This is a genomic window from Rhizobium azibense, assembly GCF_004342325.1.
Taxonomy (GTDB): Bacteria; Pseudomonadota; Alphaproteobacteria; order Rhizobiales; family Rhizobiaceae; genus Rhizobium; species Rhizobium etli_B.
In genome coordinates this window covers 115344-170794 of the sequence record NZ_SMBJ01000002.1, presented here as the reverse complement: position 1 = coordinate 170794, position 55451 = coordinate 115344, and the positions used below count along the sequence as shown (strand labels likewise).

Genomic DNA, 55451 nt, shown 5'->3' with positions numbered 1-55451 from the left:
GGTTGAGAGAAAGCTGCTCGGCAAGAACCTAGGCAGCAATTCGGATCAGGATTGTTTTCTTCGGCGCTGCATTCCGAAAACTGGCCGAAGTTTCGTGAGCTCGCCTTCCGAATACTTCCCACTCAAAAACCTATCTTATCGAGTGAGTGATCGATGCGGGCGAGGCGGACTTACCTTCAGACGGTGATTTCGGACCCGTCTGGGCTCGCTTTAATGGAATACTCGCCGCCATCTCTGAAACTGCGGACGGTTGCAAAAGTATCTTCCATAAACTGCACGTAGGACAACTTGCCGTTCTCGCCGCGCGCCAGAACCGAGAAGGGCGACGTCACCGTTTTACCCAAAACGTTTGATGTGTAGGTGAATGTGCCGAAGATCGCCGCGCCGTTCTTATTTTCGAAACTGTCCTGGATTTCGAAGTTGTCTGTCGTCCAGTAACGGCCGACATCGATGAAAGTCTGAACCAGCCCTTCGGTACCTTCGTTGGTACCTGCCCAAGGCATGATCCGTTTCAGCTCCGGGTGCTCATAGTTCAGCGAAACATAAATGAAATCGTCCGTCGTGAATTGTTTGACGAACTCCAGGTCGGTCGGGTTCGACAAGATCGACTGCAACACCCCCAAAGGCGATGTCGGCGACGCTGGTTCTGCTTTCGATAACTTCTTCTCGGCGTTCGTATCGGTAGACATGGTTATTCCTCCTTTTGAGTGACTTTGGGTGTCAGCGATGCGTCAAGCCCGGCTTGAGCGCGATATGCTTGTGTTCAATGAAATCGTCGAGCGCAGCCAGACCGTTCAGGCGGCCAAGGCCAGACTGCTTGAACCCGCCCTCTTCGGTACCGTCGTAAACTTTCGCCCAGTCATTGATCCACACTGAGCCCGCCTCGAGCGCCTGCGCAACGCGCAAGGATCGATCGACATCGCGTGTCCAAATGCTGGCCGACAGTCCGTACTCATTGTCGTTGGCAAGCCGGATCGCTTCCGCCTCGTCAGCGAACCTCTGAATCGTCAGCACCGGACCAAAAGTCTCCTCTTGGACGATAGCGAGACTGTTGTCGGAAACTTCCAGAAGCGCCGGACGGAAGAAGGCGCCGTCCGCAAGCGGACCAACATTGATGGGACCGCCACGCTCGACGACCTTCGCCCCGGCTGCGATAGCGGCCTCGACAACACCATCGACCCGCTCGACGTTGGCGCGGTCGATCAAAGGCCCCATGTCGCTGGAGAGGTCGGCGGCGGGGCCGACCTTGACGTTGCGCAACCTCTCCGCCAAGCCGTCGCGAACGGCCTCGTATTTGCCATTCTGCACGAGCATGCGGGAGCCCGTCATACAAAACTGGCCGCTGAAGACTGTTAGTGCCTTTTCCAGGACCGGCAAAGCGGCATCGAGGTCTGCATCGTCAAAGACGATCATCGGCGTCTTGCCGCCGAGTTCCATGCCGAAACGCTTGAGATACCTTGCGCCAGTGCTGCTGATGGCTCGGCCGGTACGGGTGGATCCTGTGAAACTGACGACCGGAACCTCCGGCGAGTCCACGAGATAGGCAGAGCCTTCAGGCCCGCTCTCGAAGAACAGATTGATCACGCCGTTCGGAAGATCTTCTGCTTCAGCCATTATCTCCGCCATAACGCTTGCAGTCTGTGCGACTTGCGCCGGAAGCTTGATGACCGTGGTGCAACCAGCAGCAAGCGCTGGAGCCAGCGAGCGGATAGTCAGAATAACCGGAGAGTTCCAAGGGGCGATAACTGCGGCGACCCCCATCGGTTGCCGAAGGATCAGGGAAATGCTCCCCGGCTTGGGTGTCATCGCCCGTCCGCCTTCGACCAGAGCAGTTGCGGCCGAATAGCGAAGCTTACTCGCAACCATGTCCAACTCGAACGCGGCTTCTGCCTTCACCTTGCCGTTCTCCAACGACAGAATCTCGAGCAGTCTGTCGCGATTGCGCTCAAAAGCGCACGCTAGTTGGTCGAGCACACGCGCCCGTAGTTCGTGATCGTGCGCCCACAAAGTCTCACGAAAGGCTTTTGAGGCTGCTGCCACGGCAAATTTCGCGGCCTCAAGGCCGTAGTCGGGATAGTGGCCGATTACGTTGTAAGTCGCCGGGTCGATGGATCGCTTCAACTCACCTTCTTGGCACTGGGATCCGTTGATCCAATTGAAGGCTTTCCGGCTCGTTGCGCTGTCGGGAGTCATCGTCATATCTCTGGATCCTTCGACTTTTGAGTGATCGTCCAAGACGGACGAGGTTAGAGCCGGCTTCTCGATTGCCACCGCACAATTTCCTTTTCGATTTTCCCGACAATCGTCCTCACTGCGGGCTGGCTAATGTTTGTAACAATCGGCACGATCAAGAGCGTTGCGCCCAAAACACGCAGTGGCGTTGGCCAGTTCTGCGTACGGTCGCCCACAAGCCAGATAACCAGAAGGACGCTCGGGTAGACGGCGAGCCAATCCATCACGGTCGTTTTCAAGCGTTCCAAGATCACCTGCCGCAACCGGGTCATTGCTTGCTTGATCCGTTATTCGGCGCGTGAGATGATCAACGATGGGGGAACGTGTGCGTGAGTGAAATACAAGATTACTTCCTCCCAAAGCTTAGCTCGGCACTCTGGAGGCGGTTGCCCCAGCGTTTGCTGTTCAGATATTGGAGGATCGCAGCAGTTGACGGAATAGGGGTACTCGTCGCATCATACCGGCCATAATGTCGTCAATCGTCTCCATAGAGTCCCTCAGCGGCCTTGTCGCATTTTCAGTCGCCGTCGAAACCGGAAGTTTTGCGGCTGCGGGAAGGAAGCTCGGCCTATCCGCATCGGCCGTGGGCAAAGCGGTAGAGCGCCTTGAAGCGCGTCTAGGTCTGCGGTTGTTAAACCGTACGACCAGGTCGCTGGCCGTGACCGGCGAAGGTGACATCCTGTACCGATACGTCACCCGTATCGTGAAAGAACTGCAAGATGCTGAGCAAGAGCTTCATCTGGTCCAGAAGGCGCCCCGAGGTCGCCTCAAGGTGAGCGTGCCCACAGTGTTAGGTCGCAAGATCGTCATGCCGGCGCTCCTTGATTTTCGAACCCGGTTTCCAGAGGTGACGACCGAAATCAGCCTCGATGACGTGAAGGTTGATATCATCGAGGGCGGATATGACGTGGTGCTGCGACTTGGAGAGCTGGACGACTCAACCTTACGCGCACGAAGGATCGGACCACATACATTCACAACATGCGCCTCACCTGGATATCTTGCCCACCGCGGCATTCCGCAAAGTCCAGCCGATCTCCATAGTCACTGCTGTATATACTATCGTTTTCCAACCACCGGCCGGCCAGAGGTTTGGGCGTTCAGGAATTCACCCCAAGCAACGCCAATCAAGCCGTCTACGATATTGAACGACGGCGAGGCACTTGCATCGGCCGCACTGGGTGGATTAGGAATCATTCAGGTGCCGAGCTATCTCGTGAGCGATGACATTGCGGCGGGGCGTCTCAAAGCCGTTCTCGCAGATTACACGGGCGAACGTGGCAGCGTTTCGCTCGTCTGGCCCCCTATGTCGGCAAGAGCGCCTAAAGTTCGCGCTTTCATTGATTTCATGGCCGAGCACATTTCTCAAAAACTTTATTAAGGAAACACTCAAGATCTGTCGTCCTTCCCAAAAGACAATTTGCGGTTTGGATGATGTTCGCAGAATCGGTCACGTGAGAAATGCGCTTCAATCAAATCGCTTAGCCGCTGAAGTGCACGGGCCGAAGGTTCGTATCTGGTTCGTATCTGTTCAAGGCGATTGAGGTCTGGCGAAGCGTACAGTCGCCGGCACCAGCCTGTAGGAGCGAACGCACCGCGACAAGTCCGCAAATCATGGCCCCTCAGTGAGAGGTGGCTCATCTGTAGCCGAGGTCCAGCGATTAGGCCCGCCCGCCAAAACCCGCTTCTGAGACCGAGGTCTGCAGTTTCCGATGTCGCAGGGAATACCATGCAACGCCTGAAGTCTCTCGCCCCATTCGCACATGCTGACGAGCAATGGCTCCAATGATAGCCCGAGTTCCGTGAGTTCGTATTCTACCCTGGGCGGCACCTCCGGATAGATAGTCCGGCTAATAATGCCGTCGGCCTCCAACTCCCGCAATTGAAGCGTGATCATTCGTGGCGTCGCAGCAGGAGTGAGACGACAGATTGCGTTAAATCTCATTTTGCCATCGAGCAAATGAAACAAGATGACGGGCTTCCAGACGCCACCAACAACCGAGATCGTCGCCTCGACAGCGCATCCCGTTTTCGTTGCTGCGCGACGTGTCCGCTTTAGGGGGGCACTATCATTCATGATACTACATGCGCTCTTTGTACGTACTTATCGAGCAAGCAGCTTATCCTTATGTAGTTCGCATGGAAAGACGGATGCACCAAAGCCAGCGTGCCTGTTTCCAATGGCTGAACCTACACAAGGAACTGAGTTTTGATGCCTCAAAAACAAAAACCGCTTATTTCGGTTGTCGGCGCAACTAGCAAGCAGGGCCGCAGCGTTGCGGCGACGCTTCTTAAAAGCAATCAATATCGAGTCCGCGCACTGACCAGAACCCGCGATTCAGCAGGATCCCGCAGTCTGGCGGAACTAGGGGCAGAAATTGTGGTGGCGCCCCTCAGTCTCGGCCATGAGAAGGAACTCGTTGCGGCATTTCACGGTGCCGACGGTGCCTATCTGATGACCCCCCAGCTCGTACCGCAAGACAATGCCGAATTTGCGCTTGGCAAACAGATTGCCGATGCGGCAGTCGAGGCAGGCGTGAGCCACATCGTTTTTTCGACTTTGGACAATGTCGACAAAATTACCACGGGAACGAAATTCACGCCGCACTTCACTGACAAGGCACTGGTTGCTGACTACATTCGCACGTTGCCCGTTACGCATTCGTTCGTGTCGCTTGCGTTTTTCTACACGAACCTGCTCGAATATTACGTTCCCCAGATGCAAGGGGACACGCTCCTTATGCCAATCTACCTTCCGGAAGACTTTCGTGCACCGTTTGTCGATCCGACGACGGCGACGGGACCAGCTGTGCTCTCTGTATTGTCTGACCCGGACACGTTCAAGGGTAAGACACTTCCGATCGTGGGTGAAATCATTTCGCCTCGCGAGATGGTTGAAACCTTTCAGCGAGTAACGGGCATCAAGGCCGAATACCGCAGCGCCTTCAAGCGCGAGGACCTCCTGCATTTCTTTCCTGGCTTCGGCGCCAACGATCTCCTTGTGCAGGAGCTAATCGGAATGGTCGAATATGCCGTAGAATATGGTTACTTTGGCAAGGAACACGATCTGGAATGGAGCCGGCGCTTGGACCCGGAAACGCTCTCCTGGGAAAAGTTCATTCAAACCTCGGGCTGGCGCGGTGGTAAGCATCAGTTTGGCCCTTGACGAACCTTGATGCCCAACATGGGGGGATCTTATCCCGCCTAAATCAAAAAGTTCGGCCCTCCCGCAATTCCCTCCGGCGGCCGGCCTTTGCTTAAACTCAGAAATCAGCTCCAACCAATATTGGGAAACGAAATGAGCGTTGAAGACAACAAGCGCGTCGTGCGCGAGTTCTGCGACCACTTCAGGAAGTCCAATGCCGACGGTCTGATCGATGTGATGACAGACGATGCGACCTGGTGGGTCAACGGCAAGCCGCATCTCTTTCCGTCGTCGGGCACGAAAACTAAAGAGGAGGCCGCAAAGATGTTCCGTAACATGCTTTCAGCCTATACCGACGGCCTCGATATGCAGATCGTCAGCATCATCGGCGAAGGCGACATCGTGGCGGCCGAAACTCGTTCACACGCTACGACCAGAACCGGGAAAGTATACGAAAACGAGTACGCGCTCCTTTTCACCATCAGGGGCGGCAAGATCGCGAAGGTGCGCGAATACACCGACTTGCTTCACGTCCTGGAAGTGTTCGGGTGATCAAGCCTGTCGCCGGCTTCAACCGCAGTCTCGTGCGTGACCTTGGGCCTAAGGGGATCACCGTTAACACCGTCCATCCTGGTCCAACGGACACCGATATGAACCCCGATGGAGGTCCGGTCTCGAGGATCGTCGGTCCCGGCATGGCGATCGGCCGCTACGGCAAAGATTATGAGATCGCAAGCGTCGTCGCCTACCTCGCGAGCCCGGAAGCAGCCTTCGTGACAGGCGCCGACATCGTCGCCGATGGCGGCTTCACGGCGTGATCCGATCAGCCTCATCTTGATCTTAAGGAAGAAAAGATGTCCACCGGCGTCATCGGTGCCGGCAATATGGGTGCGGCCTTCGCCCGCGCGCTTGTGCGATCGAGCATCCATCGCCGGCAGGTTTGCACAGGTCCCGGGCAGCCGCTACCTGCGCCCAACCTGGTCGGGATTAACTGAGCAAATCATCACATCGCGAGCAAAAGCCTCGTTATTCTGTTGCTCTGTTGGCCTGGTGGGTCGTATAGTCGGTCAAACGACGTCCAGGTGAACCGGACGAACTATCAGGGAAGGAAACCGACTTATGGCCAAAGTCCGTGCGCTGGTACTGGAGCGTCAGCATGAGCTTGCCCTTCGCGAAATTGATCTACCGCTGCAAACCGGACCGGGACAGGTGAAGATCAAGATCCACACCGTCGGCGTGTGCGGTTCGGACGTGCATTATTACACCCACGGCAGGATTGGGCCATTTGTCGTCCGTGAGCCGATGGTGCTTGGGCACGAAGCGGCCGGTACAGTGGTCGAAGTCGGTGAAGGCGTGGCACATCTGAAGGCCGGCGACCGCGTCTGCATGGAACCCGGCATTCCCGATCCGAACTCCAAGGCAAGCCGGCTTGGCATGTACAATGTCGATCCTGCCGTCACCTTCTGGGCGACGCCCCCGGTTCACGGAGTCCTGACGCCAGAAGTGGTTCATCGCGCCAACTACACCTACAAGCTTCCGGACAATGTCAGCTTTGCCGAAGGCGCGATGGTCGAACCATTTGCGGTCGGCATGCAGGCCGCGGCCAAAGCAAAAATCGCACCCGGCGACACGGCCGTCGTTCTCGGCGCCGGCCCGATCGGTACGATGGTGGCGATTGCGGCGCTAGCCGGAGGCTGTGCCCGGGCGATTGTTGCCGATCTCGCCCAGCCGAAGCTCGACATCGCCGCGCAGTATCAGGGCGTCATTCCGGTCAACATCCGCGAGAAAAATCTCGTCGACGAAGTGAGCCGCCTGACCGCCGACTGGGGCGCAGACGTGATCTTCGAGTGCTCCGGGTCGCCAAAGGCTTGGGAAACGATCATGGATCTGGTGCGCCCGGGAGGGGTCATCGTTGCCGTCGGCCTGCCGGTGGATCCCGTCGGCTTCGACATTTCGACGGCTTCGACCAAGGAGGTTCGCATCGAAACGGTCTTCCGCTACGCGCACCAGTACGAGCGATCGATCGCGCTCCTCGGCTCCGGCCGCGTCGACCTCAAGCCGCTGATTTCGGGGGTCTTCCAGTTCGAGGATTCGATCAAGGCTTTCGATCGTGCCGTCGAAGCGCGGCCGACGGATGTCAAGCTGCAGATCGTGATGGAATAAGAGCCTCTCAACTTCTTTCCGGGGCAGAAGGAAATTTCTCAAACCGCCTTTAAATCTCCCAGCACCGTCGGAATCAGTTCCGAGACGGTCGGATGGATCGGCACCGACCATTGCAGGGCAGGGTAGGTCGTTCCGGCATTCATGGCATCGATGATGCCGTGGATTGCCTCGTCGCCTTCGATGCCAAGGATTGCGGCACCGAGAATTCGCTTGCTTTCGACCTCGGCGACGATCTTCATGAATCCCATGGTCTCGCCTCGTTCGCTGGCACGACCGACGCGGCTCATCGGGCGGGACGAGACCATGATGTTTTTGCCGGAAGCGCGCGCTTCCTTCTCCGTCATGCCGACGCGGCCGAGTGGCGGATCGATATAAAGTGCATAGGCGGGAATGCGGCTGCTCACCTTGCGATCGCCACCATCAATCAGGTTGGCTGCGGCGATCTCGAAATCATTATAGGACGTATGCGTAAAGGCTCCGCGGCCGTTGCAGTCGCCGAGCGCGAAGATGCCCTCGACATTGGTCATCAGCCTGTCGTCCACCGTAATGTAGCCGCGCTTGTCCGTCAAAACGCCGGCGGCATCGAGGCCGAGATCGTCGGTGTTCGGCCTGCGGCCGGTTGCAATCAGCACATGACTTGCCTCGATCACCGGCTTGCCGTCGCCGGTGCTGACGGCAACAACATCGCCATTCTTTGCGAATGCGATACGATCTGCCTGAGTGTGAACTGCAATACCTTCGGCGCCGAGTATCTGCGCGATTGCATCGGAGATATCCTCGTCTTCGCGGGAGGCAAGCTTCGGCCCGCGTTCGATGATTGTGACTTCGGCGCCGAAGCGACGGTACATCTGCGCGAATTCGAGACCGATATAGCTGCCGCCTATGACGGCCAGGTGGCGTGGCAGCGTGTCGAGGTGGATGATCGACGTGCTTGTGAGATAGTCGATGTCCTCGATACCGGGAAAATCCGGAATGACCGGGCGAGCACCGACATTCAGAAAGATTTGCGGCGCCGACAGCATCTCGCCGTTGACCATGACTGTCTTCGGACCGGCAAATCTGGCCTGGCCGTAGATCACGTCCATCGTATCCATGCTGCCAAGCCAGCTGATCAGGCCGTTGCGGGCGTTCATGGTAACGGTTTCGGCGCGCTGGCGCACGATCATCATGTCGATCTCGATCTTGCCAGCGATCTTCACGCCGTAATCGCCGCCGCGGCGCGCGACATGGGCGGCCCGGGCACTGGCGACCAGGGTCTTCGTCGGCATGCAGCCGGCATTGACGCAGGTACCGCCAAGAAATTTTCGCTCGATCAGCGCTACGTTCATGCCCTTTTCGGACATGCGGGCGGCGAGGAAGGGGCCGGACTGACCGGCTCCGATAAAGATCGCGTCGTAACTTTTCATGGCACGGCCACCAAGATCAACAGCGCGCCGCCGATGGCGACACCATCTTCGATAAGTGCCGCCGGCAAATCCTTGCCGAAACCCTTCGCAAGCTTGCCGCGGATAAAGGCACCGCCGAGCGTTCCGACAACGGCACCGACGATGCCCGCAATGAGCCCCGCTGTCAGGGAACCATCCGAAGCGCCGATCGTTGCGCCTGCCAATGCACCCATGATCAAACGGGCGCCGAACTGCATCGGCACCTTGCGGCTTGGCGTTGTCGGCAATTGGTCGGTGATCATTTCGACGGCGGCAAGCACCGTGAAAATCCACGGCGTCCACCGGTAGCCCATAAAGGCGAGAGATGTTTGAGAAACGTTGAACCCGCCAAGTGCGGCGCCCCAGGCAACGGCGGCGGGCGCAGTCATGGCCCTGAGGCCGGCAATAATTCCGATCGAAAATGCAAGGAATAGAAGCATATGAGAAACCCCTTCCCCTATTGGTGCTGTATCGGCGACGGCAGCGTTGCACAATCTCCATACGGTTGCAATTGACGCCCCGGCCCATTTTCGAATGCGGAGCTGAGCTTCGATTGGATAAGGATCTTGCATGTCCGATCACGATCGGCATTGCCTCAAGGGGCAGGCTCGGTGCCACTTAAGGGCAACGATGCGCTCGGGCATCGCGGGAAATCTTGTTGCTTCGGTTGCCTCTCGCCGCCGCCGGGCGGAACGCTAATTCGCGAAGGCCTGTATTCCCGTGATGGCGCGGCCGAGGATGAGGGCGTGGATGTCATGCGTACCCTCGTAGGTATTGACGACCTCGAGATTGACGAGGTGGCGGGCGACGCCGAACTCATCGGAGATGCCATTGCCGCCGAGCATGTCGCGGGCGGTGCGCGCAATGTCGAGTGCCTTGCCGCAGGAGTTGCGTTTGAGGATTGAGGTGAGTTCCACCGGCGGACGGCCCTCTTCCATCATGCGGCCGAGCCTCAGGCAGCCCTGCAGGCCGAGCGCGATCTCACTTACCATGTCTGCTAGCTTTTTCTGGATCAACTGATTGGCGGCAAGCGGCCGGTTGAACTGCCTGCGATCGAGGGTGTATTGCCGGGCCGTCGCATAACAGGCTTCGGCCGCACCGAGCGCTCCCCAGGCAATGCCGAAACGGGCGGAATTCAGGCAGGTAAACGGCCCCTTCAGACCGGTCACATCGGGCAGCAGGTTTTCCTCCGGCACGAAAACATTGTCGAGCACGATCTCGCCGGTGATCGAGGCGCGCAGACCCACTTTGCCGTGGATGGCCGGCGCCGTCAGGCCCTTCCAGCCCTTTTCCAGGACAAAACCGCGGATCACGCCGTCCTCAGTCTTGGCCCAGACAATGAAGACATCGGCGATCGGCGCATTGGTGATCCAGGTCTTGGACCCGGTTAGGCTATAGCCGCCATCGACCCTTTTGGCTCGCGTCGCCATCGATCCGGGATCGGAGCCGTGATCCGGTTCGGTGAGCCCAAAGCAGCCGATCCATTCGCCGGTTGCAAGCTTTGGCAGATATTTCTGTTTCTGCGCCTGCGAGCCGAACGCCTCGATCGGCACCATGACGAGGGACGACTGCACGCTCATCATCGAGCGGTAGCCGCTATCGACGCGCTCGACTTCGCGGGCAATCAGGCCGTAGGCCACATAACCCAAGCCTGCTCCGCCGTATTCCGATGCGATCGTCGCACCGAGCAGGCCAAGTTCGCCCATTTCGCGGAAGATCGCCGGATCTGTCCTTTCGCTGCGGAATGCATCGAGCACCCGGGGAGCGAGCTTTTCCTGCGCATAGGCGTTTGCCGTGTCCTGCACCATGCGCTCCTCGTCGCTCAGCTGTTCCACCAGCCGGAAGGGATCGGCCCAGTCGAAGGTTTCGCGGGTATGCTGCATGACGGCGTCTCCTCACCGGTCTTCAGGCAAGCCTGATCAAGCCCGCGATAAACCCGGGCAGCTTCAGCGTCAATTGGAAGGAATATACCGTTGCGCCCTTTTCAAACAGACCCCAATGCTCCAACTTGCCGCCCGATGGGAATCGAAGTGGGGAGTTGAACATGACATCGAGTGGTCTTTTCGTGCATGCCGAAGGCGCTGACTGGATCAGTCCGGAGCCGGGGGTTACCCGCCGGATCATGGTCTACCTGCCCGAGATGATGATGGTTGAAGTCGCCTTCGAAAAAGATGCAATCGGTGCTGCGCATTCGCACCCGCACATCCAGGCGAGCTATGTTGCCGAAGGCAGCTTTGCGGTCACCATCGACGGGAAGACGGAAGTGCTGAAAGAAGGCGGCAGCTTCATCGTGCCGCCCGACCTCGTTCACGGCGTCAAGGCATTGGAGAAGGGGCGGCTGATCGACACCTTCGCGCCGCACCGCGCCGAATTCCTGAAATAGTCATCCGGGCCTTCGCCCGGAATGGATTGCGGCCGCAAACGGCGGGATGAAACGTGCGTCTTCGCCTTTCACGGCCTCCCGCAGAAAGTCGATAACGGCTCGCACGCGCGGCGCTTGTCTCATATCCTGATGACAAGTGACCCAGTAGTTGCGGCAGAGATCCACTTCATCCGGCAGTACGCGCACGAGTTCAGGATAAAGGCTTGCGAAGAAGTAGGGAAGCACGCAAAGCCCCAGGCCGTTTCGCGTCGCCGTCAGCTGCGCAAAGATACTGGAGCTTTGGAACTGCGGCTTGATGCGCGGATGCACGTCGCCAAGATAGTCAAGCCCCGGCGCGAAGATCATCTCCTCGATATAGCTGATGAAGGGATGGTTCAGCAGATCGTCGCGGCAGGTGACCGGCGGGCTCTTGGCAAGATAATCCCGCGAGCCGTAAACCTGCAGATGGTAGTCCGTCAGCTTTTCGGAAAAATACGGGCCGCCCTTCGGCTCGTCCAAGACGACGGTAATGTCCGCTTCCTTGCGCGACAGGGACATGATCTGCTGGATCGTCACAAGCTCAAGCGACAGATGCGGATGGAGAGCTGCAAATTTCGGCAGCACGCTCGCAAAGAAGAAATTCGCAAAACCCTCCGGCGCACTCAATCGCACGACGCCGCGCTGCGTCATCGACCCTGCGGCAAGGTCGGCTCGCAGGCGTTCGGTCTCCTGTTCCATTTTTTCAGCGGTGTCCACGAAGCGCGTACCCATCGCAGTCAGCACGTAGCCGCGCGCGTTGCGCTCGAAAAGCTTGACCTTCAGGGAAAATTCAAGCCGGTCGATGCGTCGCGAGACGGTGGCGTGGCTGCTGCGCAGCTGCCTTGCGGCCGTCGATAGCTGGCCGGTGCGCGCCACGGCTAGAAAAAACTGAAGATCGTCCCAAGTAAATTGCGGAAGATTGCTCATGCAGCGTCGCGCCGTCCAATCTGGGTCTCTGGTCTCATCGCCGATCGCTGCCCAAGAATGGAAAGCGCCCTAGCGTGTCGGTTTCAACCTTCTGTTCAGAAATGAACAGATACTGTTTGTAATTAGCTGTAAACCACCGGTTGCCTCAAGGCCGATTTTCCTTGATCGTAGGCGAAGCGCCGGCTGACTTGAGGAGAGCGGCTGGCCAATTTTGAACAGACGCGCGATCTGGCCATCTCTGGGAGGAGAGACATATGCGAAAGAATCTCATTGCGTCCGTGGCATTCCTGCTTGCCAGCGGCACCGCCGTACTCGCCGATGGAGCTTCCGACGGCAAGGTGAAGATCGGCATCCTCAACGACCAATCCGGCGTCTATGCCGATTTCGGTGGTAAATCGTCCGTTGAAGCCGCCCAGATGGCCGTCGAAGATTTCGGAGGTAAAGTGCTCGACTCTCCAATCGAGATCGTCGACGCCGACCATCAGAACAAGCCGGACATTGCATCGAACATCGCCCGGCAGTGGTACGACACCGAGCAGGTCGACGCTATCATGGAACTGACGACGTCGTCGGTTGCGCTTGCTGTCCAGGCAATTGGCAAAGAAAAGAAGAAGATCGACATCGTCACGGGTGCCGCGACGACGGATCTGACGGGCAAGGCCTGTTCGCCCTACGGCTTCCATTGGGCCTATGATACGCATGCCCTTGCCGTCGGCACCGGTGGCGCACTTGTGAAGCAGGGTGGCGACAGCTGGTTCTTCCTGACGGCGGACTATGCCTTTGGCTATTCGCTGGAACAGCAGACGAGTGATTTCGTAAAGGCCAATGGCGGCAATGTCATCGGCTCCGTCCGGCATCCGCTCGCCAGCCAGGATTTTTCGTCTTTCCTGCTGCAGGCCCAGTCTTCCGGCGCCAAGGTCGTCGGTCTTGCCAATGCAGGCCTCGACACGTCGAACGCAATCAAGCAGGCGGCCGAGTTCGGCATCACGCAGGGCGGCCAGCGCCTGGCGGCGTTGCTCTTCACGCTCGCTGACGTCCATGGCCTTGGCCTCGAAGCCGCTCAAGGCTTGACGCTTACGGAAGGTTATTACTGGAACCGTGACGACGAGAGCCGCGCTTTCGGAAAGAAATTCTTCGATCGCACCGGCAAGATGCCAAACATGATCCACGCCGGAACCTATTCCGCCGTGCTTCAGTACCTGAAGGCAATCCAGAAGGCCGGAACAGACGATACGGATGCCGTCGCCAAGCAACTCCATGAAATGCCGGTCGACGACGTTTTCGGCCGCGGTGGCACCGTCGGCCCGAACGGCCGCATGATCCATGACATGTATCTCCTGCAGGTGAAAAAGCCGGACGAGAGCAAGGAGGCCTGGGACTACTTCGACGTTCTCGCCACCATCCCCGGCAAGGACGCCTACATCGATCCCGCCAAGAGCGGCTGCGATCTGGTGAAATAAGCTCATGGCGGTTCCCGCAACAGAGACGAATGCAACGCCGCGGGTGGTACTCTCCGCCCGCGGCCTTCGCCGGGATTTCGGTGGCTTCACGGCCGTCAAAAATGTCGATCTCGACGTCTATGATGCCAGCGTCCATGCCCTCATCGGACCGAATGGCGCGGGCAAGACGACGGTCTTCAACCTGCTGACCAAGTTTCTGCAGCCGACGCACGGCACGATCACGCTGATGGGGACGGATATCACCAGGACATCGCCGGACAAGGTGGCGCGCATGGGGCTGGTGCGTTCCTTCCAGATTTCGGCGGTCTTCCCGCACCTGTCGGTGCTCGACAATGTGCGTGTCGCCCTGCAGCGTCCGAACAATCTCTCCACGCAGTTCTGGCGGCCGGTGTCTGCACTCGATCGCCTGAACGACCGCGCCGAAGAATTGCTGGCAAATGTCGGCCTTTCCAAGGAGCGCGACCATATTGCCGCTGATCTTTCCTACGGCCGCAAGCGCGTACTGGAGATCGCAACGACGCTTGCGCTCGATCCGAAGGTTCTGCTTCTCGACGAGCCGATGGCCGGTATGGGGCAGGAGGACGTCAGCGTCGTTTCGGCCATCATCCGCGAGGTTGCGCGCGTGCGGGCGGTACTGATGGTCGAACACAATCTTTCTGTCGTTGCCGATATCTGCCAGCAGGTGACCGTACTTCAGCGCGGCGAGATCCTCGCGGAGGGCGATTACGCCTCCGTCAGCCAGGATCCACGCGTCCGCGAGGCCTATATGGGCACGGAGGAAAGTTGATGGTTGCCCTGCTGGAAGTTCGAGGCCTCAATGCCTGGTACGGCGAAAGCCATATTCTGCACGGCGTCGACATGTATGTCGGCGAAGGCGAAACCGTCACTATCCTCGGCCGCAACGGCGTCGGCAAGACAACGACGCTTCGCACGATCACCGGCATCGTGCGGGCCCGCAGGGGCAAGATTAGCTTCGCCGGAGCGGATATGATGCAGGTGCCGCTGCACAAGACGGCACACAAGGGCATCGGCTTCGTGCCTGAGGAGCGCGGCATCTTTTCGACACTGAGCGTGTCGGAAAACCTGCTCTTGCCACCGGTCGTGGCCGAAGGCGGCATGAATCTCGACGAGATCTACGAACTTTTCCCGAATCTTTACGAGCGCCGCGCGAGCGCCGGGACCAAGCTTTCCGGTGGCGAGCAGCAGATGCTGGCGATCGCTCGTGTCCTGCGCACCGGAGTCAAGATGCTGCTGCTCGACGAGCCCACCGAGGGGCTTGCGCCCGTCATCGTCCAACGTATCGGTGAGGTCCTGCGGAAGCTGAAGGAGCGCGGCATGACCATACTGCTCGTCGAACAGAATTTCCGCTTTGCAAGCCGCATTGCAGACCGCTTCTATCTGATGGACCATGGCCAGATGGTGACCGAGTTCCCGGTCGGCGAATTGCCGCAGCGGATGGATACGCTGCACAGTGTGCTGGGAGTGTGATGCCATGACGATGATATTCGGCATCCCCGTGCAGGCCCTTCTCGGCCAGTTGCTGATCGGCCTCATCAACGGTTCTTTCTACGCGCTTTTGAGCCTTGGCCTGGCAATCATTTTCGGCCTGTTGCGCATCATCAATTTTGCCCATGGCGCGCAATACATGCTCGGCGCCTTCGTCGCCTACCTGATGCTCGCCTATGGCGGTATCGGCTACTGGCCCGCGCTTATTCTTGCTCCGCTCGCAGTCGGTCTTTTCGGCGCCGTCGTCGAGCGGCTCTTCTTGCGGAGGCTCTATGGCCTCGATCCACTCTATGGATTGCTGTTCACGTTCGGCATGGCGCTCGCGATCGAAGGGACGTTCCGCTATCTCTACGGTTCTTCCGGCCAGCCCTATGCCACGCCGTCAGCCCTTGCCGGTGGTACCAACCTCGGTTTCATGTTCCTGCCGATCTATCGAGGCTGGGTGGTCGTGATGTCGCTGGTGGTCTGCATCGGCACCTGGCTTCTCATCGAGAAGACCAAGCTCGGAGCCTATCTTCGGGCGGCCACGGAAAATGCCGTGCTTGTGCAGGTCTTCGGGGTCAATGTGCCGGTCCTGCTGACGCTGACCTATGCGTTGGGTGCCGGACTTGCAGCCTTTGCCGGCGTACTGGCTGCACCTGTCTACCAGGTCTCGCCGTTGATGGGGTCCAACATCATTATCGTCGTCTTTGCTGTTGTCGTGGTTGGCGGCATGGGCTCGATCATGGGGGCGATCGTCACCGGCTACGTTCTAGGCGTTGCCGAGGGGCTGACCAAGGTTTTCTATCCGGAAGCGTCGAACATCGTGATCTTCGTGATCATGGCGATCGTGCTTCTCGTCAGGCCCGCGGGCCTTTTCGGCCGGGATGCGTAAGATGACGGACATCACCGAAACCATTCGTGCAGAAAAGAGCCGCACCGCACTGTCGGTACAGGCCGGCTTCCTGATCATCGGCCTTTTGCTCCTGCTGCTCGCACCGTTCTTCTTCTACCCGATCTTTCTGATGAAGCTGCTGTGCTTTGCACTCTTTGCCTGCGCGTTCAACCTTCTGCTCGGCTATACCGGATTGCTTTCCTTCGGGCACGCGACCTTCTTTGGCGGGGCGGCCTATTTCACTGCCTATACCGTCAAGACATGGGGAGTGCCGCCGGAACTCGGCATCCTGATCGGCGTTGCGGGTGCTGCGCTTCTCGGCCTCGTCATGGGCTATATTGCAATTCGCCGGCAGGGCATCTATTTCGCGATGATCACGCTTGCGCTTTCGCAGATGTTTTTCTTCTTCTGCCTGCAGGCGGAATTCACCGAAGGCGAGGACGGCATCCAGTCCGTTCCGAGGGGGCATCTCTTCGGCTTCATCGATTTGAATAATTCCACCAGCATGTACTACTTCGTCCTGGCGGTCTTCGTCATCGGCATGCTTTTGATCTGGCGTTTCATCCATTCGCCCTTCGGCATGATCTTGAAATCGATCCGGGAAAACGAGAACCGAGCGATTTCGCTCGGCTATTCGGTGGCGCGTTACAAGCTCGGCGCCTTCGTGATGTCGGCAGCCCTTGCCGGGTTGGCGGGAGCCTTGAAGTCGCTGGTTTTCCAGTTCGCGACGCTGACGGACGTCGCCTGGCAGATGTCGGGCGAGGTGATCTTGATGACGCTTCTCGGCGGCATAGGCACGCTAATTGGTCCGATCTTCGGGGCGGGGCTTGTCGTGACACTGCAGAACTATCTCGCGACTTCGGAATTTCCCGTTACGATCATCACCGGCGTCGTTTTCATGATCTGCGTGTTGATCTTCCGCCGCGGGATCGTCGGCGAATTCTACGCCTCGTGGATCGGCCGGAAACTGGGCTTCGTGTATCGCCGTTGAGCGGCCGGTGACATCAGATGGATCGCTACGACTATATCATCATCGGCGCTGGCAGTGCGGGCTGTGTGCTGGCAAACCGCCTATCCGAAGACCGCAATAACCGCGTACTACTGCTGGAAGCCGGCGGCAACGACAACTACCACTGGATACACATCCCGGTCGGCTATCTCTACTGCATCAACAATCCGCGCACCGACTGGTGCTTTACAACTGCACCCGAGGAAGGGCTGAACGGCCGGGCTCTGGGCTATCCGCGCGGCAAGGTGCTCGGCGGCTGTTCGTCGATCAACGGCATGATCTATATGCGCGGCCAGGCCCGCGACTACGACCTTTGGCGGCAGATGGGATGCAGCGGCTGGAGTTGGAGCGACATCGTGCCCTTCTTTCGCAGATCGGAGGATTATTACCGCGGCGCCGACGAGATGCATGGTGCAGGTGGCGAATGGCGCGTGGAAAAAGCGCGGGTGCGCTGGGCCGTGCTCGACGCATTCCAGCAGGCGGCTCGGGAAGCCGGCATTCCGATCACGGAGGATTTCAACCGCGGCAGCAACGAAGGCTCCGGCTATTTCGACGTCAACCAGCGCTCCGGTATTCGCTGGAACACGGCAAAGGCCTTCCTCCGGCCGGCTATGAAGCGCGCCAATCTGACTGTTCTGATGAAGGCGCAAGTGCGACGGCTGCTTGTGGAGGAGGGTGCCATTTCCGGCGTCGAATACCAGCACGACGGCATCGCCAAGCGCGCATATGCGGCCAAAGAGACGATCCTTTCTGCCGGTTCCATCGGCTCGCCGCATATCCTGGAGCTCTCCGGCATCGGTCGCGGCGATGTGCTGAACAAGGCCGGGGTCGATGTCGTTGCCGAGGTCAAGGGAGTCGGGGAGAACCTGCAAGACCATCTGCAGCTTCGCCTCGCCTACAAGGTCACCGGCGTGCCGACGCTGAACGAGAAGGCGACAAAGTTGATCGGCAAGGCGGCTATCGGGCTCGAATACCTGATCCGACGATCCGGGCCGATGGCCATGGCACCGAGCCAGCTTGGCATCTTTACGCGCTCGGGGCCAGATAAGGAAACTCCCGACCTGCAGTATCACGTACAGCCGGTCTCGCTCGACAAGTTCGGCGATCCGGTGCACGCCTTTCCGGCCATCACCGCAAGCGTCTGCAATCTGAGGCCGGAAAGCCGCGGCTCCGTGCATCTTGCGAGCCCGGATTTTGCAACGCAGCCGACGATTGCTCCGAAATACCTCTCGACGGAGCGCGATCGCGACATAGCTGTTCGATCAATAAGGCTGACACGGCGGATCGTTTCACAGCCATCCTTTGCGCGCTTTCAGCCCGAGGAGTTCAAACCCGGTCCCTCCTATCAGACGGAGGCCGATCTGGAGCGGGCGGCGGGCGACATCGGCACGACGATCTTCCATCCGGTCGGAACCTGCCGAATGGGCGCAGACAAGGACAGTGTCGTTGATCCGCGGCTGAAGCTGCGCGCGCTCGCCAAGCTCAGGATCGCGGATGCCTCCATCATGCCGTCGATCACGTCAGGCAATACGAATTCTCCAACGATCATGATCGCCGAAAAGGCGGCCGCAATGATTATCGAAGACAACAGATAGGAGGCCACCATGGCACGGATCGCATTTATCGGGCTTGGCAACATGGGCGGGCCGATGGCGGCCAATCTCGTCAAGGCCGGGCATGAGGTGACGGGTTTCGATCTCGCCGCGCCGGTTCTCAAGGCGGCAGAGGAAACCGGCGTGAAACCTGCAAGCCACGCGAGCCAGGCGGTGGCCGGTGCCGAGACTGTCGTCACGATGCTGCCGCAAGGGAAACATGTGCTGGCCGCCTGGTCGGACATTCTCGCTTCCATTGCCGCAGGAGCGCTGGTGATCGACTGCTCGACCATCGACGTCGAAAGTGCGCGTAAGGCCCATGCGATGGCCAAGGCGGCAGGCTGCCTTTCGCTCGACGCTCCCGTCTCCGGTGGAACGGGCGGGGCTGCGGCGGGAACGCTGACTTTCATGGCGGGTGGTTCGCAAGAAAGTTTCGCCAAGGCCAAGCCGATCCTTGAAGCCATGGGCAAGAAGATCGTCCACTGCGGCGAAGCGGGCGCTGGGCAGGCGGCCAAGATCTGTAACAATATGATCCTCGGAATATCGATGATCGGCGTCTGCGAGGCTTTCGTGCTGGCTGAAAAACTCGGCCTCTCGCACCAGGCGCTTTTTGATGTTGCATCGACATCGTCCGGTCAGTGCTGGTCCATCAATACCTATTGCCCGGTGCCGGGACCGGTTCCGACCTCGCCGGCAAACAACGCCTTTAAACCGGGCTTTGCCGCCGCCTTGATGCTGAAGGATTTGCGCCTTTCGCAGGAGGCGGCACTTTCGAGCGGCGCATCAACCCCGCTTGGTGCCGAAGCCGCGCAGCTTTACGCGCTCTTCGAAAAGCAGGGCAATGGCGGAAGGGACTTTTCCGCCATCATCGAGATGTTTCGCAGCAAGGTCTGATTATTTCGCGACGAGCGAAAGGTGAAGCTTGCTGGTCTCGCCAAGAAGGATGTCGATCTTGCCGGGCGAGTTCAGTTCGATCGCGCCGCATAGGGTCCCCGTCGTAATCAGCGCACCTGACTTCAGCGCGCTTTCCGGCCGCAACCTGTCATTGGCGTAGCCGACAAGCCAGGTGAGCACGTCGCCCTTCGGATGCTGCGCGGGGGCATCGTAGACCGGCTGGCCATTGACAGTGACTTTCAGTGGCGTTCCGGTCGCCGTGTCGATGAGCGTTTTCGGCACTTGCGGACCAAGTAATATAGCCGCTGTTTCCGAGGCGATCGGCAAGGAAAAGCAAAAAGCAGGCCCTGCCGCTTTCCTGAATGGCGGAAACCAGGAGTTCTGCGCCGAGATGGACGGTCGCGACTGCATCGGCGACTTCAGCCCGGCTGTAGCCGCTATCGCGGATCGGCAGATCCGTGCCGAGCCGAATGGCAATCTCCGCTTCAAATTTCATGCCGTCGGACCAGATTATTTCGGCACCCGAATCGGCTTCGATATAGGGATGAAGCGGCGCAGCCACAGCCTGGCCATCCGGCGAGGCCGCCACTTTCCACGCACTGCTGGTAATGGCTTGCTCGGCTGCAAGCATATTCTGCGCGTCCATGGCGTGGCGGAGGTCGGTTGGAAGTGCGAAATCGGCAGTCTTTGCCTGCTTGCCTGCATTGCGGAGGCTAAAAAGCCGCGCGGCAAGGGCACGCGGATCGAAGAGCGCGTTTGAATCCGTCATGATATCTCCTGCGCCTGATTCTGAATGAGCCGACATTAGCTGCCGGCTCGAGATGAGGTAAAGAGCACGAATGGAAAGAGCCGTTATTCCATCGCTTTATGCCAGGCGCAACGATACTCCTTGAGACCGGTTATCGTGGCTGGCGTGAAACGTCTTTGCGGACCGGGCGCGGGGCTGATACCGGTCAGCAATGCGGCGCCCTGGCTGGTGCCGGTCGAGCCAGGCAGCGCGCTCACCTCCCGTCCCACCAATGCCGCGAGGACCTTGAGATACGTCTCGTTCAGCGCGAACGGCCCTTCGACGATGACTGGCCCATCGGCGCCAACCAGGCCGAGGCAGGTCTCGGTCATCAAAGCAAGGTAGAGGCACATGGCGGCGTAGCGTTGCGCAGGGCTTGCGCCATCGGCATTCAGCCAGTGCCTCTTGCAGTCGGGAAAGGGGCCGGAGCCGGGGGCCACGTTCGGCAGCAGCATCAGATGTCCTGCAACGACCGGGTCGAGTGCTGCGGCGACGTCTTCCAGCCGAACATTACCAATTTCTGCGGAAAGAATTTCGAACTCGCGCCCGCCCATGAAGCGGGAGGACGGCACGGCCCGGCCATAGGCATCGACATTGGCGAGCGCATCGCGCTCCGGGTCGAGATGGGTGAGATCGCCGCCGACGCCGAAACTTACAACCCATGTTCCAGTGGAGACAACCGCAAAGGGCGCCCTGCGCGCAACGAGATGCGGCAGCAGCGAAGCATTGGAATCATGGATCCCGCAATAGACCGGGACCTCTGTGGCCAGGCCGATCTCGGCGGCGATGACCGGCAGGACGGGGCCGAGCGCGTCGAAAGCAGAGCGGATCGGCGCCATGAGATTGCGAATGCCGAGCCGATCGACGAGCGATGAATATTCGCCTTTTCTTGGGTTCCAGAGATCTGTATGGCAGCCGAGCGAGGTCAGCTCGTTGGCTGTAACGCCCGTCAGCCGTGCCGCCCAATATTGAGGATAGGTGACGATTGTTGCCACCTTTGCGAATTCCAGCCTAAAGGCCGTCTTCTGATAATGAAGCTGGGCGCCGACATTCAGCCCCATCGACTGGCGCGGTGAATAAGTCTCCTCGAAGGAAGGGCGCAGCGCCGTATAGGCGTCTTGGATTTCTTGCGGATATTCATGCTCGTAATCGAGAACCGGCATCGCAATCTTGCCGTCTGCGCTGAGCAGCGCTGCTGACGCGCCATGGGTCGTGATCGAAATCGCGTCGAAGCCGGGCTTTGCCGCGAAAGACTTCAGCGCACCGACTGCAAAATCCCAAAGGCTGTCGATATCATAGTGGGGATAGATGCCGGACCGTATGACTGTATTCGCCGTTTTTGCGGCTGCCGTTTCCCTGCCGGTTTGACCGTCGAGCACGACGACTTTTGCATTCGTCTTGCCGATATCGAAAACGGCGATACGGCGGTATTCGGGCGGCTTGGTCATGGCATGTGAAAGACGGTGATGAGGTCGCTCTGTCGCGGTGAATTGTCCGGATTTGTTTCCATGATGTCGGCCATATGGCCCCACCACTTTTTCATGAGAGGATGTTCCGGCAGACTCGCCATCGTGTGATCCTTCGGCCGCGTCAGCACTCCGAAGAGCGTGTTCGTCTCGCGGTCGAGATGGATCGAATAGTCGCTCGCGCCGGACATGTGCAGCAGCTCGACGAGTTCCGGCCAGATCTCGTCGTGCCGCTTCTTGTACTCCGCTTCCATGCCCGGATTGAGCTTCATCTTGAAGGCGTGTTTTTCAAAGGTCATCTGGAACTCATGGCTTTGATACGTCGGGCGACGATCGGAATGGCAATTGTGATGATGAGCAGCAAGCCGATGAAGATCGACATGACGATGCCCGGAACGTTGAGGAGGCCCAGGCCGAAGGTAACGAGACCCATGACGAAGGCTGCGATAACGACGCCGCCGATCGTGCCCGAGCCGCCGAGGATCGAGACGCCGCCGAGCACGACCATGGTGACGACTTCGAGCTCCCAGCCCTGCGCAATCGAGGGACGGGTGGAGCCAAGGCGCGAGGTGAGACACACTGCTGCGATACCGCTCATCACCCCGGTCAGCATGAAGAGGATAAATTTCACGCGTTCCACCGGAATTCCGGAGAAGCGGGCGGCAAAATCGTTATTGCCGATCGTATAGACCTGGCGGCCGAAGTTCGTGGCGTGCAGCAGGATGGCAAAGAGGATTGCCAGCAGGAAGAACAACACGAATTCAAAGGAAAACACCCAGACAACATAACCTTGGCCGAAGTAGGCGAAATCGGCGGGATATTTGCCATATGCCTGGTCCCCCAGCACGATATAGGAGATGCCGCGGAAGAGGCTCATCGTGCCGATGGTGACGACGATCGACGGCAGTTTCAGCACGGAAACGAGGACGCCGTTGAAAACTCCGCACACCAGACCCGTACCGACGCCGATCAGCACGAGGCCTGGTGTCGCGATACCGGCCTGCGCAGCCGCTCCCATGGCCGTCGATGCAAGCGCGATGATGGCTGCAACCGAAAGGTCGATCTCGCCTGCGATCACAAGCAGCGCCATGGCAAAGGCGATCATCGCTTTTTCGGTGAAATTGAAGGTTGCGTCCGAAAGGTTCCACGCATTCAGGAAGTAGGGTGATGCCATGGAGTTGAAGACGAAAATCAAGATGGCAACGCCGAAAAGCAGTACTTCCCAGCTGGCCATGATGCGGCGGAACGGTGTGCCGAGACGATCGGGAATGACGCGCTTTTCGGTTGGGGCGGGAATGGTGCTCATGCGGCGACCTCCGCTGGAGTTTCTGCAGCTGCCTTGTCGCGCAGGATGATACGGCCGCGACTGCGCTCGCGCCGGGCATTGAAGACGACAGCAAGGATGATGACGGTGCCTGAGATCGCCATTTGTGTGAAGGGCGAGATGCCGATGACGGGAAGCGCATTCTTGATGACGCCGAGGAAGAGTGCGCCGAGCACCGTGCCGATGACCGACCCGACGCCGCCGGCGATCGAGATGCCGCCGATGACGCAGGCGGCGACGCTGTCGAGCTCAAAGCCGCTGGCGATATCGACATAGGCGACCGCATAACGCGAGACCCACAGGTAGCTTGCAAGGCCGGCAAGTGAACCGGACAGCACGAAGGCCAGGAATTTCGTCCAACCGGTATCGATGCCAGCATAGACGGCCGCCGTCGGGTTGCCACCAGTCGCATAGGCCGATCTTCCGAACTGGGTATGTTTCAACAGAATGTACATCACGAGTACGATTGCGATCCCGACCCAGCTCAAAACCGGCAGGCCGAGGATGGGCGTGCGGGGCACGGAAAGGAAGGCCGGTGTCATCTGGTGGGCGTTCACCCAAGCACCGCCGGAGAGCACGAAGGCCATGCCGCGGTAGATGGTCAGCGTCCCGAGCGTGACGACGATCGGGGGGATTTCAAGCGCCCAGACAAGAAAGCCGTTGATCGCACCGAGGCAGGCGCCGATCGCAATCGCTGCAAGGATCAGGACGACCAGGGGCAGACTGGGAAAGGCAGCATTCATCATCGCGATTGCCATGCCAGTGAAGGCGAGATTGGCGGCGACCGAAAGGTCAATCGATTTGGTCAGGATGACGGTCATCTGCGCGAGCGCCAGGATGATAAGGATGGAGGTATCGTTGAAGATGCCGGCGAGGTTTGAGGGCGTCGCAAAATCTGCAGCGCGCACCGAAAAGACCCCGATCATCAAGACGATGATGAGGAAGAGCAGGGTTTCGCGTTTTCTGATCAGTCGTGCCATTCCATCACCTCATGCATTTCCCGTCGCTGCACGCACCAGTGTCTCTGGCGAAAGCTCTGCGCGCTCGAACAGACCGGCCGACAACCCCTCCTTCATCACCAGGACACGGTCCGACATGCCGATGATTTCCGGCAGCTCAGAGGAGATCATGATGATCGAGAGCCCTTCGGCGGCAAGCTCGCTGATGAAGCCGTGGACGGCCGCCTTGGAACCGATATCGATGCCCTTGGTCGGCTCGTCGAGGATGATGACCTTGGGCTGCGTCGCCAGCCATTTTCCGATGACGACTTTTTGCTGATTGCCGCCAGACAGCGTGCCAACGGGGACCGACAGTGCGGCTGCGCGAAGGTCAAGCCGCTCGGCGTATTTACGGGCCAGCGCAAATTCGTTGGCGGCCTTCAAGAAGCCCTTGCGCGAAGTGCGCGTCAGTGAAGGCAACGTCATGTTCTGATAGATCGGCATCGGCAGCGCCAGGCCATGGCGGCCGCGCTCTTCCGGCACATAGACGATGCCGGCACGGATGGCGTCGAGGGGTGAAGCCATCGAAATTTCCTTGCCGTCGAGCATGAGCCGGCCGGAGAGCGGCTTGGTTATGCCGAAAAGCGACTGGCAAAGTTCCGAGCGTCCAGCGCCGATCAGGCCATAGACGCCGAGGATTTCGCCCTTGCGAAGCGTGAAGGAAATATTCCGGAATTCCGTTCGGTGACAATAATCCTGGACTTCGAGAACGGGGCCGCCGATCTCTACCGGAAACTTCGGAAACACGTTCTCGACATCGCGGCCGACCATGAGCTTGACGATCGCGTCCTGCGGCGTTTCCTTCAGCCTGCCGTTTCCCACGGCGCGCCCGTCGCGGAAGACGACGAAGTTGTCGGCAATCTCGTAAAGTTCGTCGAACTTGTGGCTTATGAAAAGGATCGCTTTGCCCTTTTCCTTCAGGGCCTCAATGATGCGGAAGAGATCGTCGATCTCCTTGCGCGAAAGTGCAGCCGTCGGTTCATCCATGATGACGATGCGGGCTTCGATCGAAAGCGCGCGTGCAATTGCAACCAGATGACGCTGTGCGATCGAGAGGTCCTTGAGCCGGATTGTCGGATCGATGCTGCTTTCGAGTGAAATCAACAGCTCCTTCGAGCGGCTGTTCATCGACTTCCAGTCGATGGTGCGCAACTTTGTGAGCGGGGCATGGCCGAGAAAGATATTTTCGGCAACCGTCAATTCGTCGAAGAGGACAGTTTCCTGATGGATGGCAGTGACGCCTGCATCGATTGCGGCTTGCGCACTGGCGAAGGTGACGGGCTGGCCGTCGACGAAGATTTCGCCTTCGTTCGGCCTGTAGATGCCGGTCAGGATCTTGACGAGCGTGGATTTGCCTGCGCCGTTTTCGCCGATCAGCGCGGTCACCTTGCCGCTATAGAGTGCGATGCTGACCTTGTCGAGCGCCTTTACGCCTGGAAAGATCTGCGAAATGCCCCGCATTTCGAGAATGGCAGGCGCCTGTGCGGCCTTGCGGTCCGTGGCGGTTTGTTGAAGGGCAGTGTTCATCAGCGCTTTACCGGTGTCGAATGAGAAATCCCGGCGGCCCAAGGCCGCCGGGCTTCTTGCGTGATGGTCCGGATCAGAAGACCTTGGAGAACTGGTCGATGTTCGAAGCGTTGTAGACGAAGGGATCTGCCATTGCGGCCTCGCCATTGTCGCCAACCTTGATCTTGCCCATGCGCCCGGTTTCGATCTCGCTGCCGGGTTTGCCGTCGGTCTCACCCTTGACGAGGCGATAGGCGATCTGCGTGGCCGAATAGCCGAGGTCGATCGGGTTCCAGATGGCGAATTCCTTCGTGGCGCCCGACTTGATTGCACCGGCCATTTCAGACGGCAGGCCGAGACCCGTGACATAGACCTTACCGATGAGGCCCTTGTCTTCGACGACCTTGGATGCCGCCAGAACGCCGACAGTCGTCGGAGCGACGATGACCTTCACATTCGGGTTCGACTTCAAGAGGCCTTCGGCTTCGCGGTAGGACTTGTCGGAAAGATCGTCGCCGTAAACGGTCGTGACGAGGTTCAGGCCGGGGAAATCCTTGAGCTGCTTCTTCATCTGATCGATCCAGATGTTCTGGTTCGTCGAGGTAGTCGTTGCCGAAAGGATCCCGAAATCTCCCTTGCCGCCGTCGAGGTGGTTTTTCGCAAGAGTGAGGCACATCTTGCCGATCAACTCGTTGGACGACGGGTTGAGCTGCAGGATGCGTCCTTCAGGAGCGACACCGGAATCCCAGGAAATGACCTTGATGCCGCGCTGGGTAGCCTTCTTCAAAGCCGGAACGACTGCGTCAGGGTCGTTCGCCGAAATCGCGATGGCGTCGACGCCCTGTGCGATCAGCGAATTGATGACTTCGATCTGGCCTTCGGCCGTCGTCGAGGTCGGGCCGGTATAGATCACTTCGACGTCGCCGAGCTCCTTGGCGGCTTCCTGGGCGCCCTTGTTGGCCGCGTCGAAGAAGCCGTTGCCGAGTGACTTGACCACAAGGCCGATCTTCATGTCGGCAGCACTGGCCGTGCCTGCCATCATGGCGACGGCGAGTGCGACGCCCACAGCGAGTTTCTTTGCGAGTTTCATGCTTTCATCCTCCCACGTTGATTAAGACTAACTACACCTGGACGGCGCTTCTCAGGCGACCGACGAGGAATCCTCCTTCACCGATTGCAGGCCAGCGCTCGCGACGACGAGCTTGATGCCTGCATCCTCGATCATCCTGACGGAATCTTCCTGGATGCCATCGTCTGTGATGATCGTCGAAACACGCTCGAGGGGGCACAGAATGAGGCTCGACCGACGTCGAAACTTGCTGGAATCGACCATGACGACGAGCTCGTCGGCCTGATGCATCAGCTTCTGTTCGCTTTGAATGATCTGCGCGTCGGCTTCCATGATGCCGAGCGGGCCGACGCCCTGAGCCCCTATGAAAAAGCGGCGTGCATAGAAATTGCGGATGGCGTCATTGTCGAAGGGCGACAGAATGAGGCTCTGTTCACGATAGATCACACCGCCCGGCACCGTCACCGTATTCTTTGTGTGCTTTACCAGGTGTTCGGCGATCGCGAAAGAATTGGTCATGACCTGCATGCGGTGCGCCGACATGAAGTGTACCATCTGAAATGTCGTCGTGCCGCCATTGATGATGATCGCATCGCCTGGGTCGCACAGATCCACGGCGACGCGCGCAATTGCGCGCTTTTTATCGATATTGACCGATTCTGAAACTCTAAAGGGGCGTCCTGCGAGATTGCCGAGCTGCGGCGGATGGACGGCTTCAGCGCCGCCGCGAACGCGTCGGATCTTGCCCTGCACATGGAGAGCCGCGATGTCGCGCCGGATCGTAGCTTCGGAAGCTTCGGTCAGCTCGGCAATATCCTGGATCGTGACCACTGACTTTTCCTGAACTGCGCTCAGGATGATGCGATGGCGTTCGCGTTCGTGCATTTGGCTCCTCCCCTGTTCGTATTTATTTCGTATCCATTAACAGCTGTCAATCAAAAACGATCAGAAATTTTCATATTGCGCTGCACAATAGTCGTTTCTGATCGTTTTCGATTGACAATATGCATTTTGATGAGCGATACCGTCACCGGTTACAGCGTGGCTTTCGTCTGCGCATAGGCACACAAGGGAGGATGACATGGCGGCCACCGTCCGGCTACTTGAGAACCGTTGGGATGACTCTTACGCAACAGGGCTCGACGAGCCCGGCAAGCTGCTTTACCGGTCGAACCTCCTTGGCGCTGACAAGCGCATCACCAATTACGGCGGCGGCAACACCTCGGCAAAGGTGATGGAAACGGATCCACTGACCGGCGAGAAGGTGAAAGTTCTCTGGGTCAAGGGGTCTGGCGGCGATGTCGGGACCATTAAGCTCGATGGCTTTGCGACGCTCTATCAGGACAAGCTTGATTCACTGAAGGGCATCTACAAGGGCGTCGAAGACGAAGATCGCATGGTCGGCTTTTTGCCGCATTGCACCTTCAACCTGAATTCACGCGCCGCCTCGATCGATACGCCGCTGCATGGATTTGTGCCCTTCACGCATGTCGACCATATGCATCCGGACGCCATCATTGCGATCGCAGCAGCCAGGAACTCCAAGGAACTGACGAAAGAGGTCTTCGGCGACGAGATCGGCTGGCTGCCCTGGCGCCGCCCCGGCTTTCAGCTCGGTCTCGATCTTGAAGCCTTCGTCAAGGCAAACCCGGATGCCAAGGGTGTCGTTCTCGAAAGCCACGGTCTCTTCACCTGGGCGAACGACGCCAGGGCCTGCTACGAGCTGACGCTTGCCGTCATCAACAAGGCAATCGAATGGTTCGCCCAGCAGACTGAAGGCAAAAAGATCTTCGGCGGCCAGGCAACGCAAAGCCTGCCCTTGGCTGAACGCCGGGCCATCGCTGCCCGCCTGATGCCGGAAATCCGCGGGCGGATCGGCAAGCAGGAGCGCAAGCTCGGCCATTTCGATGATCAGGATGGCGTGCTCGAATTCGTCAACTCGAAGGATCTCCGTTCCCTCGGCGCGCTCGGTACCAGCTGCCCGGATCATTTCCTGCGCACCAAGATCCGCCCGCTGATCCTCGACCTCGACCCGGAAAAACCGGACGTGGAGTCGATCGTTGGCGGTCTCGACAAGGCTCTGGAAGACTATCGTGTCGATTACGCGCGCTATTACAATGACTGCAAACACGACAATTCACCGGCAATGCGAGATGCCAATCCGGTCATCTTCCTTATTCCCGGCGTCGGCATGGTGTCCTTCGCCCGCGACAAGGCGACGGCCCGCATCGCAAGCGAATTTTACGTCAACGCCATCAACGTGATGCGCGGTGCCTCGACGGTCTCCCAATATCAGGGTCTGCCTGAACAGGAAGCCTTCGATATTGAATACTGGCTCTTGGAAGAGGCAAAGCTGCAGCGCATGCCAAAGCCGAAGAGCCTTGCCGGCAAGGTGGCCTTTGTTACCGGCGGCGCCGGCGGCATCGGCCGTGCGACGGCGGCCCGTCTGGTAGGCGAGGGCGCCTGCGTGGTTCTTGCCGATATCGATCAGTCGGCACTGGAGGCGACGGAAGCCGAATTCGTGAAGAAGTATGGTGCGGATGCGGTGCGCAGCGTCAAGCTCGACGTCACCAAGGAAGATGCGGTGGTCTCGTCCTTTGCCGAATCCTGCGTCGAGTTTGGCGGCATCGACATCCTCGTTTCGAACGCCGGTATTGCGTCTTCAGCGCCCATCGAAAACACCGAGCTCTCGATGTGGAATAAGAACATCGACATTCTGGCGACCGGCTACTTCCTGGTTTCGCGCGAAGCCTTCCGCCTGTTCCGCCGCCAGAACCTCGGCGGCAACGTCGTCTTCGTCGCCTCCAAGAACGGCCTTGCCTCCTCGCCGAATGCGGCTGCCTATTGCACGGCGAAGGCAGCCGAGATCCACTTGGCCCGCTGCCTGGCGCTGGAAGGGGCAGAAGCAGGCATTCGCGTGAATACCGTGAACCCGGATGCGGTGCTGCGCGGCTCGAAGATCTGGAGCGGCGAGTGGCGCGAACAGCGTGCAGCTTCATCGAAGATCGAGGTAGACGACCTGGAGGAACACTACCGCAGGCGCTCGATGTTGAAGCTCAACGTCTTTCCCGAAGATATCGCAGAGGCGATTTATTTCCTCGCGTCGGATCTTTCGGCGAAATCCACCGGCAACATCATCAACGTCGATGCCGGCAACGCCCAAAGCTTCCCGCGCTAGAGATCTACTTCCGCAGTATCACCCAGATTGCATGAATGATCCCGGGCAGGTAGCCGCAAAGCGTCAGTAGGATATTGAGCCAGAAATGCAGGCCGAGCCCGACCTGCAGGAAGACGCCAAGTGGCGGCAGGATGATCGCGAGAAGGATGCGGATGACGTCCACTGAAGCCTCGTGGCGGGTGGGATAATAAAGCAGTTAAACGCACAACAGGGCCTATGGTTCGTGTTTCAGGGAGGATTTGATGGCCGAGTTCAAGATTGCGCAGCATCTGATTGCCGAGGAAAATGCAAAGCGGGCGGCGGCTCACAAGGCCGATTACGACGCCCTCGGAGCAAATCTTGCACGCCGCGGCGTCGATATCGACGCCATTACAACGAAGGTTTCGGCGTTCTTCGTGGCGGTTCCTTCTTGGGGCGTCGGAACGGGCGGTACGCGCTTTGCCCGCTTTCCAGGCTCTGGCGAACCGCGTGGCATCTTTGACAAGCTGGACGACTGCGCCGTCATTCACCAGCTGACGCAGGCAACGCCGACCGTTTCGCTCCACATCCCCTGGGACAAGGCTGATGTCGGCGAGTTGAGGGCCAAAGGCGACGCGCTCGGTCTCAGCTTCGATGCAGTCAATTCCAATACCTTCTCGGACGCGCCGGGTCAGAAGCACTCCTATAAATATGGCTCACTCAGCCATACGGACGCCGCGACGCGACAGCAGGCCATCGAGCACAATCTGGAATGCATCGAGATCGGCAAGACGCTCGGCTCAAAGGCGCTGACGGTCTGGGTCGGCGACGGTTCGAATTTTCCCGGCCAGAGCCATTTTACCAAAGCCTTCGAGCGCTATCTTGCGGCTATGGCGGAGATCTACAAGGGGCTGCCCGACGACTGGCGGCTGTTTTCCGAGCACAAGATGTACGAGCCGGCCTTCTATTCGACCGTCGTGCAGGATTGGGGCACGAACTATCTGATTGCGCAGACCCTCGGGCCGAAAGCTCAATGCCTGGTCGATCTCGGTCATCATGCTCCGAACACCAATATCGAAATGATTGTCGCCAGGCTGATTCAGTTTGGCAAGCTTGGAGGCTTCCACTTCAACGATTCCAAATATGGTGACGATGACCTCGATGCCGGTGCAATCGAGCCTTACCGTCTGTTCCTCGTCTTTAACGAGCTGGTCGATGCCGAGCATCGCGGGGTGAAGGGCTTTTACCCGGCTCACATGATCGACCAGTCGCATAATATCACTGACCCGATCGAAAGCCTGATCAATAGCGCCAGCGAAATCCGCCGCGCCTATGCACAGGCCCTGATCGTCGATCGCGAGGCGCTGTCCGGCCATCAGAATGAAAATGATGCGCTGATGGCGACGGAAACGCTGAAGCGCGCGTATCGAACCGACGTCGAGCCGATCCTCGCCGAAGCGCGTCGGCGCGCCGGCGGCGCCATTGATCCGGTGGCGGCTTATCGCGCCAGCGACTACAGGAAAAAGGTTTCTGCCGAACGTCCGGCCTCTGTGGCTGGCGGCGGTGGTATCATCTAGGCCTCCCAAGGCGTTGGGGCCGCCGCTTCGACAGCGGCGGCCAGGCAAGACCTTAAGGCATCCCATTGGCCGCGATCTGGCATCGCGATGTTCAGCCGTTTCAGACATTCATGGTGGCGTGGCGAAGCCGTAGGCCGCAAGGCTCTTAGCGTCGCAATGGCGTGCCGCCTCGTCCCAGATTTCGTCCGCACCGGATCGACGCAGTCGCCGATGCGGGTGCGGCTTCTCTCAGCGTCACGCTGAAGCGAGCGCTGGCGGAACGGCTCGCGGATGAACAAAGCGACCTGTACCGAAAGTCCGCGCATCGGACCAAACGATGTGGACCATCGAACTTGTCCTTTGCGGTCGCCGCTGCCAATCTCCCGTAGCCCAAAGGACACGTACTCGGATCGAACATGCTAATCAAACAGGCCAGCCGCGATCACTTTTGCGCCTTGCGCACCATAGAGCTGGCATCATTTGAAACATTGCGCGACGCACATGCCGTCAGCGGCGAGCCATCGGCAAGCAGTGACGAAGAGTTGCAGCAGTACCTCGACCACGGGTTCCTCTACGCCGTGTTCGATGAGAATGGTGTCCCGGTCGGTTACGGGGGAGCGTACGTTACCGAAGGCTGGCTCCACATCGGAGAGATAGACGTGCATCCTAGCTGGCAACAGAAGGGTCTTGGAAGAAGGCTTATGGAGACGCTGCTTAGTGAGGGCCGCTCAAGACAGCTGGGTGGAGCGACGCTCACGACGGATCGGTTCGCGCCGTTTAATGCACCCTTCTACACATCTCTCGGGTTCCAACTCATTGCACGAGACAAATGTTCGCCGCGCCTCCGGTCCGTTCTCCGTTCGGAGGTGGAAAAGGGTGCCGATCCACTTCGGCGGGTCGCCATGGTTTTGATGTTCTGATGTCTTTGATAGCCTTGGTTTCGTCCCGATGCCCGCTCTTGGCGCTTTCCGGCATAGGCTTATCTTCGGCTTATGGCCCAAGCAGCCTTCGCCTTGATCCTTTTCAATCGAGCAACTGCTTGATCTGGAAGACGGTTTGGGAAGGCTTTGATAATCGCGGGCTGCAGGGCAAAGTTTTCAGAAACACCATAAGCTGATGCCGCCGTCTGGTGAAAAATCCGGCCGAAATATCGTCAGCTGTCGGCCCCAAAGCCGCCATCAGCCGGCGGAACCTCCACCGAGGGCAAGCAGATACCGCTATCGGTCAGGTTTTTACAAGGCCACGCATCGAGGCTACTCCCTCCAGAGCACGTTGGATGTGGGCCTGTGTATTGTAAATGTGGGGGCAAAGTCGTAACCCGCCACTGGAAGAGGCTGCTATCCCGAATTTTGTATAAAGGGTGTCGACCACCGTTTTTTGGTTTTCCTTCGGAACCTCTATCACAACAACCCCGCCGCTCATCGCCGGATTTTCCGGAGTGACAAGGGTAGCCCCGAGATCCTTTAATCCCTGCTTTAGTTGGCTCGCGAGTTCCGCGATGCGGGCTTCTACACGCTGCGGGCCGATCTGAGTGTGAATATCCGCAGTGTCCGCGATCGCTGCGATGGCCGCATCGTCGCGTTGCCCGAGCGTTTCAAACTTCTTTGCGTTGTCGAGGTCGAGTTCGACCTTAATCTCTCCAGTGTAGCCGATCGTGTTTGGCCATATTCCGCCGGCGCGTCCTTTGCGCACGTAAAGGATGCCGACCTCCTTCGGACCCATGAACCACTTGTGCGCGCTGGCTGAGAAGCTATCGCATCCCATGTCGTGAAGGTTGAGCGCCGACGCGCCCCAGCTCTGAGCCCCGTCGACATGACAATGGATGCCCTTCTGGCGAGCCATCGCCGCAATTTTCTTGGCCGGGAGCTTCAGTCCGCTCACGTTGGAGCATTCGGTGAAGCTGACGGCCTTCGTTCGGTCGGTGCAGGCCTTGGAGAACAGCTCGACGATTTGTTCGTCGCTCTCGGGTCGTCGCGGCAATGCCACGCGCACGACCTTCAGGCCAAACCGCCTGGCCCGGATATCCCACGCCTCGTTGTTTGTGACGTGGTTCTGATCCCAAATGACTACCTCGTCTCCCGACTTGAAGTCGAGACCGTTGGTGATGACGCTGTTAGCCTCGGAGGTGTTTCGAACCAGGGCGATTTCATCCGGATCGGCTCCGATCTGGGCCGCGACCTTCATTCTTGAACTGGAGAGCCGGTCGTTGAACTGCGCCCGGTTATTCAATGAAACGTCGTAGTCCACGACGCGGGTCAACTCTGCCACCTTCGATGCCACAGACTCGAAGGACGGGCAAAGGTTCGCGCTATTCATCGGAATTGCGGTGTCCGGGAAGATGAACTGGTGGCGGACGAGTTCCCAGTACATGTCCCCGCTAATCGTGTCTGCACGTGCCGCGGACGTGAGCAGGTTTGATGTCGTCGCGACTGTGGCGGCTGCGCCTGCGAACCGCATCAGCGTGCGTCTGGTCATATAGCCTTGCATTGCACTTCTCCTTGTGTTCCGTGACGAGCTACTGGAGGTCGATGACGACGCGGCCGTCGATCTTGCCGTCCTCCATGCGCGCGAAAATGTCGTTGATGTTCTCAAGCTTGTCCCAACTGAAGTGGGACGCCACCTTCCCGTCAGCGGCAAAGCCGATGGATTCTTCAAGGTCCTGGCGTGTGCCGACGATCGAGCCTCTCACCGTGATGCGCTTGAGAACCGTGTCGAAGACGGGAAGGCTGATCATGGACGGCGGCAGTCCGACGAGCGACATCGTCCCTCTGGAACGCAGCATGTGGAAAGCCTGCTCCATCGCCTTCGGAGACACAGCCGTCACCAACGCGCCATGCACGCCTCCGACTTCCTTTTGGACCTTCGCAACTGCATCAGGCTTGCGTGCATCGACCGTCATATCCGCACCAAGTTGGCTCGCAAGGGTGAGCTTGCTTTCGGAAACGTCGACGGCAACGACGTGCATTCCCATCGCTTTCGCATATTGGACGGCCATGTGTCCAAGGCCACCGATGCCTGAGATCATTACCCACTCACCAGGGTTCACCTCGGTTTCCTTGAGGCCCTTGTACACCGTAACGCCAGCACACAGGACAGGGGCTGCCGGGCCGAAATCGAGGTTGTCAGGGAGAATGCCGACAAAGTCGGGGTCGGCGAGGCCGTACTCGGCGAAGGAGCCATTGACAGAATAGCCCGTGTTCTGCTGGCTTCCGCACAATGTTTCCCAACCCGTCCGGCAATGAGAGCAGTATCCGCAAGCAGTATGGAGCCACGGAACGCCGACCCGGTCGCCCTCCTTCAACCGCTTCACCGAACGACCGGCCTTGGCGACATATCCAACGCCTTCGTGGCCTGGGATGAACGGTGGACTTGGTTTGACGGGCCAATCCCCACGGGCGGCGTGAAGATCGGTATGGCAGACGCCTGTCGCAGCGAAACGCACCAGTATCTGATCATCCGCAGGGTCTGGTATCGGCATTTGCTCAATAACCAGTGGCTTTTTGAAATCGAGGACAACCGCTGCTTTCATCATGTTCGGCATGGTCTTCTCCCAACGATAAGGACAGCGGCCGAAGCAGAGCACCGCCAGACCTCTCATACAAGAGAGCATCATGTTTGTTACACGTATCGAAGGGCTGCCCAGGATCGTTCGGACGGCATGGCGGAGTGGCCGAATTTCCCGGCCTCGTAACTTGCCGCTGCGACTGCGCCGCCTGCCTCTGGGCCATCGACCCTGACTGGGGGTCGGCGACCGATAATCTCCAGTGACCGCCGCCGGACGCCGACGAGACCCACGACTTCTACTCTGGGTGGGGCTCCTCGTACGTTAGGCAAAGCCGTCGTTATGTCCGGAGTTGGGCGCGAAGCGGAAGTGAAGGGCCCTGTGTAGGTCCCACTGGGTCGGACTGGCCGCAATCATCTCACAGGGACAGCGGGTATCGAACCGCAGAGGCCCTCCATCTGCGAAGAATTGGTGTCCGCGTCTGGGCCACCAATCGTTTGCGTTCGTCGCGCGAGACGCCCTCCGATGAAATTCGGCATTCAATGATGAGCGAAGGAACCGGCTTCAGCGATGGCAAGCAAACCTGGGCCGTTTGGTCCGACGGGTGCGCTGATGATCGTCTCGCGCAGCAGCCCTAGCGCGCATTCTCGTTTCTCAGCCCAGGCCCACATTCCCGGTTGACAGGACCATCATGGCCGATATTCTATTATAAAGACCTATATAACATAAATATGGAACAATATAATCGGGAGCAAGAAATGAAGAGTCTAATCGCATTTCTCCTCGGCACGGCACTTTTCGCCTTGCCGACCACACTGATGGCGCAGGAAAAAGGCGGCATCATCAATGTCGCGACGATCGGCGAGCCCCCGACGCTCGATCCGATGTCCTCGACTGCCGACCTCGTCGGAATCGTCACGCAGCACATATTCGAGACGCTCTATACGTTCGACAAGAGGTGGAACGTCACACCGCTTCTGGCCGAAAGCCTGCCCGATATCAGCGCGGACGGCAAAAGCTACACGATCAAGCTGCGCAGCGGCATCAAGTTCCACGACAACAGCGACATGACGTCGGAAGATGTCGTTGCATCGCTCACACGCTGGACGAAGATCGCCTCGCGCGGCAAGCAGGCTGCAGGCTTCATCGAAGCAATCGCTGCAGTCGATCCGGCAACCGTCAAGATCACCCTGAGGCAGCCCTATGCGCCGCTGACCTCTCTGCTTGCCTTCAACAATTCCGCTGCGATCGTCATTCCTTCCGACAAGCAGGACGAGCCGATGAAGGATTTCATCGGAACCGGCCCCTACATGCTGAAGGAGCGCAAGGCCGATCAGTACATTCAGCTCGTTCGCTTTAGCGGCTACAAATCACGCGGTGGCGACAGCGATGGCTATGGCGGCGCGCGCCACCAGTATCTCGATGAAATCCGTTTCGTTCCGGTGCCGGATCCGAACACCCGCGTCGAGGCTGCAGTATCCGGCCAGTTTGACTATGTCGATTCCATCCCGGTCGAATCCTTCGACAAGCTTAAGGCATCGACGGCCTCGCAGCCGATCATCCTCAAGCCATTCGGCTACCCGGTTTTCGTCTTCAATACCAAGGAGGGCATTGCGAAGAACATCGAGGTCCGCAAGGCGATCCGCCAAGCCCTCAGCATGGAGGACATGCTGGCCGCTGCCTTCGGCAATACGGATTTCTATACGCTGGACGGCGATATCTATCCGGAAGCCTATTCCTGGCACACGGATGCCGGCGTTGAAGGAAACTACAATATTGCAAAGCCCGAAGAGGCTGGCGAAGCCCTGAAGAAGACGGGCTACAACGGCGAGCCTCTGCGTATCCTCACCAGCCGCCAGTACGAATTCCACTACAAGATGGCGCAGGTTGCAGCGGAGTATCTCAAGCTCGCGGGCTTTGCCGTCGACATGCAGGTCGTCGACTGGGCGACGCTGACGCAGCGCCGCGCCGATCCGAAGCTCTGGGACATCTATATTAGCCACAGCCCATTCCTGCCGGAGCCGGCGCTCATTGGTTCGCTGTCGACCAGCTCACCGGGATGGTGGGATACGCCCGCCCGAAAGGCCGCCGTCGATGCCTTCACCTCTGAAGTCGATTCTGCCAAGCGGATCGAACTATGGGCCAATGTCCAAAAAGCGATCTATGACGAGGCGCCTTTCATGAAGATCGGCGACTTCAACGCCGTCTCGGCGGAATCAAATAAGCTCGAAGGCGTCGATCCGGCTCCGTGGCCGTACTTCTGGAACGCTTCGATCAAGAAGTGACGACTGATCATCGGGATGCCGGTTCCTGCCGGCCGGTATCCCTTTTCGACGGTGCCCGGCCGGGCATAAGGGCCGCAAATCAATGATCCGTTACATTCTCCAGCGCCTCTTCGGGATGATCGTTGTGATGTTCCTCGTCGTCACGATCGTCTTTGTCATCGTGCGCGTGACGCCAGGTGATCCGGCAGCCGTCATGCTGGGACCAGATGCAACGCCTCAGGATATTGCCGAGCTTCGCGGACGTCTCGGGCTCGATCAGTCGCTCCTGGTGCAATATGTCTATTACATCAGTCAGCTCCTGAGAGGCGATCTCGGGCAATCGATCTTCTTGAACATGCCGGTCACCGCAGCCCTTCTAGACCGCGCCGAGCCGACGTTTTTCCTGACGGTGTTCTCGCTGGCGATCGCCTGCGTCATCGCTCTGCCAATCGGCATTTACGCTGCCTATCGCCGCGGGTCCTTCATTGATCAGGCGGCTACGACGCTAGCAATGTTTGCGGCTAGCATTCCGAGCTTTTGGCTTGGGCTGATTCTGATGCAGTTCTTCGCCGTGCGCTTCAACTTCTTTCCGGTTTCGGGCTATGGCGGACCGGGTGCGAACTTCTTTGGGCGCATGTATCACCTGACGTTACCAGCCTTTGCCCTCGGCATAGTTTCCTCGGCGCTGATCCTGCGTTTCACCCGTGCCTCGATGCTTGATGTGCTCGGCGACGACTATATCCGCACGGCACGCGCCAAGGGCCTGATCGAACGGCGGGTGATCCTCAAGCACGCGCTCAAGAACGCCCTGATCCCGATCCTGACCGTTATCGGGTTGACTGCGGCGGTGCTGATTTCGGGGGCGGTCGTGACCGAAACGGTCTTCGGCCTTCCAGGTGTCGGCAATCTGGTCGTCTCGGCGGTCCTCCGTCGCGATTACCCGGTGATCCAGGGCGCGCTGCTCATTATCGCGGCCCTCTACGTGCTGATCAATTTTGCAATCGACATGCTCTATCTTCTGGTCGATCCGAGGGTGCGCTACTGATGACGGATATTTTAACAGCACCTGCCTTGAGCGAGGGCAGCAAGTTCGTCCGGCGTTTCCTGAAGCGCAAGACCGTTGCCTTTGGTGTGCTCATCCTCACGATCTTCGTGCTCTTGGCGATCCTTGCTCCATGGGTCGCTCCCTATTCGCCCTCCAAGCTTTCGATCGTCAACCGGCTGAAGCCTCCGAGCGGAATGTTCTTCTTTGGAACGGACGAATTCGGGCGCGACGTCTTCTCGCGAACGATCTTTGCTGGGCGCCTGTCGCTGCTCGTCGGCGCAGCCGTCGTCGTTTTATCGGCGTTGATCGGGGTGAGCCTCGGCCTGCTTGCCGGCTTCTTCAAGCAATTCGACACGCCAATTGCCCGGCTGATCGACGCAATGATGGCCTTTCCGGACATTCTGCTGGCGATCGCGCTGGTCGCAGCCCTTGGACCGTCGCTGACCACGGTCGTCTTCGCGTTGTCGATCGTTTATTCGCCACGCCTTGCGCGTATTGTTCGTGCATCGACGCTGGTCATCCGCGAACTGCCCTATGTTGAGGCAGCACAAGCGCTCGGGATTTCCACCTTTCACATCATGACACGGCACGTCCTGCGTAATCTGCTTTCGCCGATTCTAGTGCAAGGCACCTTCCTCTTTGCCAGCGCCATGCTGGCTGAAGCGGGCCTTTCCTTCCTCGGCCTGGGCGTCAGCCCCGAAATTCCAACCTGGGGAACAATGATCGCCGCCGGACGCCAGTATATCGGCCAGGCCGACTGGATGACGTTTTTTCCGGGCGTCGCCATCGTTCTTTCCGTGCTCTCCTTGCAGATGGTCGGCGACGGACTGCGCGACATGCTCGATCCCAAACTTCGAAAGGACCTTTGAATGATCGGGCAACAAGAGCGCAAGCCGCTCCTGCTCACCAATGTGAGGCCTATAGGCTTTGGTGCTGAAACCCCAGGCAGTGCAGTCGATATCCTGATCGACGGCAACGGCCGGATCGCACAGGTCGGTCCACAGCTTTCAGTCTCTTGCGAGATGATCTGCGTCGACGGCAAGGGCGCCTGGATTTCGCCGGGCTGGATCGACCTCCACGTGCATATCTGGCATGGCGGCACCGACATCTCGGTCCGTCCGTCCGAATGCGGCGCCGAGCGCGGCGTGACCACGCTGGTCGATGCAGGTTCTGCCGGTGAAGCCAATTTCCACGGTTTCCGCCAATATATCATCGAGCCATCGCGCGAGCGCATCAAAGCCTTCCTGAACCTCGGTTCGATCGGTCTCGTCGCCTGCAACCGCGTCTCCGAATTGCGGGACATCCGCGACATTGATCTTGACCGCATCCTTGAATGTTACTCTGAAAACAGCGAGCACATCGTCGGCATCAAAGTGCGCGCCAGCCACGTCATCACCGGCTCGTGGGGTGTAACGCCGGTAAAGCTCGGCAAGAAGATCTCCAAGATCCTCAAGGTTCCGATGATGGTGCATGTTGGCGAACCGCCGGCGCTTTATGATGAAGTGCTGGAAGTCCTAGGCCCCGGCGACGTCGTCACCCACTGCTTTAACGGCAAGGCCGGTTCGAGCATCTTGGAAGACGAGGATCTTTTCGATCTCGCGCAGCGTTGCGCGGGTGAGGGCATTCGCCTCGACATCGGTCATGGCGGCGCCTCCTTTTCCTTCAAGGTGGCGGAAGCCGCAATCAAGCGCGGCCTCATGCCGTTCTCGATCTCGACGGATCTGCATGGCCATTCGATGAATTTTCCGGTTTGGGATCTGGCGACGACCATGTCGAAGCTGCTTTGCGTCGGCATGCCTTTCGACAAGGTGGTGGCAGCGGTCACGCATGCGCCTGCCTCCGTCATCAAGCTCTCGATGGAAAACCGGCTCGCCGTCGGACAACGCGCCGATTTTACCGTCTTCGATCTTGTCGATTCTGATGTCGAAGCGACCGATTCCAACGGCGACGTTGCCGTTCTTGAGAAGCTGTTCGAGCCTCGCTATGCGGTGATCGGCAGCGAGGCGATTGCCGCAAGCCGTTACATTCCGCGGGCCCGCAGGCTCGTGCGCCACAGCCACGGTTATTCCTACCGCTAAAAGCCAGAAGAAATCCGCATGACAGGAGTTTGCGTGAACATGTCTCCAGCCAACGCCAAGCAGGCAAGCTCGCCCTATGAAAGGCTTGTCGCGCTCGGCATAGAGCTTCCGCCCGCCCCGCCGCCGATCGCCCATTTCGTGACGCATGTGCTGGAGGGAAACATTCTCTATCTTTCCGGTCAGGGGCCGCGCGAGGCCGATGGTTTTTTGTATTCTGGCAAGGTCGGCGCTGAAATCGGTGTCGAGGAAGCCTATAGACATGCGCGGCTCACCGGCATCAATCTTCTTGCCGTCATGCACGATGCGCTTGGCGATCTCTCCCGGGTAAAGCGCGTCGTGAAGCTACTCGGCATGGTCAACGCCGTGCCGCAGTTTGCGGACCATCCAAGCGTCATCAATGGATGCTCGGATCTCTTCGTCGACGTTTTTGGACGAGATACTGGCAGTCATGCTCGTTCCGCGGTTGGCTTCGGCTCGCTTCCGGGTAACATCACCGTCGAAATCGAGGCGATCATCGCCTTGCGTGATTGAAGAGGGGAAAGCCTAGTGGTTGCGCCAGCCCATGATCTTTTCGATGCGTTCGGCCGATGTCCGCACCTGCGCGGTATAGTGGTTCTCGTCAGAAAAAGCCTTCTGTTCTGGAAGGACAATGGAAATGGTCGCGACGCATTGGCCTTCTCTGTCGCAGATCGGCGAAGCGATGCAGGCGACCGCATAGTCGGACTCGCCAGCCTGGATCGACAGGCGCGACTGAAACGCCACGCCGGCGGAAGCGGAAAGCACGCCTGGGTCAACCTCGGCGCGGCCGGTGGGCGAGGATTTGGCGCAGCGCTTGAAAAGTTCGATGCGCTCTTCTTCCGGCAGGTGGCCGACAAGCAGGCGGCCGGATGCCGTCCAGTTCAGAGGAACGCGTGTGCCGACACGCGAAGCGACCTGGAAATGACTGGGGCCATCGGCCATGGCAAGCACGAGCATATAGTCGCCGTCGCGACCGCAAACCTGAACGGTTTCGCCCGCCTGCCGGCAAAGATCGTGCATCTCGCGCGTCGCGACGCTCATGAAATCGAGCGATCGGGCATAGGCAAGGCCGTAATGGTAGAGCCGCGAACCGAGCCAGATCGTGCCGTCGCCATTGCGCATCAGCATGTTCTTTTCGACCAGATCATCGACGATGACATAGACGGTCGAGAGCGGCGCCTTCACAGCCTTGGCGATTGCATAGACCCCCGTCGGAGAGCCTGTTTCGTAAAGATGATCAATCACCTGCAGCGCTCGGTCGATACCGCTCACCCGCGAGCGACGTGCGCCCTTGCCGGCGGGTTCTTCAATAGATGCCTCGTCTTCGGAGAAAACTACTGATGATGTCTTGCCGTCCAATTCCACGCTCCTCGTATGGGGCCATGAGTCTATTACATTACTATGGGATAGCCGTCGAGGATACAAGCTGCAACACTCGCCATATGGCCATTCAATCTGGAGATACACATGTCTGATGACATTTGCGCGTCGATCGGCCTTCGTCCGGTCATCAACGTTTCCGGCACAATGACCAGCCTCGGCGCATCGATCGTCGTCCCCGAGGCAATCGCGGCCATGTCGTCGATCCTGCCGCAATTTGTCGAAATCAACGATCTGCAGCGCAAGGCGAGCGCCGTCATTGCCCGACTGACGGGTGCCGAAGCCGGTTTCGTGACGGCATCGTGCTCTGCGGGCATTTCCCTGGCCGTCGCAGGTGCCATCACCGGCAACAACCTGCTGGCGATCGAGAAACTGCCGGATGTGACGCCGGAAAAGAACGAAGTTCTGGTGCAGATGGGCCATGTTGTGAGCTATGGCGCACCCGTCGATCAGGCGATCCGCCTAGCTGGTGCTAAGCCCGTGCTGATCGGTCAGGCAACATCCACCCATCATTTTCACATGGAAAATGCAATCACCGAAAGAACGGCCGCAGCCGTCTACGTCGTGTCGCATCACGTCGTCGATTATGGTCTTTTGAACCTTAAGGAGTTCGTCGAGATCGCCCACGCCAAGGGCGTGCCGGTCATCGTCGATGCAGCGTCTGAGTACGACCTGCGTGTTTTCCTGGAGCAAGGCGCAGACATCGCGCTCTATTCCGGTCATAAATTCCTCGGCGGTCCGACCTGCGGCATCGTCGCCGGCACAAAGGAACTAGTGCGCAACGCCTTCCTGCAGAACATGGGCATCGGCCGTGGCATGAAGGTCGGCAAGGAAAGCATTTTCGGCGCCATGGCAGCCTTGGAGGCCTGGGAAAAGCGTGACCACACCGGTATTCGCGAGCGCGAAACGGGCTACCTCAATTTGTGGAAACAGATGCTGGACGACCGCCCCGGCGTAACCGCTCTGATCGAACCCGATCCGACCAAAAATCCGCTTGATCGTCTGCGCGTTATCCTCAAACCGGAGGAAGCACATATTACCGCCTGGGATTTGGCCGACGCGCTGGCGGGCGGGACGCCGCCGATAATCGTCCGGGACCACGAAGTCGAGCATCAGTATTTCTATCTCGACCCCTGTAACCTGCACCCGGGTCAGGAAAGGATCGTTGCAAACCGCTTGGCCGAAGAACTGGACAAGGCGCGCGCCTCCAACGAAATCATAGCATCGCCAGTCGAAAACCGCGGCAAGCGCCGGTTCGACGCTGTGTTGCGCTGGCCGGATTGATCTTTTCGGCATTTGGCAATCCAGGAGGAACGGTACATGGCAGGCTTTCAGGCGCAGTCGATCCAGCAGGGAGAGCCCGTTCTCTCCGTCGAGAACCTGACGACATCGTTTCTGGTCGAGGGCGAGTGGAGGCCTGTCGTCCGCGATGTGTCCTTTCGCGTGGCGCCGGGCGAAACGGTTGCAATCGTCGGCGAGTCGGGCTCTGGCAAAAGCGTTACGTCGCTGTCGATCATGCGGCTGCTTGAGCCGGATACCAGCCGGATCGAAGGAAAGATCATGCTTGGCGACCGCAATCTGCTGGCGCTTCGCGAAAGTGCCATGCGGCAGGTACGCGGCAATGACGTCTCGATGATCTTCCAGGAACCGATGACGAGCCTCAACCCGCTCTTTACGATCGGCGACCAGATTTCCGAAGCGCTGCTTTGCCATTCGGCCATGTCGAAGACCGAAGCGCGAGGCGAAGTGATACGGCTTCTGGAAAAGGTCCGCATTTCCTCCGCTGCTTCGCGCTTCGACGAATATCCACACCGGTTTTCAGGCGGCATGCGCCAGCGCGTGATGATCGCCATGGCGCTTGCCTCCAAGCCGAAGCTGCTAATTGCCGACGAACCGACTACGGCGCTCGACGTCACCATCCAAGGACAGATCCTCGATCTCATCAAGATGCTGCAAGAGGAGGAAGGAACCTCTGTGCTCTTCATCACCCACGACATGGGAGTCGTTGCCGAAATAGCCGACAGAACGGTGGTGATGTATCGCGGCGAGCAGGTTGAAACGGCGGCTACGGCCGACATCTTTTACCGCGGCCGCCACCCCTACACGCGCGCGCTGATTTCCGCCGTGCCGGTGCTGGGCTCAATGCAGGGGCACGAAAGGCCGCTGCGTTTTCCCGTCGTCAATGCAGCGACAGGCCAATGCGACGTTCCGGTGGAAGTCGGCGACACGGTTTCTGTTTCAGCAAGGCCGGTCTTGGAGGTGCGGAACCTCACCAAGCGCTTTGATATACACTCTGGTCTCTTCGGTCGCTTGAGCGGACGCGTGCATGCCGTTGAAAATGTTTCCTTTGATCTCTTTGCCGGTGAGACGCTGTCATTGGTCGGCGAATCGGGCTGCGGAAAATCGACGACCGGCCGCGCCATAATGCGGCTGATCGAACCGCAAAGCGGGTCAGTGAAGGCCGATGGCAGGGACGTGCTGGCGCTCGACAAGAACGGGATGCGCGAGATGCGCAAGACCGTGCAAATGATCTTTCAGGATCCGTTCGCCAGCCTCAATCCGCGAATCCGCGTCGGTGCGGCGATCGCCGAACCTTATCTTGAACACAAGATGGGAACGGCAAAGCAGGCCAAGGAGAAGGTCGCTGACCTTTTGGAAAAGGTCGGTCTGAACGCGGATATGATGACGCGCTTTCCGCACGAGTTCTCCGGGGGGCAGCGTCAGCGCATCTGCATTGCCCGGGCCCTGGCGCTCGATCCGAAGGTGATCGTCGCCGATGAAAGCGTCTCGGCCCTCGACGTCTCGATCAAGGCGCAGGTCATCAATCTGATGCTGGACCTGCAGCAGAGCCTCAACCTCGCCTTCCTGTTCATCTCGCACGACATGGCCGTCGTCGAGCGCGTCAGCCATCGTGTTGCGGTCATGTATCTCGGCGAGATCGTCGAGATCGGTCCGCGCGCTGCCATCTTCGGCAACCCGCAGCACCCTTATACGAAGACGCTCATGGCAGCCGTTCCCGTGCCCGATCCGGATCGCCGGCACATCAAGCGGATGGCGGCCAACGACGAGATCAAAAGCCCGATCCGGGCAGTGGACTACAAGATTTTGCCGCGGCAGTATCGGCAGGTGTCATCAGGGCATCTGGTGGCGATTTGAGCGAGATTTCGAAATACAGGTGCTTTGCGGCAATCATTGCCAAGACCCGTGCGAGGGCCCTTTTGGTCCCGACGTCGCATGATGCGCTCAGATGGCGACCGTCCAGCGCTGAGGAGAACCGGCATATCAATGTCGAGCATCAGTAGCGGCACGCCGCGTATCTGTAGCGGTATCGCCCGCCTCAATGCAGTGGCCCAGTTCACCTGGATCGGCCCACGGGTGGTGGCATCCGGGAAAATCTGGAAATCACTTGCCGTCTCCACCGTGGCGCAAATACAGCGAAAGCTGCCGTTGGGGGAAGACGGCAGCTCTCGCACGGGGCAGGGAAGGTCCCCGGGAAGTCAGCAGAAGCAGGAAACCGTCGGCGGGTTCACGCCGGCGCGATTGGCAATCGCATTAACGAAGCCACCCACCTTGGAGGCATTCGGTTGGCGTTTGCGGGCTGCCGTTTCAAGGAGTTGCTTGAAATCGTCAAGCTTCACGCCATCGGCGCGCATCACCATGGCAATCAGCGGGTCGCGAAGGGCTTCGGATATCGTGAGGTCACTGGTCTTTCTCATGGTTCGTCCTCCTTTCGTGGGCAGTCGCCCGTGTTCCGCTGACGCCGCCAGCCCTCTCGGCATTGACTTGTGCAATAAGCGGTGTTACCAGTAAGTAACAATGCATTTGTTACCGATCGGTCACATCTATGTCAAGGACTTCGTCCGTAAAAAAATCCGAAACTTCGCATGAAATCCCAAGCGTGCTGACAAACGAGAAAATCCCCCCGAGGGAACGCATCGTCTCGACGGCTTCCGAGCTTTTCCGCGAACATGGCATACGCGGCATTGGCGTCGATGCGATTGCAGATGCGGCGCTCACCAACAAGATGACGCTTTACCGGCATTTCGGCTCGAAGGACGAGCTCGTTTGCGAGACGCTGCGTCGCGCCTGCGAAAAGGCCGAGGCAATATGGCGTGAACTCGAGGCGATGCATCCCGGCAACCCGCGCGCCCAGCTCGACGCCTGGGTTCAGGGGCGAGCCGAGTGTCTCAACGGGGAGCCGGCCGGTTGCGATCTTGCCAACGCGGCGATCGAACTGAAGGGTGAGGGACACCCTGCCCATGACGTGATCGAGCGCCATAAGGCACAGCAGCGTCAACGCCTTGAAGAACTCTGTTCCGCCGCCGGGGCTCGGGAGCCTCAACTTCTTGCTGACACTCTCACACTTCTTCTGGAAGGCGCCCGCGTCACCCGGCAGGCGATGGGCAGCGACGGTTGCTGCAGCCATTTCTCAAAAGCCTGCAGTGCGGCAATTGCATCTCTCGGCTGAGCCTTCAAAGGCATCGGAACCTTCCATCTTCGAGATCGTTTTTGAACTTGATGAGGAAGGCAATATCGGAGGTGGTAGAGATATGAACTACACCTATCTCCATCGTCTGTATGCCAAGCGCGCCGAATTGGAATCGAAACTCGAGCTTCACGATGCGCGCAATTGCTTTGGCGATGAAGAACTCGAAGATGGCACGCAATCCGATCTGCGCGAGCGCCTCAATGAAATCTCAGAAGAGATTGCAGCGATGGAACAGTCTCCCGGTCGTTAAGTCGCGGCGTTGAGGATTTTCATCGTCCGCTCGTCGAATTTCCCCCCGTAGAACCGATCGATTGCTTCGTGGAACAACGAGCCTTGCTCGCTGACGGCTGCAAAAAGCGTCAGTGAGGAGCGAAGTTTGAGATCATCCGGGGATCCGAGAATGTCGTGGGCCGTGCGTCCTTCCACTGAAAGGATCGCTTGGACGCAGCGAAGAAGTCGCCCGCCCAGTATTGGGTCGCTCAGATAGGCGGCAGCTTCCTCTGCCGAGCGGATCGCGTATTTCTCGGCCATCGCCGATGAGCCCAGCCCGGCAGCCTGCGGGAAGATGAACCACATCCAGTGCGAGCGTTTGCGCCCGGCGCTAAGCTCCCGCAGCGCCTGGTCATATATCCCGTTCTGTGCAGCGATAAACCGCCCGAGATTGTATTCGACGTGACCGGCCATGGTTTTTTCCTTCTGGTGCGACACATCGAGGGCGGCTGACTTTCAAGAGTGGACCGCAGCGATCCGAAGTCAGCACCTCTTCTCTGCGTAAGGGCTGTATTCCCGGCAAGAATCCAGGCTGCCATGAGATGACGCGGGTGTCGCGGGCGCAGCAATTGCGCCAGTGACCTCAGGCGATACCGAAGAATTAAGGTGCCCGGTCAATCCGGCAATACCGAGAAGGACCAAAGCCCCTACCACAAGCAGCCGTTCTCCCAGAGAGAGCTTCTGTGCGTTGAGGTGCTCAACATAATCGCGCTCGCCCTCGCTGGTGGCTTGTGCGTTTGTCGGGTGATGTGCCACCATAGTGTTGTGGCGCGGGTTCAAAATATCATGGCGTGTCATTTTTTATTACTCCTGCGGCACAGCGGGACCGGGCGGTCAAAATATGATGCCCGTTGGGGGTCCGCATGTCGGGTGCATGTGGTCTTGCATGTGGCAGAGTTGAAGAGCCGATCTGCAAACTCAGTGTTCAGAAAATCGGACCAATCGGCGATACCACGGTAAACAGGCTGGTCGGCAGCGACGATCCGCGATAGGTCAAGGAAAACGATACCGTTACGGATTTCTCCCATGACCAAGCCATTCGGCGCGATGACTGTCGCGCAACTGTCGGTCCTCATTCAGAGCGGCGCTGCTGATCCAGTCGAGGTCGTGCGGTCGATCTTTGAGAATATCGAAGGCCATTCCGACAAGGCGGTCTTCACGGTGCTTCTGAAGGAACGGGCCATTGACGAGGCCAAAGCTTCCTCGCTGCGCATCCGCAAGGGTTGCTCGCTTGGCTCTCTCGACGGTATTCCGATCGCATGGAAGGATCTCTTCGACATCGAGGGCCTTGCAACGACGGCCGGATCGAAAGTTCTGGCGAGCACTACGCCAGCGGCAAGTGATGCAGCGATCGTTATGGCGCTCAAGCGGGCCGGAATGATTACTGTGGGGCGAACGAATATGAGCGAATTCGCCTTTTCGGGCCTCGGCATCAATCCGCATTATGGTACGCCGCATAACCCGCACGGCATCGATGTGCCGCGTATCCCGGGGGGCTCATCTTCAGGGGCAGCTGTGGCTGTCGGCTCCGGCCTCGTACCGGTGGCGATGGGAACCGATACGGGCGGGTCGGTCCGTATCCCCGCCGCGCTCAACGGGGTGGTAGGCTTTAAGGGATCGCGCCGCCGATATTGCATGGATGGCGTCTTTCCGCTTGCAAAGAGCCTGGATTCGCTCGGTCCGCTGTGCCGAACGGTAAAGGATGCCGTGTGGATCGATGCCGCGATGCGCGGTCTGACCTCATCGGAGGTACGTGCCCGTCCGCTGAAGGGCATTGAGATTGCCATTCCCGAAAACGTGGTCTTCGACGACGTCGAGCCCGGCGTTGCGGCTGCCTTCGACGCGGCGGTGGAACGGCTGGCAAGAACCGGGGCGATCATCAGCCGCGCGGCGATGCCCGCTTTCGACCAGATCCTGACATCGATGACCCGTTACGGCGCGCTGGTGACCGCCGAAGCTTTCGCACTGCATCGAGAGCGCCTGGCAGGACCGGAGGCTGCGGGCATGGATCGTCGCGTTGTCATGCGTACGCGTCTCGGCGAAAAGACAGGAATGCCGGACTATATTGCAATCCTCGAGCTTCGAGACCGGCTCATCGCCGAATGCCAGCAATTGATCGGCGACCGGCTGCTTGCATTCCCGTCCGTCGCCCACGTGGCGCCGCCGATCGCGCCTCTGGAGATGGATGACGATCTCTTCTTTGCGACGAATGCCAAGACACTGCGAAACACGGCGCTCGGCAATTTTCTCGATTGGTGCGGCGTGTCGATCCCATGTGGAGCCGGCGATGCCGGAATGCCGGTGGGCTTCCTATTGTCGGCGCCGGCCAATGGCGATGACGTGCTGCTTGGCGCCGCACTTTCCGCGGAAGCCGTCATTCGCGGCGATTTCGTTTGAAGGGCCGAGCCTTTGATGGCTAGGATGGAACAGACGAGGAGGGCGATGATGGCGCAGGCTTTGCCGAACGGCCGTTTTGCAGTTTCCACATGGTCGTTGCATCGCCTCCTTGGACCGATTTATCCCTATAGTCCTGATCAGGAAAGAAATGCGGCGCGCAAGGAACCTTACGGCCCGGGTGCGGCCTCGCTGGTCGAGTTGCCGCAGCAGCTTGCCGAGCGTGGCATTCACCGGCTTGAGGTCTGCTCCTTTCATCTGCCGAGCCTTGAGGCCGGTTATCTCTCAGACCTTCGCGGTGCGATGAAGGCATCGGGCGTGCTGTTTCAGACCCTCCTGCTTGAGGATGGCGACCCCAGTCACCCTGATCGCGCCAAACGCGACGCAGCGTGGATGTCCGGCTGGATCGAAAGGGCGGTCGTGGCGGGAGCGCAGAACTTGCGCGTAATTGCGGGCAAGCAGCCGCCAACGGAAGAAAATCTCAGCCGGGCTTTGAGGCATCTGAGGCAGCTGGCGAAGGAAGCCGATGGCAGTGGGGTGCGCATCGTCGTCGAAAACTGGTTCGACCTTCTGCCTTCGCCTCGGCAGATGAACTGGCTGCTGGACGGGCTTGAGGGCACGGTCGGCCTCAATGGCGACCTTGGCAACTGGACTGCGCCCGAAAAATACGCAGATCTTGCCGATATCATGTGCCGTGCGGAGCTTTGTCATGCGAAGGCAGATTACAATGCCGCCGGTCTGGATGGTGCTGACTACCTCATGTGCCTGGAGGCTTGCGACGCTGCCGGTTACGTCGGACCGTTCACGCTGATCTACGATTCACCGTTTTTCCCGGACGAGTGGGATGGAATCTTGTTGCAGAAAACATTCATCGAGGAATTTCAAGATCAGCAAACACGCGCTCGCCTGAGCGGGGAATGGAGAACGACATGACGCAGAGACCGGCAATCGAAAGCTTCGCGGACAGGATCAGGGCAGACGGACATGCTGGCTTGGTTTCTGCTTGGATCGGTATACCCGAACCGATGGTCGTCCATCATCTGGCGCAGGAAGATTTCGATTCCGTCGTGCTCGATATGCAGCACGGCATGTGGGATATGGCTTCAGCATCGAATGCCGTTACGCAGTGCCGTTCTGCGGGAAAACCCGCACTCGCGCGCATCCCGGTTGGCGATTTCGCTTCGGCCTCCCGGCTGCTCGATGCTGGATGCACCGGCATCATCGCGCCGATGGTCAATTCGGTCGCCGATGCGAAGGCGCTTGTGCGGTTTGCCAAGTATCCACCGCTTGGCGAACGAAGCTGGGGACCGACGCTGGCGCTCAACCATATGGAGCTCTCGGCAGACGAATACCTGCGCACCGCCAACCGGCTGACGCTGACGATTGCGATGGTGGAGACGCGCGCAGCACTTGATGCCATCGATGGCATCCTTGGTGTCGAAGGCATCGACGGCGTCTTCGTCGGTCCCTCCGATTTGTCAATTGCCCTTTCGAACGGTGCAAGGCTCGCGCCGGACACCGACGAGATCGACAAGGAACTGGCCCACATTGTCGCGCGGTGCCGAGCACACAAGAAATTCACCTGCGCCTTCGGCAGCAATGGAAAGCGTGCTGGCGAGCTGTTGAAGCTCGGTTGCGATCTAGTTGTTGCGAGCGCAGATACGACGCAAATGCGCGCTGGCGCTGCCAGTGCAATCGCCGCTGCCCGGACGTTTGCTGACGGCCGCTAGGCAGACGATTTGACAGCGAGCCAGATGACGTGGCGCGCTCCTCCGCGCGTGCCGTTGGCGCGTGTATTGACCGCATCCACCAAAAAGCCGCTGTCGCGCAGCTTGCGGCTGAAGCTCGGATCGGGGCCGGACGACCAAACTGCAAGAACGCCGCCAGAGCACAGCGCTTCGCGCGACGCTCGCAGGCCGTTGAGGTCATAAAGCCGATCATTGGACGTGCGGGTCAGCCCGTCCGGCCCATTGTCGACATCGAGCAGGATTGCGTCGAAGCCCGCTTCGACTGAGCAGATGACCTCTGCGACATCGCCTTGATGGAGGACGACGCGCGGATCCTCGAGGCATCCCTTAAAAACCTCCGCCATTGGCCCGCGCGCCCAGGCGACGACCGCCGGAACCAGTTCAGCGACAACCACTTCGGCGTCCGCAGGTAGGACCGCGAGCGCTGCACGCAAGGTGAAGCCCATGCCAAGGCCGCCGATGAGGATCTTCGGTCGTGTGTGGTCTTTGATGCGATCCCAAGAAAGCGTGGCAAGCGCTTCTTCGGATCCGCTGAGACGGCTGTTCATCAGCTCGTTGGAACCGAGCATGATGGAGAATTCGCTGCCGCGCCGCTTCAGGCGCAATTCTCCGCCGTCCCCGGGGATGATCGTGGAATCGAGCTGTATCCAAGGTAGCATTGCGGCAAGGCCTCACGGAAATTCGTGGTCTCCCCTAACACGAAATTCATGCCGGCGAGATAGAAATTGGCGTGGCGGACTTGCTGCGCCCGCTGTTGTCCTATTGCGGGCACGCCCGGCCATAGCGGCTTGTCTTGGCGGCAACGCCGCGTTTTGGCGTCGGGCAACGCCTGACATCGGTCGGGCCGGCGTTATGCGGTATGACGACATCGACACTGCCGGTTTCTATCGGATCAAGCGGAATGACGAGACCATTCGTCGTTGGGCTCTCCGGCGAGGTGCCAAGAGGAGGAGTGCCGTCAATGCGCCCGGTATAATCCGTGCCCATATTGGATTGCGCCAACACGGGACCGGCTATGCCGAGAAAGACAATCGAAGTCACCGCGAATATCGTGCGCATGATCAAAATCCTTTCGAGCTGATCAACGCGGCCACAACGGCAAAGGCGCCCATTTGTTCCGAACCGTTCCGATCACATCGCAGAGAGCGCTTCGCCTTATGGGGCAGCGGTTCTAGCGCGCTGCCCAATTGGCGCCGCGCCGGAAGATGGACTTCATCTGCGGCACGCCGAATTCCTGGGCCCGATGGCCGAGCGAAGAATAGAAGACGCGGCCCTTTCCGTACTTCCGCTTCCAGACGACCGGCATTACCACGCCGTCGATCCAGTAGGCATGATCACCTGTGAACGTCGTCGTTGCCAGCACCTCGTTTGAGGGGTCGACATGCATGTAATATTGCTCCGACGTATAGGCAAAATCGCTCATCCCCTCCATGACCGGGTCGTCCGGCCGCGTAATATTCACTGTGTAGTCGATGATGTTGCCCGGATGGGCGACCCATTGACCGCCGATGATGAACTGATATTCGACGCACTCGCGGAAGCTGTCGCCCGCGCCGCCGTGATAGCCGGCGATGCCAACGCCGTTTTCAATCGCAGCAGCAAGATTCTTGATCTCTTCCTTTTCGATCTTCGACATTGTGACGATGGGCACCACGAGATTCAGATCATGCACCGACGGATCGGCCAAGGCTTCAGTGCTGTGCTCGACATAGACCTTGAAACCGTCCTCCTGAAGCATGTCCTTGATGATGGCCGCGCATTCCTGCGGTTCGTGGCCGCTCCAGCCACCCCAGACGATCAGTGCTTCGCGCATGTTCTTTCCTCCTGAATAATTACTTGCCCAACCGTCCGTCGATAAGGGAATCCGACAGCGCCGCCGGGCGCTGCGTCTCTGTGGCAATCGTGACCGTGCGGCCGGTTTCGGAGGCGGCTTGAAACGCCTCCATGACTTCGAGAACGTGCAGCGCGAGGCTGCCGTTTGCCCGGTGCGGGCGATTACAGCGAATGGCGTATGCAAGATCTGCCACGCCGAGCGAGCGGTAGTTGGCGTCTGCGTAAGGCGCTGTCAGTTCCTGCACTTCGAAGCTTCCGCCCTTTTTCAGAAGCTGGACCTCCCCGCCGAAATGGTTCGGGTCAGGAACGATCAGCGTGCCTTCCGTGCCATAGAGTTCAAGCGGCACATGCTTGTGGCCGGCGACGTCAAAACTCATGCCAATCTGAACGATCGCCCCGTTGGCAAAGGCCATCACGCCGACGACATGGGTTGGCACATGCACTGGAATGTGCTCGCCGCTGTGCGGCTCGCTGGTGATGGTCCGCACCTTGCGGGGCGCGATCGCAAAGCCCGCGACCTGCGCTACCGGCCCGAAGAGATTGACGAGATCAGTGATGTAGTAAGGTCCCATGTCGAGCATCGGCCCGCCGCCGACCTCGTAGTAAAAGGCCGGGTTCGGGTGCCATCTTTCGTGGCCGGGGCACATGAAGGTGGCCGTACCGCCGACCGGCTGGCCGATCATTCCCTTGTCGATCAGAGCACGTGCCGTCTGATGCCCGCCGCCCAGAAATGTATCGGGTGCCGCGCCGATGCGGAGGTTTTTCGCCTTCGCGGCTTCAGCAAGTTTTTTGCCTTCCGCAAAATTGATTCCGAGGGGCTTTTCCGAATAGGTATGCTTTCCTGCTTCAAGCGCCTTCAGGCCGACGGCCACATGCGCTTTCGGTATGGTCAGGTTGACGATGATTTCGACTTTTGGATCGTCAAAGAGCTCGTCGACGTTTTTTGCCGGGACGCTGAATTCGGCAGCCTTTGCCTCCGCCAAGGATCGGTTGAGATCGGCGACGCCGCGGATATCGAGGATCGGGAACGAGGCCATGGCCTTGAGATATGCGCCCGAAATATTGCCGCAGCCGATGATGCCGATGCCGACCGTGTCCATGATGACCTCCCAATCGATTTTACAGTTACAGCGTTCACAGTGCCGGCCCCGTCGTGTTCCAGGGCGACTCATAAAGTTCGTAAAGGGCAACGGCTGCCGCACCTTGCGCCCAGAAATCGTCTGTGGAGTCGTCGAAGACCAGTTCGGTGACGCCTTTCAAGGATGGCGGGATCGCAAGTGCATAGGCATTGCGCAGACTGTTCAGAAATGGCTCGCCCAGCGCCAGGCTGGAGCCGACGAGGATCACGCGCGGCGGGGCAAAGAGCGTGACGATGTTGGCGATCGTCAGCCCGACGGCCTCGCCAGCGCGTATGGCGGCGCCGATGAGGACATTGTCCTGCTGCTTGATTAGCGCCTGAGCGTGAGCCATGCCGCGGCCGAGACGGATTGCTTCGGCAAAACGCCCGTCGGCCTGATGGTCGCCAAGGATTGCACTTTCGCCGGCCTGGCTCGACAGGCGCACGGTGCCCTGCGATCCCGTGCCGAGCACGAGGTCGCCGAGATTGTGGCTGAGGCCGCCGGCACCGCGAAAGAGTTGGTTGCCATGCAGCACGCCAAGCCCGAGCGTCTGTTCCAGGGAAACCAGCACCATATCCTCGAGATCTCGTGCCTTGCCGAACCAGTGATGGGCAAGCGTGATGGCATGCGCATCGCTCTCGATGATCGTCGGCGTCCCAAGCCGCGCAGTCATTTCCGAGGCGAAATCGACATTCGTATCGCGAAAGATGGGGCTGCTGCGAACATGGCCGGTGCGATGCTCGATTACGCCTGGAAGGCCAAGACAAACGATATCGACATCTTCCAGCGACAGGCCGGCATCCACGACGCAACGGCGTACGCCATCTTCCACCAGGTCGGCGATGACTGTGATCGGCTGTCGGTCGATGCGGATTGGCAGGGTGAGCTTGGAAAGCACGTCTCCGCGGAAATCGGTGAGCACGAAGACGAGCCGGCTTGCCGCAATCTTTGCACCGACGACACGTGCCGCATCCGGGTTCAATTCGAGCATCACACGGGGACGGCCGCGGGCAGCCTCGTTGCGGATGTCTCCTTCATGACGCGTCAAAATGAGCCCGTCATCGAGAAGCGAGGCGGTAATTGCCGATACCGTCGTGGTCGAGAGTTCGGTGCGTTGGCTGATCTCCACACGTGCGATCGGCCCGTGGCGGCGGATCGTGTCCAGCACATTCAAGCGATTGATCGCGCGCATTAATTCAGGATCTGCGGTCTTCATGAAACTAGCCGGGCAATCGCTTTGCGTCAGGGCAATGCCCCGATGATTTGGACGGGATACAAATTAAATAACAGGCAGTTTGCGGATGCTGTCAAGCGAATCTGGCTGAAACTTGGACTATCGGGTTGACATCGGTCAAGGCAGCGGTGAATTATTCCGCATAGGGGACAAAATAGTGAGGACATTGGCCCCCGGGAGGAAAAACCATGACCTATAATCGCATGAATGCCGCTCTTTGCGCCAGACGCATCGCATTCCTGGCTGCGGCCGCAGGCATTTCCGTGATGTTCGGAGCCGGTGCAGCTTGCGCCACAACGGTCGTAAAGTGGCTGCATCTGGAGCTCGATCCGAGCTATGTGGCCAAGTGGGAGGAGATTGCCAAGGCTTATGAAGAAAAGCACTCCGATGTCGACATACAGATGCAGTTTCTCGAAAACGAGGCCTTCAAGGCAAAACTGCCGACGCTTCTCCAGTCCGACGACATACCGGACTTCTTCTTCAGCTGGGGCGGGGGCGTCCTCAAGCAGCAATCTGAGACCGGCGCGCTTCAGGACGTGACAGCCGCCCTCGATGCAGATGGCGGCAGGCTGCGCAACGCCTATAGCGCGGCCTCTGTCAGTGGTCTGA

54 protein-coding genes and 2 pseudogenes (1 of these 56 only partly in view) are annotated in these 55451 nt (G+C 59.0%); 29 read left to right on the top strand and 27 right to left on the bottom strand.

The window, feature by feature from the left end:
* Positions 1–176: 176 nt before the first annotated feature.
* Together EV130_RS04960 and EV130_RS04955 are read right to left on the bottom strand one after the other, a co-directional pair.
* The gene (locus EV130_RS04960) at positions 177–689 is read right to left on the bottom strand and encodes a nuclear transport factor 2 family protein (RefSeq protein WP_074064793.1); all 513 of its coding nucleotides are present in this window, start codon (positions 687–689) and stop codon (positions 177–179) included.
* 31 nt (positions 690–720) lie between these two features.
* Positions 721–2199 (bottom strand): aldehyde dehydrogenase family protein, encoded by a 1479-nt coding sequence (locus EV130_RS04955; protein WP_074064792.1) that lies wholly within the window; start codon positions 2197–2199, stop codon positions 721–723.
* Between the two features lie 502 nt (positions 2200–2701).
* Here EV130_RS04955 and EV130_RS04950 point away from each other — a divergent pair.
* Complete coding sequence (locus EV130_RS04950; RefSeq protein ID WP_081377249.1) at positions 2702–3613, top strand: LysR family transcriptional regulator; 912 nt, start codon at positions 2702–2704, stop codon at positions 3611–3613.
* Positions 3614–3844: 231 nt separating this feature from the next.
* Here the strand turns inward: EV130_RS04950 and EV130_RS04945 are convergent, their stop codons facing one another.
* Positions 3845–4309, bottom strand: a complete 465-nt coding sequence (locus EV130_RS04945) for a winged helix-turn-helix transcriptional regulator (protein ID WP_074064790.1) — start codon at positions 4307–4309, stop codon at positions 3845–3847.
* Positions 4310–4444: 135 nt separating this feature from the next.
* Between EV130_RS04945 and EV130_RS04940 the strand changes: the two genes are divergently transcribed.
* The 4 genes and pseudogenes from EV130_RS04940 to EV130_RS04925 all read left to right on the top strand — a co-directional run bounded on the left by EV130_RS04940 (position 4445) and on the right by EV130_RS04925 (position 7540).
* On the top strand, positions 4445–5398 hold the full coding sequence (locus EV130_RS04940) for an NmrA/HSCARG family protein (protein WP_132659492.1): 954 nt from the start codon (positions 4445–4447) through the stop codon (positions 5396–5398).
* A 132-nt stretch (positions 5399–5530) separates the two neighbouring features.
* Positions 5531–5929 carry a nuclear transport factor 2 family protein gene (locus tag EV130_RS04935; protein ID WP_074064788.1) on the top strand — a complete coding sequence of 133 codons (399 nt, stop codon included), beginning with the start codon at positions 5531–5533 and terminating at the stop codon, positions 5927–5929.
* A gap of 8 nt (positions 5930–5937) precedes the next feature.
* Positions 5938–6195: pseudogene (locus EV130_RS04930) on the top strand (SDR family oxidoreductase); the annotation flags it as partial.
* 301 nt (positions 6196–6496) lie between these two features.
* Positions 6497–7540, top strand: coding sequence for an NAD(P)-dependent alcohol dehydrogenase (locus tag EV130_RS04925; RefSeq protein WP_074064787.1), 1044 nt, complete (start codon positions 6497–6499; stop codon positions 7538–7540).
* A 38-nt stretch (positions 7541–7578) separates the two neighbouring features.
* Here EV130_RS04925 and EV130_RS04920 read toward each other — a convergent pair whose 3' ends face one another.
* The 3 genes from EV130_RS04920 to EV130_RS04910 all read right to left on the bottom strand — a co-directional run bounded on the left by EV130_RS04920 (position 7579) and on the right by EV130_RS04910 (position 10847).
* Positions 7579–8946, bottom strand: a complete 1368-nt coding sequence (locus tag EV130_RS04920) for an FAD-containing oxidoreductase (protein ID WP_132552975.1) — start codon at positions 8944–8946, stop codon at positions 7579–7581.
* Positions 8943–9404, bottom strand: coding sequence for a DUF4126 family protein (locus EV130_RS04915; protein ID WP_074064785.1), 462 nt, complete (start codon positions 9402–9404; stop codon positions 8943–8945). Before EV130_RS04915 ends, EV130_RS04920 begins: the two co-directional genes overlap by 4 nt.
* A gap of 255 nt (positions 9405–9659) precedes the next feature.
* Positions 9660–10847 carry an acyl-CoA dehydrogenase gene (locus tag EV130_RS04910; RefSeq protein ID WP_074064784.1) on the bottom strand — a complete coding sequence of 396 codons (1188 nt, stop codon included), beginning with the start codon at positions 10845–10847 and terminating at the stop codon, positions 9660–9662.
* Between the two features lie 161 nt (positions 10848–11008).
* On the opposite strand from EV130_RS04910, the gene EV130_RS04905 reads away from it, so the two are divergent.
* Complete coding sequence (locus EV130_RS04905) at positions 11009–11347, top strand: cupin domain-containing protein (protein WP_074064783.1); 339 nt, start codon at positions 11009–11011, stop codon at positions 11345–11347.
* On the opposite strand, the gene EV130_RS04900 is transcribed toward EV130_RS04905, so the two are convergent.
* Positions 11348–12292, bottom strand: a complete 945-nt coding sequence (locus EV130_RS04900; protein ID WP_074064782.1) for a LysR family transcriptional regulator — start codon at positions 12290–12292, stop codon at positions 11348–11350.
* Positions 12293–12546: 254 nt separating this feature from the next.
* Between EV130_RS04900 and EV130_RS04895 the strand changes: the two genes are divergently transcribed.
* The 7 genes from EV130_RS04895 to mmsB are packed head-to-tail and all read left to right on the top strand — an operon-like array spanning position 12547 to position 19627.
* Complete coding sequence (locus tag EV130_RS04895) at positions 12547–13752, top strand: ABC transporter substrate-binding protein (protein ID WP_074064781.1); 1206 nt, start codon at positions 12547–12549, stop codon at positions 13750–13752.
* A gap of 4 nt (positions 13753–13756) precedes the next feature.
* The gene (locus tag EV130_RS04890) at positions 13757–14539 is read left to right on the top strand and encodes an ABC transporter ATP-binding protein (RefSeq protein ID WP_074064780.1); all 783 of its coding nucleotides are present in this window, start codon (positions 13757–13759) and stop codon (positions 14537–14539) included.
* Positions 14539–15240, top strand: a complete 702-nt coding sequence (locus EV130_RS04885) for an ABC transporter ATP-binding protein (RefSeq protein ID WP_074064779.1) — start codon at positions 14539–14541, stop codon at positions 15238–15240. The genes EV130_RS04890 and EV130_RS04885 overlap by 1 nt, the downstream gene beginning before the upstream one ends.
* A 4-nt stretch (positions 15241–15244) precedes the next feature.
* Positions 15245–16132 carry a branched-chain amino acid ABC transporter permease gene (locus EV130_RS04880; RefSeq protein WP_074064778.1) on the top strand — a complete coding sequence of 296 codons (888 nt, stop codon included), beginning with the start codon at positions 15245–15247 and terminating at the stop codon, positions 16130–16132.
* A 1-nt stretch (position 16133) separates the two neighbouring features.
* Positions 16134–17123 carry a branched-chain amino acid ABC transporter permease gene (locus EV130_RS04875; RefSeq protein WP_074064777.1) on the top strand — a complete coding sequence of 330 codons (990 nt, stop codon included), beginning with the start codon at positions 16134–16136 and terminating at the stop codon, positions 17121–17123.
* Between the two features lie 17 nt (positions 17124–17140).
* Complete coding sequence (locus tag EV130_RS04870) at positions 17141–18736, top strand: GMC family oxidoreductase (protein WP_074064776.1); 1596 nt, start codon at positions 17141–17143, stop codon at positions 18734–18736.
* 9 nt (positions 18737–18745) lie between these two features.
* Positions 18746–19627 carry a 3-hydroxyisobutyrate dehydrogenase gene (gene mmsB, locus EV130_RS04865; protein ID WP_074064775.1) on the top strand — a complete coding sequence of 294 codons (882 nt, stop codon included), beginning with the start codon at positions 18746–18748 and terminating at the stop codon, positions 19625–19627.
* Here the strand turns inward: mmsB and EV130_RS04860 are convergent.
* The 8 genes and pseudogenes from EV130_RS04860 to EV130_RS04825 all read right to left on the bottom strand — a co-directional run bounded on the left by EV130_RS04860 (position 19628) and on the right by EV130_RS04825 (position 27662).
* Positions 19628–20396, bottom strand: a pseudogene (locus EV130_RS04860) (fumarylacetoacetate hydrolase family protein).
* An 83-nt stretch (positions 20397–20479) separates the two neighbouring features.
* Positions 20480–21862 carry an FGGY-family carbohydrate kinase gene (locus EV130_RS04855; RefSeq protein ID WP_074064773.1) on the bottom strand — a complete coding sequence of 461 codons (1383 nt, stop codon included), beginning with the start codon at positions 21860–21862 and terminating at the stop codon, positions 20480–20482.
* Entirely contained in the window at positions 21859–22179 is a 321-nt protein-coding gene (gene rhaM, locus EV130_RS04850) for an L-rhamnose mutarotase (protein WP_132552976.1), read from the bottom strand. Before rhaM ends, EV130_RS04855 begins: the two co-directional genes overlap by 4 nt.
* Positions 22176–23186, bottom strand: a complete 1011-nt coding sequence (locus tag EV130_RS04845; RefSeq protein WP_132552977.1) for an ABC transporter permease — start codon at positions 23184–23186, stop codon at positions 22176–22178. The genes rhaM and EV130_RS04845 overlap by 4 nt, the downstream gene beginning before the upstream one ends.
* Positions 23183–24184 (bottom strand): ABC transporter permease, encoded by a 1002-nt coding sequence (locus EV130_RS04840; RefSeq protein ID WP_132552978.1) that lies wholly within the window; start codon positions 24182–24184, stop codon positions 23183–23185. Before EV130_RS04840 ends, EV130_RS04845 begins: the two co-directional genes overlap by 4 nt.
* Before the next feature lie 9 nt (positions 24185–24193).
* Positions 24194–25729 (bottom strand): sugar ABC transporter ATP-binding protein, encoded by a 1536-nt coding sequence (locus tag EV130_RS04835; RefSeq protein WP_132552979.1) that lies wholly within the window; start codon positions 25727–25729, stop codon positions 24194–24196.
* Between the two features lie 73 nt (positions 25730–25802).
* Positions 25803–26798, bottom strand: a complete 996-nt coding sequence (rhaS, locus tag EV130_RS04830; protein ID WP_132659490.1) for a rhamnose ABC transporter substrate-binding protein — start codon at positions 26796–26798, stop codon at positions 25803–25805.
* A gap of 51 nt (positions 26799–26849) precedes the next feature.
* Positions 26850–27662, bottom strand: a complete 813-nt coding sequence (locus EV130_RS04825) for a DeoR/GlpR family DNA-binding transcription regulator (protein WP_132552981.1) — start codon at positions 27660–27662, stop codon at positions 26850–26852.
* Between the two features lie 196 nt (positions 27663–27858).
* Between EV130_RS04825 and EV130_RS04820 the strand changes: the two genes are divergently transcribed.
* Positions 27859–29955, top strand: a complete 2097-nt coding sequence (locus EV130_RS04820) for a bifunctional rhamnulose-1-phosphate aldolase/short-chain dehydrogenase (protein ID WP_074064767.1) — start codon at positions 27859–27861, stop codon at positions 29953–29955.
* Between the two features lie 4 nt (positions 29956–29959).
* Here EV130_RS04820 and EV130_RS04815 read toward each other — a convergent pair whose 3' ends face one another.
* Complete coding sequence (locus tag EV130_RS04815) at positions 29960–30118, bottom strand: YqaE/Pmp3 family membrane protein (RefSeq protein ID WP_074064766.1); 159 nt, start codon at positions 30116–30118, stop codon at positions 29960–29962.
* A gap of 79 nt (positions 30119–30197) precedes the next feature.
* On the opposite strand from EV130_RS04815, the gene rhaI reads away from it, so the two are divergent.
* Complete coding sequence (gene rhaI / locus EV130_RS04810; protein ID WP_074064765.1) at positions 30198–31490, top strand: L-rhamnose catabolism isomerase; 1293 nt, start codon at positions 30198–30200, stop codon at positions 31488–31490.
* A 395-nt stretch (positions 31491–31885) separates the two neighbouring features.
* Positions 31886–32389 carry a GNAT family N-acetyltransferase gene (locus EV130_RS04805; RefSeq protein WP_074064763.1) on the top strand — a complete coding sequence of 168 codons (504 nt, stop codon included), beginning with the start codon at positions 31886–31888 and terminating at the stop codon, positions 32387–32389.
* Positions 32390–32693: 304 nt separating this feature from the next.
* Here the strand turns inward: EV130_RS04805 and EV130_RS04800 are convergent, their stop codons facing one another.
* Positions 32694–33956, bottom strand: coding sequence for an aminotransferase class V-fold PLP-dependent enzyme (locus EV130_RS04800; protein ID WP_074064762.1), 1263 nt, complete (start codon positions 33954–33956; stop codon positions 32694–32696).
* A gap of 28 nt (positions 33957–33984) precedes the next feature.
* Positions 33985–35010, bottom strand: coding sequence for an alcohol dehydrogenase AdhP (gene adhP / locus EV130_RS04795; protein ID WP_074064761.1), 1026 nt, complete (start codon positions 35008–35010; stop codon positions 33985–33987).
* 719 nt (positions 35011–35729) lie between these two features.
* Here adhP and EV130_RS04790 point away from each other — a divergent pair.
* The 5 genes from EV130_RS04790 (at position 35730) to EV130_RS04770 (ending at position 40889) form a co-directional block, all read left to right on the top strand.
* Positions 35730–37256, top strand: a complete 1527-nt coding sequence (locus EV130_RS04790; RefSeq protein WP_074064760.1) for an ABC transporter substrate-binding protein — start codon at positions 35730–35732, stop codon at positions 37254–37256.
* An 82-nt stretch (positions 37257–37338) separates the two neighbouring features.
* Complete coding sequence (locus tag EV130_RS04785) at positions 37339–38280, top strand: ABC transporter permease (RefSeq protein ID WP_074064759.1); 942 nt, start codon at positions 37339–37341, stop codon at positions 38278–38280.
* A complete protein-coding gene (locus EV130_RS04780; protein WP_132659488.1) occupies positions 38280–39149 on the top strand; it encodes an ABC transporter permease in 870 nt (289 codons plus the stop codon). Before EV130_RS04785 ends, EV130_RS04780 begins: the two co-directional genes overlap by 1 nt.
* Positions 39150–40358, top strand: coding sequence for an amidohydrolase/deacetylase family metallohydrolase (locus EV130_RS04775; protein ID WP_074064757.1), 1209 nt, complete (start codon positions 39150–39152; stop codon positions 40356–40358).
* A gap of 18 nt (positions 40359–40376) precedes the next feature.
* On the top strand, positions 40377–40889 hold the full coding sequence (locus tag EV130_RS04770) for a RidA family protein (RefSeq protein WP_074064756.1): 513 nt from the start codon (positions 40377–40379) through the stop codon (positions 40887–40889).
* Between the two features lie 12 nt (positions 40890–40901).
* Here EV130_RS04770 and EV130_RS04765 read toward each other — a convergent pair whose 3' ends face one another.
* The gene (locus EV130_RS04765) at positions 40902–41741 is read right to left on the bottom strand and encodes an IclR family transcriptional regulator (protein ID WP_132659486.1); all 840 of its coding nucleotides are present in this window, start codon (positions 41739–41741) and stop codon (positions 40902–40904) included.
* A 102-nt stretch (positions 41742–41843) separates the two neighbouring features.
* On the opposite strand from EV130_RS04765, the gene EV130_RS04760 reads away from it, so the two are divergent.
* The gene (locus EV130_RS04760; RefSeq protein ID WP_132659484.1) at positions 41844–43040 is read left to right on the top strand and encodes an aminotransferase class V-fold PLP-dependent enzyme; all 1197 of its coding nucleotides are present in this window, start codon (positions 41844–41846) and stop codon (positions 43038–43040) included.
* Positions 43041–43076: 36 nt separating this feature from the next.
* Entirely contained in the window at positions 43077–44912 is a 1836-nt protein-coding gene (locus EV130_RS04755; RefSeq protein WP_132659482.1) for an ABC transporter ATP-binding protein, read from the top strand.
* Between the two features lie 341 nt (positions 44913–45253).
* Here EV130_RS04755 and EV130_RS04750 read toward each other — a convergent pair whose 3' ends face one another.
* Positions 45254–45472 (bottom strand): hypothetical protein, encoded by a 219-nt coding sequence (locus EV130_RS04750; protein ID WP_074064752.1) that lies wholly within the window; start codon positions 45470–45472, stop codon positions 45254–45256.
* A gap of 128 nt (positions 45473–45600) precedes the next feature.
* Here EV130_RS04750 and EV130_RS04745 point away from each other — a divergent pair, with 128 nt between their 5' ends.
* Both EV130_RS04745 and EV130_RS04740 read left to right on the top strand, forming a co-directional pair.
* Positions 45601–46224: a TetR/AcrR family transcriptional regulator gene (locus EV130_RS04745; RefSeq protein ID WP_074064751.1), complete on the top strand. Its 624-nt coding sequence runs from the start codon at positions 45601–45603 to the stop codon at positions 46222–46224.
* A gap of 82 nt (positions 46225–46306) precedes the next feature.
* Positions 46307–46495, top strand: a complete 189-nt coding sequence (locus EV130_RS04740) for a hypothetical protein (protein ID WP_074065682.1) — start codon at positions 46307–46309, stop codon at positions 46493–46495.
* Here EV130_RS04740 and EV130_RS04735 read toward each other — a convergent pair.
* Positions 46492–46929: a DUF1810 domain-containing protein gene (locus EV130_RS04735; protein ID WP_074064750.1), complete on the bottom strand. Its 438-nt coding sequence runs from the start codon at positions 46927–46929 to the stop codon at positions 46492–46494. The two genes, EV130_RS04740 and EV130_RS04735, sit on opposite strands and share 4 nt — an antisense overlap.
* A 69-nt stretch (positions 46930–46998) precedes the next feature.
* Entirely contained in the window at positions 46999–47313 is a 315-nt protein-coding gene (locus EV130_RS04730) for a hypothetical protein (RefSeq protein ID WP_074064749.1), read from the bottom strand.
* 228 nt (positions 47314–47541) lie between these two features.
* Between EV130_RS04730 and EV130_RS04725 the strand changes: the two genes are divergently transcribed.
* Genes EV130_RS04725 through EV130_RS04715 form a run of 3 tightly spaced genes read left to right on the top strand, consistent with a single transcriptional unit; the run spans position 47542 to position 50639 of the window.
* Positions 47542–48912, top strand: coding sequence for an amidase (locus EV130_RS04725; protein WP_132659480.1), 1371 nt, complete (start codon positions 47542–47544; stop codon positions 48910–48912).
* Positions 48913–48960: 48 nt separating this feature from the next.
* Entirely contained in the window at positions 48961–49842 is an 882-nt protein-coding gene (locus EV130_RS04720) for a sugar phosphate isomerase/epimerase family protein (RefSeq protein WP_132659478.1), read from the top strand.
* On the top strand, positions 49839–50639 hold the full coding sequence (locus EV130_RS04715) for an HpcH/HpaI aldolase family protein (protein WP_074064746.1): 801 nt from the start codon (positions 49839–49841) through the stop codon (positions 50637–50639). The genes EV130_RS04720 and EV130_RS04715 overlap by 4 nt, the downstream gene beginning before the upstream one ends.
* Here EV130_RS04715 and EV130_RS04710 read toward each other — a convergent pair.
* From EV130_RS04710 to EV130_RS04690, 5 genes are all read right to left on the bottom strand, one after another.
* The gene (locus EV130_RS04710; RefSeq protein WP_074064745.1) at positions 50636–51316 is read right to left on the bottom strand and encodes a spermidine synthase; all 681 of its coding nucleotides are present in this window, start codon (positions 51314–51316) and stop codon (positions 50636–50638) included. The genes EV130_RS04715 and EV130_RS04710 overlap by 4 nt on opposite strands.
* 100 nt (positions 51317–51416) lie before the next feature.
* Positions 51417–51716: a hypothetical protein gene (locus EV130_RS04705; protein ID WP_074065681.1), complete on the bottom strand. Its 300-nt coding sequence runs from the start codon at positions 51714–51716 to the stop codon at positions 51417–51419.
* Positions 51717–51828: 112 nt separating this feature from the next.
* The gene (locus EV130_RS04700; protein WP_074064744.1) at positions 51829–52470 is read right to left on the bottom strand and encodes a ThuA domain-containing protein; all 642 of its coding nucleotides are present in this window, start codon (positions 52468–52470) and stop codon (positions 51829–51831) included.
* A gap of 19 nt (positions 52471–52489) precedes the next feature.
* Positions 52490–53590, bottom strand: a complete 1101-nt coding sequence (locus EV130_RS04695) for a Gfo/Idh/MocA family protein (RefSeq protein WP_132659476.1) — start codon at positions 53588–53590, stop codon at positions 52490–52492.
* Positions 53591–53624: 34 nt separating this feature from the next.
* A complete protein-coding gene (locus EV130_RS04690; RefSeq protein ID WP_074064742.1) occupies positions 53625–54824 on the bottom strand; it encodes an ROK family transcriptional regulator in 1200 nt (399 codons plus the stop codon).
* A 206-nt stretch (positions 54825–55030) separates the two neighbouring features.
* Between EV130_RS04690 and EV130_RS04685 the strand changes: the two genes are divergently transcribed.
* Positions 55031–55451, top strand: partial view of an ABC transporter substrate-binding protein gene (locus tag EV130_RS04685; RefSeq protein WP_074064741.1) — the 5' portion only. Its footprint extends 887 nt past the window's final position; only the first 421 of its 1308 coding nucleotides appear in the window; the start codon lies at positions 55031–55033; its stop codon lies beyond the right edge, outside the window.

What these genes read in the sequence shown, in the direction of transcription:
- EV130_RS04960 (WP_074064793.1), bottom strand. Translation starts at nt 689, where the DNA reads ATGTCTACCGATACGAACGCCGAGAAGAAGTTATCGAAAGCAGAACCA.
- EV130_RS04955 (WP_074064792.1), bottom strand. Translation starts at nt 2,199, where the DNA reads ATGACGATGACTCCCGACAGCGCAACGAGCCGGAAAGCCTTCAATTGG.
- EV130_RS04950 (WP_081377249.1), top strand. Translation starts at nt 2,702, where the DNA reads ATGTCGTCAATCGTCTCCATAGAGTCCCTCAGCGGCCTTGTCGCATTT.
- EV130_RS04945 (WP_074064790.1), bottom strand. Translation starts at nt 4,309, where the DNA reads ATGAATGATAGTGCCCCCCTAAAGCGGACACGTCGCGCAGCAACGAAA.
- EV130_RS04940 (WP_132659492.1), top strand. Translation starts at nt 4,445, where the DNA reads ATGCCTCAAAAACAAAAACCGCTTATTTCGGTTGTCGGCGCAACTAGC.
- EV130_RS04935 (WP_074064788.1), top strand. Translation starts at nt 5,531, where the DNA reads ATGAGCGTTGAAGACAACAAGCGCGTCGTGCGCGAGTTCTGCGACCAC.
- EV130_RS04925 (WP_074064787.1), top strand. Translation starts at nt 6,497, where the DNA reads ATGGCCAAAGTCCGTGCGCTGGTACTGGAGCGTCAGCATGAGCTTGCC.
- EV130_RS04920 (WP_132552975.1), bottom strand. Translation starts at nt 8,946, where the DNA reads ATGAAAAGTTACGACGCGATCTTTATCGGAGCCGGTCAGTCCGGCCCC.
- EV130_RS04915 (WP_074064785.1), bottom strand. Translation starts at nt 9,404, where the DNA reads ATGCTTCTATTCCTTGCATTTTCGATCGGAATTATTGCCGGCCTCAGG.
- EV130_RS04910 (WP_074064784.1), bottom strand. Translation starts at nt 10,847, where the DNA reads ATGCAGCATACCCGCGAAACCTTCGACTGGGCCGATCCCTTCCGGCTG.
- EV130_RS04905 (WP_074064783.1), top strand. Translation starts at nt 11,009, where the DNA reads ATGACATCGAGTGGTCTTTTCGTGCATGCCGAAGGCGCTGACTGGATC.
- EV130_RS04900 (WP_074064782.1), bottom strand. Translation starts at nt 12,292, where the DNA reads ATGAGCAATCTTCCGCAATTTACTTGGGACGATCTTCAGTTTTTTCTA.
- EV130_RS04895 (WP_074064781.1), top strand. Translation starts at nt 12,547, where the DNA reads ATGCGAAAGAATCTCATTGCGTCCGTGGCATTCCTGCTTGCCAGCGGC.
- EV130_RS04890 (WP_074064780.1), top strand. Translation starts at nt 13,757, where the DNA reads ATGGCGGTTCCCGCAACAGAGACGAATGCAACGCCGCGGGTGGTACTC.
- EV130_RS04885 (WP_074064779.1), top strand. Translation starts at nt 14,539, where the DNA reads ATGGTTGCCCTGCTGGAAGTTCGAGGCCTCAATGCCTGGTACGGCGAA.
- EV130_RS04880 (WP_074064778.1), top strand. Translation starts at nt 15,245, where the DNA reads ATGACGATGATATTCGGCATCCCCGTGCAGGCCCTTCTCGGCCAGTTG.
- EV130_RS04875 (WP_074064777.1), top strand. Translation starts at nt 16,134, where the DNA reads ATGACGGACATCACCGAAACCATTCGTGCAGAAAAGAGCCGCACCGCA.
- EV130_RS04870 (WP_074064776.1), top strand. Translation starts at nt 17,141, where the DNA reads ATGGATCGCTACGACTATATCATCATCGGCGCTGGCAGTGCGGGCTGT.
- mmsB (WP_074064775.1), top strand. Translation starts at nt 18,746, where the DNA reads ATGGCACGGATCGCATTTATCGGGCTTGGCAACATGGGCGGGCCGATG.
- EV130_RS04855 (WP_074064773.1), bottom strand. Translation starts at nt 21,862, where the DNA reads ATGACCAAGCCGCCCGAATACCGCCGTATCGCCGTTTTCGATATCGGC.
- rhaM (WP_132552976.1), bottom strand. Translation starts at nt 22,179, where the DNA reads ATGACCTTTGAAAAACACGCCTTCAAGATGAAGCTCAATCCGGGCATG.
- EV130_RS04845 (WP_132552977.1), bottom strand. Translation starts at nt 23,186, where the DNA reads ATGAGCACCATTCCCGCCCCAACCGAAAAGCGCGTCATTCCCGATCGT.
- EV130_RS04840 (WP_132552978.1), bottom strand. Translation starts at nt 24,184, where the DNA reads ATGGCACGACTGATCAGAAAACGCGAAACCCTGCTCTTCCTCATCATC.
- EV130_RS04835 (WP_132552979.1), bottom strand. Translation starts at nt 25,729, where the DNA reads ATGAACACTGCCCTTCAACAAACCGCCACGGACCGCAAGGCCGCACAG.
- rhaS (WP_132659490.1), bottom strand. Translation starts at nt 26,798, where the DNA reads ATGAAACTCGCAAAGAAACTCGCTGTGGGCGTCGCACTCGCCGTCGCC.
- EV130_RS04825 (WP_132552981.1), bottom strand. Translation starts at nt 27,662, where the DNA reads ATGCACGAACGCGAACGCCATCGCATCATCCTGAGCGCAGTTCAGGAA.
- EV130_RS04820 (WP_074064767.1), top strand. Translation starts at nt 27,859, where the DNA reads ATGGCGGCCACCGTCCGGCTACTTGAGAACCGTTGGGATGACTCTTAC.
- rhaI (WP_074064765.1), top strand. Translation starts at nt 30,198, where the DNA reads ATGGCCGAGTTCAAGATTGCGCAGCATCTGATTGCCGAGGAAAATGCA.
- EV130_RS04805 (WP_074064763.1), top strand. Translation starts at nt 31,886, where the DNA reads ATGCTAATCAAACAGGCCAGCCGCGATCACTTTTGCGCCTTGCGCACC.
- EV130_RS04800 (WP_074064762.1), bottom strand. Translation starts at nt 33,956, where the DNA reads ATGCAAGGCTATATGACCAGACGCACGCTGATGCGGTTCGCAGGCGCA.
- adhP (WP_074064761.1), bottom strand. Translation starts at nt 35,010, where the DNA reads ATGCCGAACATGATGAAAGCAGCGGTTGTCCTCGATTTCAAAAAGCCA.
- EV130_RS04790 (WP_074064760.1), top strand. Translation starts at nt 35,730, where the DNA reads ATGAAGAGTCTAATCGCATTTCTCCTCGGCACGGCACTTTTCGCCTTG.
- EV130_RS04785 (WP_074064759.1), top strand. Translation starts at nt 37,339, where the DNA reads ATGATCCGTTACATTCTCCAGCGCCTCTTCGGGATGATCGTTGTGATG.
- EV130_RS04780 (WP_132659488.1), top strand. Translation starts at nt 38,280, where the DNA reads ATGACGGATATTTTAACAGCACCTGCCTTGAGCGAGGGCAGCAAGTTC.
- EV130_RS04775 (WP_074064757.1), top strand. Translation starts at nt 39,150, where the DNA reads ATGATCGGGCAACAAGAGCGCAAGCCGCTCCTGCTCACCAATGTGAGG.
- EV130_RS04770 (WP_074064756.1), top strand. Translation starts at nt 40,377, where the DNA reads ATGACAGGAGTTTGCGTGAACATGTCTCCAGCCAACGCCAAGCAGGCA.
- EV130_RS04760 (WP_132659484.1), top strand. Translation starts at nt 41,844, where the DNA reads ATGTCTGATGACATTTGCGCGTCGATCGGCCTTCGTCCGGTCATCAAC.
- EV130_RS04755 (WP_132659482.1), top strand. Translation starts at nt 43,077, where the DNA reads ATGGCAGGCTTTCAGGCGCAGTCGATCCAGCAGGGAGAGCCCGTTCTC.
- EV130_RS04750 (WP_074064752.1), bottom strand. Translation starts at nt 45,472, where the DNA reads ATGAGAAAGACCAGTGACCTCACGATATCCGAAGCCCTTCGCGACCCG.
- EV130_RS04745 (WP_074064751.1), top strand. Translation starts at nt 45,601, where the DNA reads ATGTCAAGGACTTCGTCCGTAAAAAAATCCGAAACTTCGCATGAAATC.
- EV130_RS04740 (WP_074065682.1), top strand. Translation starts at nt 46,307, where the DNA reads ATGAACTACACCTATCTCCATCGTCTGTATGCCAAGCGCGCCGAATTG.
- EV130_RS04735 (WP_074064750.1), bottom strand. Translation starts at nt 46,929, where the DNA reads ATGGCCGGTCACGTCGAATACAATCTCGGGCGGTTTATCGCTGCACAG.
- EV130_RS04730 (WP_074064749.1), bottom strand. Translation starts at nt 47,313, where the DNA reads ATGACACGCCATGATATTTTGAACCCGCGCCACAACACTATGGTGGCA.
- EV130_RS04725 (WP_132659480.1), top strand. Translation starts at nt 47,542, where the DNA reads ATGACCAAGCCATTCGGCGCGATGACTGTCGCGCAACTGTCGGTCCTC.
- EV130_RS04720 (WP_132659478.1), top strand. Translation starts at nt 48,961, where the DNA reads ATGGCGCAGGCTTTGCCGAACGGCCGTTTTGCAGTTTCCACATGGTCG.
- EV130_RS04715 (WP_074064746.1), top strand. Translation starts at nt 49,839, where the DNA reads ATGACGCAGAGACCGGCAATCGAAAGCTTCGCGGACAGGATCAGGGCA.
- EV130_RS04710 (WP_074064745.1), bottom strand. Translation starts at nt 51,316, where the DNA reads ATGCTACCTTGGATACAGCTCGATTCCACGATCATCCCCGGGGACGGC.
- EV130_RS04705 (WP_074065681.1), bottom strand. Translation starts at nt 51,716, where the DNA reads ATGCGCACGATATTCGCGGTGACTTCGATTGTCTTTCTCGGCATAGCC.
- EV130_RS04700 (WP_074064744.1), bottom strand. Translation starts at nt 52,470, where the DNA reads ATGCGCGAAGCACTGATCGTCTGGGGTGGCTGGAGCGGCCACGAACCG.
- EV130_RS04695 (WP_132659476.1), bottom strand. Translation starts at nt 53,590, where the DNA reads ATGGACACGGTCGGCATCGGCATCATCGGCTGCGGCAATATTTCGGGC.
- EV130_RS04690 (WP_074064742.1), bottom strand. Translation starts at nt 54,824, where the DNA reads ATGAAGACCGCAGATCCTGAATTAATGCGCGCGATCAATCGCTTGAAT.